This window comes from Streptomyces sp. NPDC052773 (assembly GCF_044547145.1).
Classification (GTDB): Bacteria; Actinomycetota; Actinomycetes; order Streptomycetales; family Streptomycetaceae; genus Streptomyces.
The window spans coordinates 56,802-114,472 of sequence record NZ_JBITZX010000021.1 but is presented as its reverse complement, the minus strand read 5'-3'; the positions used below and the strand labels follow the sequence as shown (position 1 = coordinate 114,472).

The following is a 57,671-nucleotide window of genomic DNA, read 5'->3' as shown; positions in this document are numbered from 1 at the left end:
GCGTACTGATGGTGATGCTCGGCCTGGAGTCGATCCGCGAGGCCACCTTCCTCTTCCGCGGACCAAACCGGCTCACCCCATAGCCGACAGCTGCATTCTGACCACCTGCGATGTTCCGCCCAGTGCCTCGTCTGCTGAAAGCATGGACGGGTGAGTGTTCATGAACTGGGGCGCTGGGTGCCGACGCGCCCGGAGGACCTGGCCGCGATGTTCGCCGAAGCCGACTTCCCGTGGTGGATCGCCGGCGGGTACGCGATCGAACTCGCCGTCGGTCGCGAGCTACGCCCGCACGGCGATCTCGACGTCCTGGTCCTCCGCCGCGACCAGGCGCTCGCGCGGGAGATGCTGAGCGACTGGGACATGCACGTTGCGGACCCGCCTGGCGCGGGGCACCTGCGTCCCTGGCGTCCTGGAGAGACACTTGAGGTGCCCCTCCACGACATCTGGTGCAGACGCACACCCGAGGCGCCCTGGTCGGTGCAACTTATGCTGGACGAGGCCGAGGGCGCCCAGTGGGTCTCGCGGCGCAACCCAGGGGTCCGACTTCCGCTCGCGCGATTGGGGCGGAGGAGTCCGACCGGAATCCCTTACCTTGCGCCCGAGGTGCAGCTCTTCTACAAGACGAAGGCCACACGGGACAAGGACGAGACTGACTTCGAAGCGGTATTGCCGCTACTGGACGAGTCACAACGCGTCTGGCTAGCGGATTCGATCGCGATGACCGTCCCAGCCCATCCCTGGAGGAAACGTCTCTAGTCCGCAGACCGAAACCGAGAGGCCAGCCGTACTGCGCCGATGCCCCGACTACCTGAGCCGGGCTCGGCCTCGGAGGGAATCAGCCCATTGCAGGCTCAGCAGGCGAGGTCTACAGCAGGGGCAGCGAAGTCGTCCTCAAGCTGCTGGGAAGCGTCGTCCTTCACCTGCAGAACGTCGGCGTCGAAGAGCCTGGAGGTCAGCGCCTCGGTCAGGGGTGGGGGTACGGCGTTGCCGATGATGATCTGAACCTCGGTGTGGGTCAACTCGTAGCGCGGCTTGACCCTCTCGTCGACGAACTTGAAATAGTCCGGGAAGCCCTGGATACGCGCGGCCTCGTGGGCGGTCAGACATCGGGGAACACCAGGGTGGACAAAACGCCCGCGTCCCATCGTCGCGAAGCCACTGGTAATGGTCTGAGACGGACGGTCCCACCACAAACGGCCGTACATTGCGGTGTAATTATGTTTGCCCTGGTGACACTTGGGGCGCTCTTCGTTCGGCAGATTGTGCACGTCATTATCGAAGAGATACTTCATACGCCGCTGATTGTCTGCGTTGGGTACGGCAGCTTCATCGAAGAATGACTTAGGCCGAACGTCGAGCAGGTCGCCGATCGCCCAACGCAGGTCATGGGGTGCGGCATTGTGGTCTTCGATCTTTAGCAGGTCAGCAGCAGAAAAGCCAAAAGGCAGCGCGTCTTCACGGACGGCCAGCAGTATGTGGCGCTTGCGTGTCTGAGCGACCCCGAGCTTGAGTAGGTCGATACGACTGGTCGCAACATCGTAGCCAAGCTTCTTGAGGTGAACGATGGCCCGGGAGACGACCTGCTGCTTGTCATTGACAACGGCCAGCACATTCTCGATGACGACTACACTGGGGCGCAGAACCTCTGCCGCACGAGCCATGCGCAGGTACAGCCGATTCTTGGGATCATCGCGGCGGGTGTGGTTGTTGAGGTTACTGTGCCCCTGACACGGCGGCCCGCCGATCAGGAGCTCCACCTCACCCACCATCGAGAGAGTTTCGGTCTCCTGAGCGGTCAACGGTGCGCCAAGGTCACCGTCAAAGTAGGATTCGACGGCTCGCTGTCGGACGTTGGCCTTGGGGAAGTTTGCTTTGAATACCTTTGTGGGAGCTGCCTCAAAGTCAACCGCGAGACGAACATCGAGCGAGACGTCATGCTTGCGGGCTGCCTGGGCAATACCGAGGGTGAGGCCACCGCAGCCGGCGAAGAGATCCACGACTCGCAGAGAGCCGACACCCTCCTCAAACTTCGGCCGCCGCTTGGCCCGCAAGGGGTGCCGCTCACCCACGTGTGCCCCCTCTGCGCTTGCTTGTAGAACCGGCGGAACGAGCGGTCATCGTACTCGATCAAGGGTGAGCGCGCGCGGCAAACCGACACCTAAGGGTTGTCCCGCAACGGAGACCGCTTGCCGATGTCTGGTTTGACCTGCTTGACCGGGATCCCGTTGAGGTCGCGTGCTGGGGCGGAACCGGACAAGTCGATCCGGACGTGATGACCTACCAGCCTCTGCTCAGAGTTACGGGACAACGCTTAAGTGCCGCCTGAACTGCCGATCACGACGGTTCTACGCCTCACCTACCAGCATCACGAGCACCTAGGCCAGCCCATCAACCGCCATCAGCTGCGGCGCTGCTGCTACCACGGCGTCAAGGGCCCGCCTTCCTCAACGCGACTCGCAGTCACCATCGAGCACCGCAGCACCAAGCGCGGCCATCACGGATCCCCAAGGTCCCCGACAGAGTCACGCGCTGGCGAGCTAGACGTACGTAGGCACCGTGACAGCCCATTTGATCTACCGTCAGACGCGCTGGCGGCTAAAATTTTGCAGCGCTTACGGCCCGGTCGACAAAGGACAGCAGCATGCCGCTAGAGGTCAACAAACACGTCCAACGGATACGTCGCTACCAGCCGTTCGACGCCGACACCTCTGAGATGATCTACGAGCTGCAGGCAGACTGGACGCAGTCGCTGTTCCCTGTCGTGACGCTGAAATACCTGCTGGACGCCATTGAACGGCCAACCACGAAGACCATCGTCCTCACCGGGGACGCCGGGCATGGCAAGACGAGCCTGTGTGCCAGCCTTCTGGCCGAGCTACGGGTTGATGCCGAGCCGATCACACCAGAGGTCCGGAAGGCTGTTTTCCTCGAGCTGTCCGGGGCCGGAGACGCCAGCCGCTCTATAGGCCAGACCCGTAGCGGACGCCCGCTGTACATCCTCAGCGATCTCAGCGAGCTCAGCCCACAGGCGGGCGCTCGCAAACTCGTGGAACTTCTTGACCCCCCGGACGAGGGCATCGCGATCATCTGCGCAAACGAGGGCCAACTACGCAAGTGCGTCGCTGAAGATGACAACCTGGGCAAAGGCGGCACCGGGCGCGCCAAGATTCTGGTGAAGACCCTCACGGAAGGCATAGTCCGGGGGCAGGTCACCGACCCCGATGGCACAGTCACTGTTATCAACCTCAACTACCAGTCCGTAGCGGCTGACAGTGACAACGGCGGACTCATCCCTTGGGTCCTGAAGCAGTGGACGACGAACCAATGGTCGCGGTGGAAGCCCTGCGAGACCTGTGATGCACGGAACGTCTGCCCGATCCTGGCCAACCGCAACGAACTGAACGATCTTACCCGCGGGCCTCAGCGTCGGGCCGCGATCCGGGACGTGTTCGCCGCGGCCGAGCGCACCGGGGCCGTAATCACGACACGCCAGGCGCTGTCGGTGACCAGCTACATGCTCACCGGCGGCCTGTCCTGCGAGAACGTCCATGCCAAGTACCAGCGGTCGCACTCGAATAGGTTGTGGCAGGCTCCCCACTTGTACCACCAGGCCATCTTCGGCGACCGGCTGACCCAGCAACAACGTCATCTGGTTCCTGCCTTCTTCGCGCTACGAAAGCTGGACCCGGGCAAGGTCTCTCGTCGCCAGGTCGACGACCGACTGGACCCGGACACGGCTGGCGACTTCCCTCCCGCGGACGCCAGCAGCTATCTGCAGAAGGTCCGTACGAATCGGGACGTCCAGAAGCAGGCCGAGCAGTTGCGGGGCTTGTACACGTTCCTGCGACGAGCTGACTTCTTCAACAGCGACGACGACACGGACCGGTTCGCCCGCATGGGCCTGCAGGCCGGCGACGACTTCGTCCGTGTCCAGGACAAGAACCGGGACCCGGCAGACACCAGGGTGCGAGACCGCTTCCTCAAGGGCTTGGAGGCCGTCCAGGGCATCCACCGGGCGGGGAGCAACCCTGACTTCTTCATACTTGACCCCGCCTTCTTCACCCACCGTGCCCGCGCTGCCGTAATCTCCCGGCGAGTGCCCAGCAAGGGCGTCGAGGTCGTCGACCAGGTCACCCAGTGGCAAAGGGAAGCCGGCACGGGCGCAACCCCCGAGATGCAGAAAGCCGTCGAGTGGCTCAACCGAGCCATCTACATTCGCATCCCGGCCGTCGCACCTGACCAGGACGCAGTCTCGGTGGAGGCGGACCTCCTGCGCTTCGAGTTGCTGACGCGGTGGGCCGCGGGCCTGCGTAGCGAGGTCCAGCACGAGGCAGAGATCCGCGGCCTGAGTGGATCCCTGGCAGAGCTGGCTGACTCGTCGAACAAAGAGGACGAGATCCAGGTGCTGGTGGGCAACATCATGAGGAAGCTCATGATCGACGTCGGCGACAAGATCAGGTCGGTGCGTGCGTGATGGCTGATCGTTCCAAGGCCGAGGTCGTCCTTCGCCTCTTCGGGGTGAATCTCGAACAGCAGGGCCGCGGCTTCTACGTCCCGCTTGAGATGCTCGCGATCGCCCGCGGCGTCTACCTGGCGCATCAGGAGGACCCGGAGAAGTTCCCGGGGCTCCTGGACAACGGAGCCGCCACGGCTTACAAGAGGACCTCGCACGACCTGGCCCGGCGGATCGCGACCAAGGCCCGCATCGTCGAGGGCGACGAGGAACTCAGCAAGGCTGTCGAGCTGGACTCTCCCGAGACGATGGAAACGCTCCACGCCCTGTTCTCGTCCCTGTTGGTTGAGATCCCTGGACGTCGTAGCCAGCCCAGTTGGTTCGGCGCGCACATCTATCCGTTCGTGGGTGAGCTCATCCACTACGACGCAGTCGAACGACGAATCAAGCAGATCGACGCATCCCCCAAGAGGAGCGCCAAGAAGCGCAAGCAGGCCAGCAAGGTCGCTGCCGGCATCAACGCTCCGAGTATCGAGCGCTACCTCTTCCGCGATGGTGGGAGCTGGGCCTACAAAGTCCTACGCACCGACCCTGATCCGGACCGCAAGGAAGCGACCCGACAAGGCCTGCGCGACCTCGTGCAGGACAGCGGCACCCCGCTGGGCAACCTTGCCAAGGCGCTCAGCGCGCACGACTTCGACTACGACGAAGCGCCCGTGGAGGGCTCAGACGCAGAAATCAAGCTGCATGAGGATCTCAGCCCGTGGCCTGATCTGCTGAGGGAAGGGACCCGCAACATCGTCACTCGGATCGCGACGGTCCCCAGGGCCAAGCGCACCGAGAGCCTCATGCACTGGGTCCCCTACTGCTTGGCACGCCACCAGCTGCACCTCGCACGCACGAAGCTCGGTGCTACCAATCGCGAGTCGATCCTGTTGGACTTCGGCAACGAGGCAACCCCGCTGCGCAGAGAGTCGCAGAAGAACCTCACCGGCTTCCGCAACGACATCGTCAACGCGATCAACGTCCAGGCTCGGGAAATGATCGACGAACTCGAAGCCGAAGGCGACGAGGCCAGGAAGCGCCGCTACGAAAGATTCACGAAGGAGGCTGGCAACGCGGTCGGCTCGCCTCGAGCGTTCTTCAGCGAGACCCTCGCTGCTGCGGGAGCCCTGAACGCGACGGTTGGGCGCCGGCACTTCACCATGAAACCGCCGATGCTTGAGGGCTTGGTATCTGCCACCGTCCCGCAGGGCACGGAGATGGAGTTCGACCAGTTCTGCGCGCTGCTGTACGAGAAGTACGGGCTCGTCGTGGAGAACAAGGTCGCAGCTGCGAGCCCGTTGGCCTATGAGGTCGACTCATCGGTCCTTGACCACAACGGCAAGGCGTTCCGGGAGAAGCTGGCCGCTATCGGTCTGCTCACTCAATATTCAGATGCAACCAGCATGGTTCGAGGGGAGCCCCGGTGACCGACAGCAGCATCCGAGCGCTCGGTCGGTTCGTCGCCGATGAAGCACTCCGCAAGGTCACTGAGATCAGCGGAGCCCGTGCCGTCCTGCGAGTCAGCGGGTTCGATCGGCCGACCGTGGCCGAGGCCCTCCGTCGCACGGCCCAGAGGCTGTTGGAGTCGCCGGACCGTCAGGTTGTCGTCAAGGTCGGAACTTCAGAGCCCATTGAAGGCGTACCTGCTGACTACCTCTTGGATCCGCAGGACCAGCTGACCAAGTGGCGAAATTCGGGACAGGGTAAGGCGGTGTTGCTCTTCGAGTGGGGGCAGTCTCCGGACGCACAGGGGCTGGCGGCCATGAATGCCCTGGACGATGCCACGATCCTGGGCGACTACCACGACGCCTCTGGCGAGCGCGGGTTCGACAGGTTCATGGCAGAAGCCTGGCGGGAGGCGGGTGGCAGCGGCACCGTTCCGGCCCTGATGGTCGACTTTCTGCCGCAAATCTGGCGTGCCGTCACCGATGAGGAGCCCCGGTCCTTGCACCGCTGGGCGGCCTTCCTGGTCGAGACCGCGCAGAAGGTCGCAGCAACTCAGGTCCACACCCCTGACGTGGTCTACCCCGAGATCTCTGCAGCCTTGCCCGCTCTTGACCTCTTCCCGGACCGAGGACTCTTCATCAAGCCCGCCGCGCTGCCGGCCCGGATCAAGAAGAACGTCTCGGTCAGTGCCTTCAAGCAGCCCACCGGCAAGGAGATCACCGAGGACGACCTGCTAGACCGCATCACCGCGACCGAGTTCAGCGAGGAGTCCCTGGACCACATCGGCACGGACTCCGAGACTGCCAAGACGCGTATGCGCAGCCTCGTACTGAACCTCAATCGCAGTGGCTCTACCCCGCAGGATTCTCGTCAGCTGCGCCGCGAGCAGGATCTGACCCTCTGGCTCGAGGTCTTCGAGCAGAAGTCCAAGAAGATCGGTCTAGGCCAGCAGGTCCGGCAGGAGATCGAGAGGGCCGACGCAGATCGGGTCGACGAGTTCGACGCCATGATGATCGAAGATGCGCTTGATCGCGGAGACCAGGAAGCCGCACAGCGATTCCTTGACGAGGCTCCCGTTGGTGGGGCCGAGCCGTTGGCCGACCTGCTGTCCAAGCGGTCGCGCCGCAAAGTCGAGAAACTTGCCTTCCCGGACTCTCAGTTCGTCCAGGATCCACTGCGTGCCCTGCTGCGCGAGCTGACCTACTTCTCTGACGAAGAGGAAGGCTCCGTCGTCGTCGGACTTGAAGGCAACCAGGAAGCAGGGCGGTGGAGCCGCTGGCTGTTCGCTTTCCTGTACGCACGCACCCTGCGTGATATCCAGGACTCCACCGGCCTTCGCCTGACTTTGGAGGTCAAGGACTGCCTGCTGGACCTGACCAAGCCGCCCCTGCCGGAGGAGGACGAGCCGTTTGACCCGAACACCGAATGGGCCCCGCTGCGCATCCTGGTCGAGATGGACGGCGCCGCCCAGCGACGCTTTCGCTGGGACCCCCTGGGCATCCCGGGGCAGATCGCACTGGCGGGCCTGATCCACGGCTGGCGAACCCCCCCTGGCTATGCCAGCGATCTGACCTTCGACACCTTCCTCGAGAAGTTCAATGACCCCCGGCAGTGGCAGGTCGACGAGCCTGTGCCTGTTCCCGCATCACATTTCGCCGGTCAGCTGGAGCGCCTCAAGCTGGAGCACTTCGAGCGGTTCTCCGACGGGCTTGACGCCGGGAAGATCAACGATTACGTACGCGAGTGGGAAGGCGTACTCCGCGAAGCTCGCACCACTCTGGTTCCCGACAACGCTCCGAACCCAGACCTTGAGGCCGTCGTCCTGACCGATGTCGTCGGTCTGGCCGATCACCGCATGATGATGCTGGCCACCCACCCGCTGAAGCTGCGCTGGCTGGCAAAGAACTACGCGGAGGCAGCCAGCAGCATCGAGACCGCCCTGAACAGGGAGGGAGGTCTGAGTCTCAACCAAGAGAACGAGGATCTCTTCTTCGACGCCATCGACCGTATCTCCCCACATGGGACACCGGCGGTCCTCGTCGGGCCCGGCGGCACGATCGCCATCCCGATGCGCGAATCAGCCGGGCACGAGGAGTACGCCCCGGTCCGCCTCAGCGGCAACGAGTCCAAGGAATGGCTCTCCAGCGTCGACGAGACGGCGATCGACGAGATGGTCCGCGTCATCACCGACTACCTGACGACCTACCCCCACAAGCTTGACGGCCTACGCGTGCTGCTCCTGGACCGCAACGGCGACCCTGTCCTGCCGATGCGCGTGGCCAAGCAGATGCGGGCCAAGAACCCTCGTCTGAAAGTTGATCTGGTTGTGCTGGCTCCTCAGGCCACCCATCACGAGATCATTCAGGGTTTCGACCTGCACTTCTCCGGTGCGGAGATGTCCGAGGACAGCTTCCTGCCCGACGTCCAACTCATCCTGCAGGCATGGGAGCCCGACCAGGAAGCAGACCTGTCAGGGCTAGAAGACTCCATCGACCTCGCCCTGGCTCCGGCACTGTTCGGTACCCAGACCAGCATCAAGGAGAGCACCAAGAAGGAGTCCTTGTCGGGCTCCTTCAACCCCTGGAAGCACCCAGCTTCACACAACCTGGCTCAGACCAGCGAGAACGTCGTGAGAGCGCTGTTGCCCGAGACCGCCGACGAGACTCTTGAGTCCTGGTCAACTTTGTGCGTGCGCTACGACCGCCGTTCCCCGGTCTCCCGGGAGAGTGTCGACGGCATCGACTACTTCGAGATGCAGGTGCAGTTCGACCAGCACCAAAACTTGTTCGCCACTTTGCATCGCGTGGCCCATTGGGTCGTCACCCTCGACAGCTTCATCGGCCGTGAGCAGATCGATGCCCTGCGCAACCGTCCTGACGTCATCCTCGTCAAGCCCAGTGTCGGCAAGAACGAGTCCTACACTCTCATCGTCAGCTCGCAGACTGGTCGGCAGTTCGTCGTCCAGCGACTGCGGCGCCGCCTGGATCAGATCGGCGTCGTCACCCCGCAGGACTCCGAAGGCACCGCTAAGCGAATCTACGAGGTGGGCCGCAACGTGGCCCCTGGCGCCGTGCTGCGCTCCCTCGGCATCGGCACCACGGTCAACGAAGTCGTGGGCCTGGTCGCGACGCGATTTGTCATCGATCAGCAGTTTCCCGTCTCTCGACAGGGTACGAGCCTGGTCACCTGGATCAGCTTCGACGAGCACCACCGCTGGTTCGGTCGCGGACAGAAAACCCGTGCCGATCTGGGCAGGTTCGTGCTGACCATCCAGGACGATGGCACAGTTCGCCTGGATGTCCTGGTCGCTGAGTCCAAGTTTCGCCAGACCTTCGACGTCGGTTCGGCTGAGGAACAACTCAACCGCACCACCGACCTGTGTGAGGATGCCTTCCGTTCGGACGGCGAGGCTCGCCACGACCGCCCCTTCTGGCTGGACGAGCTTGCCGCCGCAATCGCCCAGACCAGTGGAAACGCCCTGCAGGCCGCAGACCTTCCAGCTCGCACCCTGATCGGTAATGACGACCACCGTCAGGTCGAGGCGAAGGTCCTTGACGCCCTACGCTCCGAGGATGTCCAGCTCGGTCAAGTCACCGGTGTTGCCGTGGCCATCTCAGCCGAGGACGACCAGCCGGCACCCGCGGTCGGAAGCCTCGGCAAGCACACCCTGGTGAGGCTGAACAAGCAGGAATTGCTGAACCTCATCGGCGCTCTGCGCGCCAATCAGGACCCCACCAGTGCCGACCCCCTTGTTGTCTCCGGACACCTCAGTGGGACCGTTCAGGTCCCCGACGACGTCGTCAAGACCTCCTCAGTGGGTATGCCCGTCGAACTGCCTACCCCGGAAGAACCGACGACACCTGTCGAGGTTGCCCGGGTCGCCTCCCCAACATCCCTGCGGGGACCGGTAGTTGGGCGTCACCCTGCCGCAGAGGTAGATCCTGTCCCTTTGAAGGTTCACCGCGGTGGGCTCTCCGACGAGGAGCTGAGGCTTCGATACAACAAGGTCGTTGACGTTTTCGCCCGCCACAAGGTCGCGGTCACCGCTCCGGAAGTCGGCAAGTGGCAGGAAGGACCCGGCTTCTACATCTTCCGGTTCATCCCCAGTCCTGGGGTCACCGTGGATAAGCTGACCAACCGACGCGACGAGATATTCCTGGCCCTGGCACTGCCCTCCGGGTTCAGCATTCGCACCCGTAGCGACCGCGGCTCCGTGCTCTTCGAGATCCCCAAGATCGACGACGAGAAGTACGGGGTCGACGCCAAGGCGCTGTGGCAGCGATGCCCGGCCGATCCTGAGAGCCTTATCGCCCCACTGGGCACCGACATCGAAGGCAACCCCGTCACCATTGACCTGTCCTCCGCAGACTCCCCGCACTTGCTGGTGGCCGGCACTACTGGATCAGGAAAGTCCGTCGCCCTGGACACGATCCTCAAGGGCCTGGTCCGGTACGACAAGAGCACCCTGCGACTCCGCCTCGTCGATCCCAAGGGCACCGAGCTTGTCGACTTCGAGGACGACCCTCACCTTGACGGCATGATCGGTATGGACGCCGCCGACGCCATCGAGATCCTTGAGGAAACCGTCGACGAGATGGCGGTGCGCTACAAGGACATGAAGGCGATCCGCACACGCAAGCTCGTCGAGTACAACGCCAAGGTCGACAAAGCGGACCGAAAGCCCTGGATCGTCATCGTCCTGGACGAGTACGCCGACCTCACCAGCGATCCCGAAGAGAAGAAGCAAATCGAAGCGTTGCTCAAGCGCCTGACGCAGAAGGCCCGCGCTGCGGGCATCCACGTCATCGCAGCCACGCAGCGACCGAGTGCGGACGTTATCTCGACGACTATCCGCTCAAACTTCCCTGCCCAACTCGCCCTGCGAGTCAAGACGGCGACCGACAGCCGCATCATTCTGGACGAGACTGGAGCCGAAGCTCTGGCCGGACAGGGCGACGCCTTTCTGCACACGGCCAAGGGCACCATACGACTCCAGGTGGCCTACGACGGGAGCTGACCAGGCCCCGCCTTGTTTGATCAACTCCATCTCGTAGGGGGCCAAGAAGGCCACCAGCGGCACGAGCTCTTCTCGCTGAACCCGGCGAAGATCAGATGGCCGCTACCGCCAGCGACGCGACGGGTCAGGAGGTATTCCTCGGATGCTTCGAGGCTTGGACCTCCTGCCGCCGGGCGGCCACTGCCTCAATGACAGTCGCGGCACACGCCTCTGGTTCAAGGTGTTCCCAGAAGCGGAGCACCAGCCAGCCTGCCTCCGCGAGCCGGTTGTCTGTGTCCCGGTCGCGCTGGATGTTCCGGCCAATCTTTTCTTCCCAGTACGGCCGGTTCGTCTTCGGCATCACGAAGTGCTCCGGGCAGCCGTGCCAGAAGCAGCCGTCGATGAAGACTGCGACTTTCACCGGGCGGAAGACCATGTCGGCCGTGCGGCGCATCTTCGGGAGCGGCTTTGCAGCCACCCGGTAGCGCAGTCCAGCGGCGTGGACAAGCGAGCGGAGGAGTAGCTCGGGCGCGGTATCGCGATTCCGGTTGCCAAGCATGCTCCGCCGGCTCGCGGCCGACGACGCCCACGACCCCTCCGGTGGTGTCCACTGATCGGCCGGCGCTTCTGGTAGTCCTTGCCCGCTCATATCTCCAGCAGCTTAGGGACAGCTTCCTCCGGGTCGTCCCGCCTGGCGAGGACCCATTCCTATCCGTCCAGCTCTATTCTCGGCACTTCCCCATGGTGGGGAGCAGTGCCTTGAAGGCGTCTGCCTCTCGCTGCAGCACAATGCGCCCGTCGCCGTCGCTGAACGCCAGGATCCGGCCGCCTGCATCCAGGCCGGCCTCCGCGAGGAGCCCCAGCGGCAGGGACACACGGCCGTCGTCATCGATCTGCAGTTCTGCTGGTTCGCGTATCACAATCGCAGTCTGCCAGTCTCCAGGTAGGACTGGGCTGCCCTGACCGGTCCGGCGATCAGCCGCCCAGGAGCATCACCCTGTGTCAGACGTAGATCCGTAAGCCTGCTCGCCTCGTCGGCCTCCGCGTACACGGCGCGAAACGCGGACTCAGCGGCCGTTGGCTGAGGTCCCGCTGGGAGCCATCTGGGAGCCAACCCGCTCCCCGAGTCCCTTCGAGACCACCCGAGACCACGACAGCCCAACGCGCTGACCAGGGGAAACACCATCCACGCTGGCAAGATCAGCAACCGAACCTCATTCGGGACGAAGAGGTCGTGGGTTCAAATCCCGCCACCCCGACGCTGGTCAAAGGCCAGGTACTGAATTCAGTACCTGGCCTTTGTCGTACTCGGGGGCCAAAGGCTCTTGATCAAGCCTCGTAGGAACGAGCAAGCGTGAAGGCTCTGCGCAGTATCGACTCGACCCTGCCGGTCGACCGGCACCCGGAGCGGGTCTGGTACGCCTCCTACGGGTCCAACATGCATGTGGATCGGCTCGCCGCCTATATCCGGGGTGGTCGCCCGCCTGGGGCGGTGAGGGAGTATCCGGGGTGCCGTAACCCTGCGATGCCGGTCCGGTCAATTCCGGTGGAGCTGACCGGTGCGATGTACTTCGCGACCGAGTCGCCCGTGTGGGGTGGGGGCAGGGCCTTCTACGACCCGGAGGTGGACGGGCGGGTGCTGGCGCGGGCGCACTTGGTCACCACCGATCAGTTCGCCGATATCGCGGCTCAGGAGATGTATCGGGCGCCGGACGTGGATCTCGATCTGGAGGGCGTCCTCACGAGCGGACGTGCCGTGTTGGGTGAAGGCCGTTACGAGACGCTGGTCTGCGCGGGCCAGGTGGAGGGCATGCCGGTGCTGACCTTCACGGCGCCGTGGCGGATGAGTGACGTCGAGTGGACCCGGCCGTCCGCTGCCTACGTGCGGTTCCTCGCTGCGGGCCTGTTGTCCGCCGGTGCCTGGGACCTGGAAGCCGTCGCGTCGTACGTCGCGGCCTGCCCGGGGGCGGCCGGCCATTGGTCGGTGCAGAGTGTCGTCGATCTCTTGAGGGATTCCTGAGGGCTGGGGGCACGTCGGATCAGTCGGCGTGGGCTATTGCGTCGTTCTGCGGGTTCGCTTCACTTCGCGGTCGATGGACCAGGCGTCGGCGACCGGGCCCAGGTGGCTGAGTTTGTCGGGGTTGATGACTGAGCGGATGGTCTGGATCCGGCCGTCGAGGATGTCGAGGGTCAGGGTGTGGAGGACCTTGCCGTCGCGGTCGCGGAAGACCGCGCCCGGCTGGCCGTTGATGTCGTGGGGGTCGAAGGTGATGCCGATCCTGGTCATGAGCGGGTAGACGGTGGCGAGGAGCCGGGCCACCTGCTCGGCGCCGACCAGGGCCCTGGCCAGCTGCGGGGCCTTGCCGCCACCGTCGCCGACGAGCTGGACGTCGGCGGACAGCAGGCGCCGCAGTCCGTCGACGTCGCCCTGTGACAGTGCTTCGAAGAACCGCTCCGCCAGTTCTTGCCGCTCCTGCCGGTCGGCCTCGAACCGGGGGCGGCCGGCCTCCATGTGTCGCCGGGCCCGTACGAGCAGCTGCCGGCAGGCGGCCTCCGAGCGTCCCACCGCGGAAGCGATCTCGTCGAAGCCGAAGGCGAAGACCTCGCGCAGCACGAACACCGACCGTTCCAGTGGGCTGAGTCGCTCCAGGAGAAGGAGCGCCGCCATCGAGACCGAGTCGGCCAGCTCCGCGGCCCGGGCCGGGTCCTGGTACGGGTCGTCGAGGAGGGGCTCGGGCAGCCATGGGCCTACGTACCGCTCCCGGCGTACGCGGGCGGAGCGGAGTACGTCGATCGCGATCCGGGTCACGGTGGCCGACAGGAACGCCTTGGCCGACACCGGCTGGGTCGTCGAGGTGTCGTAGCGCAGCCAGGTCTCCTGCACCGCGTCCTCGGCCTCGCCGACGCTGCCCAGGATCCGGTAGGCGATCGAGAACAGCAGCGGCCTGAGCTGCTCGAACTCCTGGATCTTGGTCATGGGTGGTTCCCCCTCGCGTGTTCCCGCCCCGCACCGGGGGCGCCGACTCGGCCTTGTGATCGTCGGTGACTTCCCGCACCCGGGACGAGGCAGCCCTCGTGCCTGTGACATGGCGGGAGGAGGTGACTGACGTCTCGGTGTCACAGGGCTTGTCGCTGTCTCGTCTCGGGTGCGAGAAGTCCTCGATCAGGGAGTTGACGATGAACGTCGCGCTGTGGATCGTCGCCGGTCTGCTGGCCGCTGTCTGCCTGGCCGGCAGCGCCAAGATGTTTCTGCCGCGGGAGAGGATGGCCGCCATGGGCGGCGCTGCCACGCAGTGGGTTCTGGACTTCAGCCCCGGCGCCCTGAGAGCGATCGGCGCTCTGGAGCTTCTTGCCGCCTTCGGTCTGATCCTGCCAGGGGTGCTCGGTATCGCGACGGTTCTGGTGCCGCTGGCCGCCACCGGGCTCGTTCTGCTCTTCGCCGGCGCGGCCACCATGCGGCTTCGCCGGGGCGAGAGGGTGACGATCACGGGCGATCTGATCTATTTCGCCCTGGCGGTCTTCGTGGCCTGGGGGCGCTTCGGCCCGGAGTCGTTTTCCGGCTGATCGGCCGGTGATCTGCGTCACAGCGTGTCGCAATCAGCGTGTTGCAATCAGCGTGTCGCAATCGTCGAGGCGGCGGTGTCTGGAGGGCGGTCCAGGAGCTCACACCTGTGTGTCGGAGAGGAAGGGCACCTCGCGCTCTCGTGCGGGGGTGATCGCCCTGGTCGTCGGCGGGGCGGTCGCGGTCGCCGCGGACGGTGGCCTCGGTACCGGTAACGGGCTCGGCGGTGCTTGCTTCGCCATGTTCCTCGGTGTGCTCGCCCTCACCCTCGGTCGGCCGGCCCACTCGCGTTCCCGTTCCCGTTTCCGGGGAATCCGCTGACGGCCTTTTCAAGAAGCAGCAGGTCAGTGGCGTGGCGTGGGTGCCTGGGGCCGGGGCTGTGCCGGTGGCCACAGCGGGCCGGGCGGGAATGGGCGCATACTGAGCCATGACAAAGCCTGCGGCGCCCAAGCGTCACTTGCCCACCAGCCCCTTCAAGGCCCCGGTCGCACCGACCCCCAAGCACTTCGCCACCGGCGATCAGGTCACGCATGACGTGTATGGCCTCGGCCGGGTGGTCGGCATCGAGGACGGGATCGCGGCGCTCGTGGATTTCGGCTCGGCGCAAATGCGGATCCTGAGCCCGTACGCGAAGATGACCAAGCTGTAGGACCGCCGTGCCAGGTCTCGGCACGCCGGGTTCCCTCGGGGACCCGTAACGAAAGGCAGACCTCTCATCGACTCGACGTCGCTGTTCTCCGCGCCGGAAGTGCGGCCCCGCCGTTCCGGCGCGGTGTCACCCCGTCCGGCCACCAACCCGTTCCAGGCTCCGGACTTCCCGGAGGACGAGATCTTCTCGGCCGAGTCCGAGGAGGGGGGCAACCCCATGCCCCAACCCGCCGCGCGTGCGGGGCGGACCCGCGCTTCTTCCTGACCGGTCGCCGCCGCGAACGGTTCTCTCTGTTCTTCTCCCCCTCTCCCTCCCCGCGTCTCCGGGTGCCCGCGGCGCCCCACTGTTCCCGCCCGAGCGGTGTGGTGGTGGTCGCGGGACCGGGTCTTCGCGTGGGGTGGGGGTCTGCGCACCTCGTGTTCGGGGGGCGGGAGGGGGAGAGTTGAGGGGACGGACGGATACCGCCACGGCATCGAAGGGGTAGGTTTTCGTGTTCGGGTCAGGCATGGACATCGGTTTCGGGCGGGATGTGTCGAGGTCCCGTCTGCGGCTCGGCACCAGTGGTCTGGCCGTCAGCGGCCTCGCCTCCGGTGGGTCGGGGGACGTGTGGGAGGGCCCGGCCCGGGAGTTGGCCGATGTGCTGTTCGCCTCGTTCTCCCGGCGCGACCAGCGGCAGAAGGGCGAGCAGTACCTGAGAGGGCTGCTGAGAACCAGGGGACGCAAGTCCATCCGGAACATCGCCGCGCATGTGGGCGGGCCGGCCGCCGAGCAGAGTCTGCATCACTTCATCAGCAGTTCCACCTGGGACTGGATGCCCGTCCGGGAGGCGCTGGCCGCGCATCTGGAGCAGGTGGTGGCGCCGCAGGCGTGGGTCGTGCGGTCGATGCCCATCCTCAAGGCCGGACAGCACTCCGTCGGGGTCGACCAGGTGTTTGACCCTTGTCTCGGGCAGGCGTTCCGGGGGCAGCACGCCTTCGGGGTCTGGCACGCGTCCGAGAACTTCAGCGCCCCGCTGCACTGGCGGTTGCATCTGCCGCAGACCTGGGTGCAGGACGACAACCGGCGCCGCCGGGCCGAGGTGCCCGAAGGGATCGGTGAGGAGACGGAGGAGGAGTGTGCCTCCGCCGCCGTCCTCGACACCATGACCTCCTGGCCGGTGTCGTTGCGGCCCGTGGTGCTCAACGTCCATGTCGCCCGCGTCGCCGCCACCGTCGGACGGTTCAGCGAGGCGGGGGTGCCCGTGATCGTGCGGGTCGGAGGCGGCAGCCGGCTCACCGTGCGCGATCCCGCGCTGCCCGGTCACGGGGCCGGACCGCTGGGCGCCGAGCAGATTCTGATGGCCGTACGGGGGCTCGGGCGGGCCGTCGAGTGGACCGATCCGGCCGGACCGTCCCGGCCCCGCCGGGTCTCGGCGGCCGTGACGGTGCGGGTCGGCGCGGCCGGGCCGTCCGCGCGGCTGAGCCGGGGCGGTGCCGGCTCCGGTGAGCTGGTGCTGCTCGGCGAGTGGGAGGCCGGGGCGCGGGTGCCGTCCGCGATGTGGGTCACCAACATGGCGTCCGTGCCGGCGGGCGCGCTGCTGCGGATGACCAAGCTGGCCGGGCGGGCCCGCCGCGACCTCGCCGAGATCGGTGAGCGGGTCGGGCTCAAGGACTTCGAGGGACGGTCGTTCCGCGGCTGGCACCGCCATGTCACGCTGGCCTCCGCCGCCCATGCCGTCGTCGCCCTCGCCGGTGAGGGCATGGCCGATCCCCAGGGCCACCCCGCCGCCTACGTCAGTGGGTTCACCGACGTCGTGCGGCGGTCCGCCTGATCGTCGTCCCCGGGACCGGCCTGATCGTCGTCCCCGGGACCGCCTGAGCGTCGTCCCCGGGACCGGCCTGCTCATCGTCCCCGGGACCGGCCTGATCACCGTCCCCGGAGGCTGCCTCAGCCTTCCCGGCCGTACGCGGACGCCGGGCCGTGCTGGACCGCGTCGCGGGTGCGCAGCAGGCGCAGGGCCAGCTGGATCTCCAGGGCGTTGGAGGGCTGTTGCCAGTCCGGGCCCAGGAGTTCGGTGATGCGCTGGAGGCGGCGGGCGATGGTGTTGGCGTGGACGTGGAGGTGGGCGGCGGCGCGGGTGGGGCTGCTGCCGGAGGTGAAGTACGCCTCCAGGGTGCGGACCAGGTCGGTGGAGCGTCTGCGGTCGTAGTCGAGGACCGGGCCCAGGACGGAGTCGACGAAGGTGTCGGCGTCGTGGTCGTCGGAGAGCAGCAGCCCGAGGAAGCCGAGGTCCCGCGCCGAGGCCGCGCCGCCGGTGGCGCCGAGGGAGACCAGGGCGTCCAGGCAGCGGCGCGCCTCCTGGTGGGCCTTGGCGACCGAGCCCAGACCGGGGGCGACGCCCGCCGCGCCCACCGTGACCGGGTGGCCCAGGACGCGGGAGAGTTCACCGGCCGCCGCGTGCGCCGCGGCCGAGGGGTCGTCCGCGGGCAGCAGGAGCACCAGGCACTCGCCGCGTACGGTCTTCAGGCCGCGGTGCCGGTAGGCGTACGAGGAGGCCCATACGGCCGTCTCCCCCTGCTTGGCGGCCTCGGGGCGGACGACGAGGACGGCGTGCGGGCGGTCGGGGTCGACGCCGAGGCGGCGGACCCGCTCGTTCATGCGGCGCGGCGGCTGGGAGCCGGCGGTGAGCAGCGCGTCCAGGCACTCGTCGCGCGCGGGGCCGGCCGCCGCGCCGGCGTTGTGCGCGAGCAGCTGCATGAGGGCCGCCGTCTGGCCGACGGCGTACAGCAGCCGGTGTTCCTCCTCGGTGAGCGGGGTGGCGCGCTGCATCAGCAGGACGCCCGGGGCCTCGACGCCCGTGGTGACGTGTGTGGCCCAGACGGTGTCGGTCATGGCGACCGGTGCCTCGCTCGCCTGGGACTCGGCGAGGGCGCGGACCACGCGTTCCGGGTTGGCCGAGGGGATGTCGCCGGTGCCGGCGAGGGTACGGCCGTCGGCGTCGCGCAGCGAGAGCACGCCGCCCAGTTCGCCGCGGGCCAGTTCGAGGACGTCGTGCGGGGTGCCGCCGGTGAGGACCATCGTGGTCAGCCGGGCCTGTATCCGTGTCAGGTGTTCCAGGCCGTGCAGGCGCGCGGCCAGGGCGGATCGTTCCTCCTCCGCTCTGGCCTGGCCGGCCCTGAGGCGTTCCAGCCGCCGGGTCTCCTCGATGGCGGAGGCCGCGAGGACGGCGAGGGAACTCAGCAGGCTGATCTCGTCGGGAGAGAAGTGGCGGCGTCCGCGTGAGGCCCCGTACAGGGCGCCGATGGAGGTGCCGTCGTGGGTCAGCGGCACGGCGAGGATCGCGTGGAGGCCTTCGGAGTCGACGACCTCGTCGATCGCCGGGGAGTGCGAGAACCGGTCGTCGGTCAGATAGTCGGGGGTCCACAGGGGCGCCTGCGTGCGCAGGACCCGTTCGCCCAGGCCTAAGCCGGTGGCCAGTTCCAGGCCCACGCTGCTGGCGGTGATCTCGCCCTTCGAGGTGTGCACGTACGAGCCGCCGTCCGGCAGGCTCAGGCTGACCCACGCCATGTCGAAGTTGAGCAGCCGACGGGCCTGGCTGGTCACGGAGTTGAGCAGGTCGTCGAGGTCGTCGCGGAACGCCATGGCCTGGCTGGTGTCGATCAGGGCCATGAGGCCGGCCTCGCGTCTGCGCCGCTGTTCCACCGAGGTGTGCACGTCCAGGGCGAGCCGGACGGCCTGTTCCAGTTCGTCGAGCCGTTCGCGGGGTGTGCCGCGGTGCCGGGCGAGCCGCAGGAGTTCCTCGAGCCGGGCGGGGGGCGCCTCCTGGGCCAGCAGCTCCAGGACGGCGAGCGCCGGGGAATCCGTCGAGGCAGCGTCCGGATTCACCAGTGCCCCTTAGTGAGAAGACAAGACCAAGCCAGATGACGATACGAGCATTCGTTTGCAGCTGGCAAGCGGACGGCGCGCTGCGAGGGCCCGCGAAGTGTGGTGATAGCACCGGTGAAGTGCCCTTGTGGTGTTCCGGGAGCACCTTCCTGTCACTCTCCCGGGTGAAAAATGATGTTCCCGGGGGGCTGAGGGGAACGGCACCCCGCTTTGCGCAAGGGGTGAAAATGACAGAACTCAAGAGCTACGTGCGGTCGTTGGAGCGCAGCCGGAGCGCGCTGACCCGCGCGGACCGGCCGAGGACGTTCGCGATGGCGGGCCGGGAGTGGGATCTGCTGGAGGACGTGTTCGCCCCGCCGTTCTCGGCCACCACGCAGGTGGCCATGGAGATCCTCGGCCTCGTCGGGGACGGGGAGCCGCGCTACCGCCGTGACGGCTCGTTCATCGAGATCGGATCCGGGACCGGGATCATCGCGGTGACCGCGGCACTGAACGGCTGCGAACGGGTGGTGGCCACGGACATCAGTACCGCCGCCGTGGAGAACACCCGGCTGAACGCCGAACGCCACCGGGTCGCCGACCGCGTACGGGCCCTGCACGGCGACCTGTTCTCCGCGCTGGACCCCGACGAGCGCTTCGACACCGTCTACTGGCACTCCAACTTCGTCCTGGCGCCGGAGAGTTACCGCTACGAGACGGTGCACGAGGCGGCCTACGTCGACCCCGGCTACCAGGCGCACCGCCGCTATCTCGTCGAGGCGCCGCTGCGGACCACCGCGGGCGGGCGGGCGCTGCTGCAGTTCAGCGACCGCGGCGACCTGGACCGGCTGCACGAACTGGCCGCCGCCTGCGACCGCGAGCTGACCGTGCACTGCCGGCGCTCCTTCGCCGAGGGCCCGGACACGATCGAGCACATCCTCTACGAGATCACGCCCGCTTCCTGAACGGCCGTACGGGCGAACCGTCCACACGTCACGGAACCACAGTGCGCACGCTGCTGATAGACAACTACGACTCCTTCACCTACAACCTCTTCCACTACCTGGCCGAGGTGAGCGGACACGAGCCGGTGGTCCTGCGCAACGACGACCCGCGCTGGCATCCCGGTCTTCTCGCCGAGTTCGACAACGTCGTGCTGTCGCCGGGGCCCGGGAACCCCTCGGTGGACGCCGACTTCGGGATCTGCCGGGAGATCCTGGACCGCGCCGACCTGCCGCTGCTCGGCATCTGCCTCGGTCACCAGGGCCTGGCCCTGGCGCACGGGGCGACCGTCGGGCGGGCGCCGCAGCCGTGTCACGGCAGGGTGTCGCCCGTACGGCACGACGGTTCGGGGCTGTTCGAAGGGCTGCCGTCGCCCCTGGACGTGGTCCGTTACCACTCGCTGGCGGTGACGGATCTGCCGGACGAGCTGAAGGCGGTGGCGTGGACCGCGGACGGCGTGCTGATGGCGGTCGAGCACCGGGAACGCCCGCGGTGGGGGCTCCAGTTCCACCCGGAGTCCGTCCTCACCCGCCATGGCCACGACCTGCTGCGCAACTTCACCCGGCTGAGCGCGTCGTGGCACGCGGAGCACGGCCGGGGGCGGCCGGCGGGGGCGCGGGAGACGGTGGAACTGCTGGGTCCGTCCGGTGCGGGAGATCCGTCCGGTGCGGGCGGCCCGTCCGGTACGGGCGCCGGCGGGGCCACCCAGGCCGACGGGGCCAGTTGGAGCGGCGGGAGCGAAGCCGTGCGCTCGCTGCGGGTGCTCCACGAGAGCGTGCGGACGCGGTGGAGCGACGAGGTCGTCTTCGACCGGCTCTTCCGCGGCGGGCCGTACGCGTTCTGGCTGGACAGCAGCAGGCCCGACGCCGGCATGGGCCGCTTCTCGGTGCTGGGGGACGCGTCCGGGCCGCTGGCCCGGGTCGCGGAGGCGGACGTGCGCAGCCGTACCGTCACCGTACGGTCCGCGGCCGGGACACAGGTGGTGTCGGGCGCGTTCCTCGACTGGCTGGACCGCGACCTGAGGGACACCCGCACCGAAGTCCCCGACCTGCCGTGCGACTTCGCGCTCGGCTGGGTCGGCTACCTCGGCTACGAGCTGAAGGCGGAGTGCGGCGGCGGCACCGGTCATCCCTCGGAGGACCCCGACGCCGTCATGGTCTTCGCCGACCGCGCCGTGGTCCTCGACCACGCCACCGGCACCACCCATCTGCTGGCCCTCGCCGAGGACGGCGACGAGACCGCGGCCCGCGCCTGGCTGCGCGCCGCCGCGGACGCGCTGGCCGGCGTGGCGGGCCGGGAGCCAGGGCCGGGCCCGGTGTGCGCGCCGCTGCCGGCCATCCGGCTGCGCCACGACCGCGAGGCGTATCTGCGGATGATCGCCCGCGCCCAGGAGGAGATCGCGGCGGGCGAGACGTACGAGGTGTGCCTGACCAACATGGCCGAGGCGCACGGGGACGTGGACGCCTGGGAGGCGTACCGCTTCCTGCGCCGCCACAGCCCCGCCCCCTACGGCGCGCTGCTCGACTTCGGGTCGCTGTCCCTGCTCAGCACGTCCCCCGAGCGCTTCCTGCGCTTGGACGGCGACGGGGTCGCCGAGTCCCGGCCGATCAAGGGCACCCGGCCGCGGGGCGCGGACCCGGCCGAGGACGCCGCGCTCGTGGCCGACCTGCGCTCGGACGAGAAGGACCGCGCGGAGAACCTGATGATCGTCGACCTGGTCCGCAACGACCTGGGACGGCACGCCGTCACCGGCTCGGTCGAGGCCGACGACATCTTCCGGGTCGAGACGTACGCCACCGTGCACCAGCTCGTGAGCCCGGTGCGGGCGAGGCTGCGCCCGGGGTCCGGGGCGGTGGACTGCGTGCGGGCGGCCTTCCCGCCGGGCTCCATGACCGGCGCGCCGAAGATCCGGACCATGCGCCTCATCGACGAGCTGGAGCGCGGTCCGCGCGGCGCCTACTCGGGGGCCGTCGGCTACTTCTCCCTGACCGGGGCGGCCGACCTCAGCGTGGTGATCCGTACCGCCGTGGTCACCCCGGGCCGGATCCGCTACGGCGTCGGCGGCGCCGTCGTCGCCCTGTCCGACCCGGCCGCCGAGTACGAGGAGACGGCGGTGAAGGCGGCGCCCCTGCTGGCGCTGACCGGGTGTTCCTTCCCGGGCCGGCACCCGCAGTCGCTGCCCGTGTGAGCGACGCGGCGACGGCGCGACGGCGCTCGTGCGGCGCCACTGAGCGGACGGCTGTGCGGCGAGGCTGCGACCACGCCGCACAGCCGGTGATCCGGCGCATCGGAACCGGCCGCCGACAGCCGGTCCCGGTGCGCGTGCCCCTTCGGCCGGCCGCGGCCGACGGGGGAAGAACACCCGCGGCCGGTCCGTGTCGGCACGCACCGCTCACCTGATCGACCCTGCTCCGGCGGCCCGTCGACGGCAACGCGGGCCGGCGGACTTTGTCAGGTCGGCGGCGGACCTGACAGACATCGCGCGCGGCCGGGCGGCGCGGCGGCACGTGCGGCGATCCTGGGCGCCGGCAGTCACAGCGCACGGCGGTCGACCACCGCCCTCACCCACAGGAGAGACGCATGACCCGCAGCGGTGACCTGATCCTCCGGCTCCTGGCCGAGGCCTCCTCCGGCCCCTCGCCCGACCGCGGCGTCACCGGGTTGTGCCGCCACGCGGAGCAGGAGGGCACGTTCTGGTTCCTCGGCGGCGACGGCGCGACGGCGCTGCTGTACGACGCGGTGGAGGACACCGTGGTGCGGCCGGCCGGGTCGATCGGCCGGCACTGGCCGCCGCTGCTGGGCACGGCCGCCGCCCGGCGCACCGACGCCTGCTACACGACGTACCACCGGCCGAACGGCTACCACTGGTTCTTCGCCGGGGACCAGGTGCTCCAGTACGACAGCGTGAAAGGGGTCGTGCTGCAGGGGCCGTGCCCGGTCGGGGACCTGTTCCGGTTCACCGGCGAGGCGGCCGACTTCGCGCGGGGCGTCGACGCGGTCTGCCCGCCCGCACCCAGGGACGGCCTGTTCTGGTTCTTCCGCGGTGACCGTGCGCTGCAGTACGACACACGCGAGGGCCGGGTGACCGAGCCGGTCCGGCCGCTGACCGCGTACTGGCCGGGTCTCGCCGGGACCGTCTTCGCGAACGGAATCGACGGCTGCTACACCACGCACCACCTGCCGGGTGGCCGGCACTGGCTGTTCGCCGACGGCCTGACCGGTCTCTACGACAGCGTGCGGCACGCCTTCGTGTACGGTCCCGCCGCGTTCACCGAGCTGTTCCCGGCGCTGCGGGAGGACCTGGTCAGCCCGCATGCCGGGTCTGCGATTTCTCGGTGAAACCGCAGGTCGGCAGCGTACTTGACGTACTCCGGCGCACTTGACGGAGTACCACGTTCCCCTTTGAGCCCAGCTCATGCGCACCACATGATCGGCCAGGTAGCGCATGGTGCCGAGATTCTTCAGCCAAGGGGGAAGCGCTCGTGAACGTCGCCACCGATCCCGCCACCCGAATATCCGACGTCCTCGCCGCACCTTGTGAAACGGTTGCGATCGCGCTGCTGAAACCGGCCGACTCGCCGCGCGCCCAGCGCCAGGACGACGGCCATGTCCGTGAACTCGCCGACTCGCCGCACGACTTCGAGCCGATCCTGGTGCACCGGCCGACCATGCGGGTCGTCGACGGTATGCACCGGCTGGCGGCGACCCTGCTGCGGGGCCGCCGGGAGATCCGGGTCCGCTGGTTCGACGGCAGCGAGGCCGACGCCTACGTCCTGTCCGTGCAGCTGAACGTCCGGCACGGGCTGCCGCTGACGCGCGCCGAGCGCCGGCTCGCCGCGGTGCGCATCCTCGCCTCGCATCCGCACTGGTCGGACCGGGCGATCGCGGAGCGCACCGGGCTCAGCGACAAGACGGTGGGGCGGTTGCGCAGGTGTTCGAGTGCGGAAATTCCGCAGTTGGACCGCCGGGTGGGCCGGGACGGCAGCGTACGGCCGGTCAGCAGCGCGGAGGGACGCCGGCTCGTCGCCGCGCTGCTGGCCGCCGAGCCCGGGGCGTCCCTGCGGGAACTCGCCCGCAAGTCCGGGATGTCCCTCGGCACGGTCCGGGATGTGCGGGAGCGGCTGAGCCGCGGGCAGGACCCGGTGCCCGAGCGGCAGCGCGAGGCGGCCCGGCCCGCTGCGGGATCGGCGACCGCGGGCCGGGCCGCCACCACGACGACGACCGCCACCACGACCGGTGCCGCCACGGCGTCCGGTGCCGCCACCACCGCGCCCGGTGGTACCGCGCCCGGTGCCACCGCGGCCGACGTGCCGCGGATCCCCCGGCAGCCCTCCCCGAACGACCCGCGGCGGGCGCCGGGCAGCCCCGCGCTGCGCAAACTCGCCAAGGACCCAGCCCTCAAGGCCTCCGAGCCCGGCCGGCTGCTGCTGCGGGCCCTGTTCAGCACGGAGTTCACCCCCGCCCAGTGGGAGCGGATCGTCGCCGCGCTCCCCGAGTACTGGGCCCCTCTCGTCCGCTCCCTCGCCGCGCGCCGCGCCGCGGAGTGGACCGCCCTGGCCGACGCCCTCGCCGCCCACGCGAAGAGCGCGGCGTAGCGAGCCGGGCGCCGCGGCGGAATTCGGCTTCCTCCGCTCACTTCGCCCATTGACAGCGCGTCAATAATCCATTCTCATTCGACCGCCCTCGCACATCACGAATCCCGCACCCAGGAAAAGCCCGCCCCCGTCGGTGGGCTTTTCGGCGTGCTCGGGCGGGAACCGGATACCCGACCGGAATTTCCTTTCCCGGTCACAGGGCGCCCGCTAGGCTCGACGCAGTTCGAGTCGGAGAGTTCTCCGGCCGCCTTCTCAGGACTTTCCGTCCGCCACCTCGCACCCGAAGGGGAACATCGTCATGCCTGAATTCACGCTGCCCGAGGGCTTCGCCGACGAGGCGGAGTTGCGCCGGCACAACCGGGCGATCGTCGAGCAGTACATGAACACCAAGGGCGAGGACCGCCTCCGCCGTCACCTGCTGTTCACCGAGGACGGAAGCGGCGGTCTGTGGACCAACGACACCGGCAAGCCGATCATGACGCACGGCCGGGACCGGCTCGGCGAGCACGCGGTGTGGTCGCTGAAGTGCTTCCCCGACTGGGAGTGGAAGAACGTCCGCATCTTCGAGACCCAGGACCCGAACTTCTTCTGGGTGGAGTGCGACGGCGAGGGCAAGATCCTTTTCCCGGGATATCCCGAGGGCTACTACAAGAACCACTTCATCCACTCCTTCGAATTCGAGAACGGGCAGATCAAGCGGCAGCGCGAGTTCATGAACCCGAACGAGCAGCTGCGGGCCCTCGGAATCCCCGTGCCCACCGTCCGTCGCGAAGGCATACCCACCTGACCAGGCTTCTTGTGAGGGGAGAGCAATAATGGAGGAAGTCCTGCGCGGAATGGAGACCCGCGAGGCCCTGCAGCAGCCGGAATGGGGTGACGCGTCGCAGGTGCGGCGGGTGCGCGAGACCCTGGAGGCGCGTCCCCCGCTCGTCCGGGCCGCGGACGTCCGCACCCTTCGCTCCCTCCTCGCCCGGGTGTCGGCCGGTGACGCCCTGGTCGTCCAGGCCGGGGACTGCGCGGAGGACGTGAACGAGAACACCGCCGGGAACGTGGCCCGCAAGATGGCGGTCCTCGACCTGCTGGCCGGCGCGCTGCGGCTGGCCACCCACAAGCCCGTCGTGCGGATCGGCCGGATCGCGGGGCAGTTCGCCAAGCCGCGGTCCCGGGCCACCGAGATCTGCGACGGCGTCGAACTGCCCTCCTACCGGGGGGACATGGTCAACGGCCCCGAGCCGGACCCGGAGAGCCGCCGCCCCGACCCGCTGCGGATCCTGGTCGGGTACATGGCCGCGAACGACATGATGGAACACCTCGGCTGGAAGGGCCCCACCGCCGGCACCGGCCTGGACGCCCCGGTGTGGACCAGCCACGAGGCGCTGCTCCTCGACTACGAGGTGCCGATGCTGCGCCGCGACGAGTACGGCCGGGTCTACCTCGGCTCCACGCATCTGCCGTGGATCGGCGAGCGCACCCGCCAGGTCGAGGGCGCCCATGTCGCCCTGCTCGCCCAGGTGTTCAACCCGGTGGCCTGCAAGATCGGCCCGAGCGCGACCCCCGATGAGGTGCTCGCGCTGTGCGAGCGGCTCGACCCGGACCGCGAACCGGGGCGGCTCACCCTCATCGCCCGGATGGGCGCCGACGCGGTCGCCGACCGGCTGCCGCCGCTCGTCGAGGCCGTACGCGCCGCCGGTCACCCGGTGGGCTGGCTCACCGACCCGATGCACGGCAACACCGTGCAGGCCCCGGGCGGCAGCAAGACCCGCCTGGTGGAGACGGTGGTGCGCGAGGTGCGCGACTTCCAGCAGGCCGTCACCGCGGCGGGCGGCGTGGCCGCGGGCGTGCACCTGGAGACCACCCCGGACGACGTCACCGAGTGCGCCTTCGCCGAGGCCGACCTGCCGCACGTGGACGACCGGTACACCAGCCGCTGCGACCCGCGGCTCAACCCGCGGCAGGCGCTGCACGTCGTCTCGGCCTGGGCCGCCTGACCGCCCCTCGACCTCATCCCCCCTCCCCCCTCACCCTCCCCCACGAGACATCCTGCGACCAGGAACTGGAGCCCAGGGCCATGACCGGCATACCGCCCATCGATCCCTATCCGTTTCCCACCGCCGGAGACCTGCCCCGCAACACCGCCCGCTGGACCCTCGACCCCGACCGCGCGGTCCTGCTCGTCCACGACATGCAGCGCTACTTCCTCGCGCCGTTCCCGGACGCCGTACGCGCCGAACTCGTCCGCAACGCGGCGCAGATCCGCCGCTGGTGCGCCGAGCGCGGTGTACCGGTCGCCTACACGGCCCAGCCCGGCGGCATGAGCGAGCAGGACCGCGGTCTGCTGAAGGACTTCTGGGGCCCCGGCATGCGCACCGACCCCGCCGACCGCGAGGTCGTCGACGAACTCGCCCCCGCCGCCGGGGACTGGCGGTTCACCAAGTGGCGCTACAGCGCCTTCTTCCGCTCCGACCTGCTCAGCCGTATGCGCGAGGCCGGCCGGGACCAGCTGGTCCTGTGCGGGGTCTACGCCCACGTCGGCGTCCTGATGTCGGCCGTCGACGCGTACACCAACGACATCCAGGCGTTCCTCGTCGCCGACGCGGTCGCCGACTTCTCCGAGGAGTACCACCGGATGGCCGTGCGCTACGCGGCCGAGCGCTGCGCCATGGTCGTCACCACCAAGGAGGTCACCGGATGACCGGCTCCACCGCCGTGGCGGCGGACGACCTGCTGGGCCGCGTCCTGGGCGGCCGGCCGGGCCCGTACGCCCTGCTGCACCGCCCCGAGAGCACCGGTCCCGGCCTGCTCGACGTGCTCGTCGGCGAGGTCGCGACGCCCGGTTCACTCGCGGAGATCGAGCTGCCCGAGGCCGAGGCGGACCCGGCCGGTGCCCGGCACGACGTACTGGCCGTGCTGCCCTACCGGCAGGTCGCCGAGCGCGGGTTCGCGGCCCCCGACGACGGCGCGCCGCTGATCGCGATGACCGTCACCGGCCAGCAGACGGTCCGGCTGGCGGACGCGCTCGCCCGTATCCCGGACGTGCCGACGCCGCTGAGCGGTGAGCACTTCGACGTGGACGACGCCGCCTACGCCGACACCGTGCGCCGCATCGTCAAGGAGGCCATCGGCGAGGGCGAGGGCGCCAACTTCGTCTACAAGCGCTCCTTCGTCGCCGACATCGGGGACTACGGGCCGCACAGCGCGCTCGCCTTCTTCCGCCGCCTGGTGGAGCAGGAGAGCGGCGCGTACTGGACGTTCCTCATCCACACCGGGGAGCGGACGTTCGTCGGCGCCTCCCCCGAGCGGCACATCACCCTCGACGCGGGCGCCGCCGTGATGAACCCGATCAGCGGCACATACCGCTATCCCGCTTCGGGCCCGAGTCTCGGCGACGTCATGGACTTCCTCGCCGACCGCAAGGAGACCGACGAGCTGTACATGGTCGTCGACGAGGAACTGAAGATGATGGCCCGGATCTGCGCCGAGGGCGGCCGGGTGACCGGGCCGTACCTGAAGGAGATGGCCCGGGTCGCGCACACCGAGTACCTCATCGAGGGCCGCACCGACCGCGACGTGCGCGAGATCCTGCGCGAGACGCTGTTCGCGCCCACCGTGACCGGCAGCCCCCTGGAGAGCGCCTGCCGGATCATCGCCCGGCACGAGCCGGAGGGCCGCGGCTACTACAGCGGCGTCGCCGCCCTCATCGGACGCGACGCCGACGGCGGGCGCCGGATGGACTCCGCCATCCTCATCCGCACCGCCGACATCGACCCCCGCGGCCGGCTGCGGATCGGCGTGGGCGCCACCCTCGTACGCCACTCCGACCCGGACGCCGAGGCGGAGGAGACCCGGGCCAAGGCCGCCGGGCTGCTCGCGGCGCTCGGCGACCGCCCCGGCACCCGCTTCGCCCACCACCCCGGTGTGCGGACCGCGCTGGAAAGCCGCAACGAGGGCATCGCCGACTTCTGGCTGCGCGCGGCGCCGGAGCGGGCCCGGCCGCTTCAGGACCTGGCGGGCCGCCGCGTGCTGGTGGTCGACGCCGAGGACACCTTCACCTCGATGATCGCCCACCAGCTGCGCTCCACCGGGCTCACGGTCACCGTGCGCCGCTTCGACGAGCCGTACTCCTTCGACGAGCACGACCTGGTCGTCATGGGGCCCGGGCCGGGCGATCCGCGAGAGACCGGACACCCCAAGATCGCCCATCTGCACACGGCGGTGCGCACGCTGCTCGACGGGCGGCGGCCCTTCCTCGCCGTCTGCCTCAGCCACCAGGTGCTCGGCCTCCAGCTCGGGCTGCCGCTGCGCCGCCGGGACGTGCCCAACCAGGGCGTGCAGAAGGAGATCGACCTCTTCGGCGCCCGCGAACGGGTCGGCTTCTACAACACGTTCGCCGCCGTCGCCGACGGACCGGAGATCCGGGTCGACGGAATCGGCCGGGTCGAGATCAGCCGGGACCCGGACACCGGTGAGGTGCACGCGCTGCGCGGCCCGCACTTCACCTCCATGCAGTTCCACGCCGAGTCGGTGCTCACCCAGCACGGGCCGCGCATCCTCGCCACCGCGCTCCGGGACCTCCCGCGCCCCTGACCGCACAGCCGTACACCCCGTAGGAGGTCACCTTGCACCGGTACGTCGTCGTGGACGCCTTCGCCACCGAGCCCCTTCAGGGCAATCCCGTGGCGGTCTTCTTCGACGCCGACGACATCCCCGGCGAGCGTATGCAGCGCATCGCGCGGGAGATGAACCTCTCGGAGACCACGTTCGTCCTCACCCCGCGCGACGGCGGGGACGCCCGGATCCGGATCTTCACCCCGGTCAACGAGCTGCCCTTCGCCGGGCATCCGCTGCTCGGCACCGCGATCGCCCTCGGCGACGAGTCCGGGCACAAGGAGCTGCGGCTGGAGACCCGGATGGGCACCATCCCCTTCGAGGTGGACCACGCCGACGGGCGGGCCGTGGCCGCGCGCATGCGGCAGCCGGTGCCCACCTGGGAGCCCTTCGAGGAGGCCGACGAACTCCTCGACGCGCTCGGCGTGAAGACGTCCACGCTGCCCGTGGAGATCTACCGCAACGGTCCCCGGCACGTCTTCGTCGGCCTGGAGAGCTTCGAGGCGCTGTCCGCCCTGCACCCGGACCACCGGGCGCTGTCCAGGTTCCCCGACATGGCGGCCAACTGCTTCGCCGGGTCGGGCACGAAGTGGCGCAGCCGCATGTTCTCGCCCGCGTACGGCGTCGTCGAGGACGCGGCCACCGGGTCCGCCGCCGGCCCGCTCGCCATCCACCTGGCCCGCCACGGCCTGGCCGGGTACGGGCAGCGCATCGAGATCGTCCAGGGCGTCGACATGGGCCGCCCCTCCCCGATGCTCGCCCGCGCCGAGGGCACCGGCGACCGCGTCACCTCGGTCGAGGTCGGCGGCAGCGGCGCGGTCTTCGCCCAGGGCACGGCCCGGGTCTGAGACCCACACCCCCGGCCCCGACAACCCCTCCCCCCCCCAGAAACGGAGACATCCACCCATGAGCACAGGCAGGTCGGAGACCCTCACGGGGACCATCGACATCGCCTTCCCCGAGTTCCTCGCGCCGCCCGCCGACCCGGTGCCGCTGGTGCGGGAGTGGTTCGACGAGGCGGTACGGCTCGGTGTGCGCGAGCCGCGGGCGCTGGCACTGGCCACCGCGGACGAGCGGGGGCGGCCCTCGACCCGTGTGGTCGCGCTGAACCGGATCGCGGACGAGGGGTTCGTCTTCGCCACGCACGCCGACAGCCAGAAGGGCCGTGAGATGACGGCCAACCCGTACGCGTCGGGCGTCCTGTACTGGCGTGAGACCAGCCAGCAGCTCATCGTCAGCGGTGCCGTCGAGCGGCTGCCGGACACCGTCGCCGACGAACTGTGGTTCTCCCGGCCGCCGTTCACACACCCGATGTCCGTGGCGTCGCGGCAGAGCCAGGACCTCGTGGACCTCGACGCGCTGCGCGCCGAGGTGGACCGGCTCGCCGCGGACGGCCGCCCGCTGCCCCGCCCCGACCGCTACGCCGGTTTCCTGCTGCGCTTCGACGCCATCGAATTCTGGGCCAACGGCACGGACCGGCTGCACGAGCGGCTGCGCTACGACCGCACCGGCGACGGCTGGACCGCGCGCCGACTCCAGCCCTGAGCCCGACCTGACATAGTTCCCCGCCGCTCGTGGCGGGCCCCGCGCCGCTTACGCAGACTCAAGCCCTGTGACGCCCTCCATCAGCGTCCGCAGGGGAATGGGGAAACGCGCCGCGCGAAAGGGCCCGTCCGGGCGCTCGGAAAACGCGAAGTGAATTTCTCCGGAAACCAAGGAGACGCAGTGGCTGACGACGCCGAAAAGGTGGCTGCCGCCTATTTCGAGGCCTGGCGCACGCGGGATTTCACCGGCCTGCGCGCGCTGCTGGCCGACGAGGACTTCTCGTACACGGGACCGCTCGCGCGGCTCGACGACGCCGACGCGTGCCGGGAGTCACTGGCCCGGATGGCGTCGGTGACGACGGGCCTCGAGATTCGGCGGACGTTCACGGCCGGCGACGAGGTGACGACCTGGTTCGACCTGCACACCAGCATCGCCCCGCCCACCGCGGTGGCGAACCGGATGCGGGTGCGGAACGGGCGGATCACCGAGATCGAGGCCGTGTACGACCCGCGGGAGCTGCTGGCGTCCGCGGATCTGCCGCCGGAGGCCCGCGGTGCCGGAAAGCCGGCGAACGCCGGGGAAAAAGCCGAGGAATTCGTCGACCACACCAGCCGGAACGGCCACAAGAGAGGGAACGACACGATGACCACCGCTCGCGAACGCGCCAAGACGCCCGAGGACCTGGCCCGCATCTGGGTGGAGCTGGCGAATGCCGGGGACGCCGAGGGACTCGCGGAACTCTACGAGCCCGACGCGGTCATGGCTTTTCCGATCGGCAACACGATCGTCGGCCGTGACGCGATACGCAGGGCGTTCGAGGAGATGCTGAAGAAGCAGTCCCACTACGCGATGGAAGAGGCGCTGCCGACCCTGCGCCACGGCGACCTGGCCCTCACGTCGACGATCGCGGCCGACCACAGCATCGGCCGCTACCAGGTGGCCCGCCGGCAGCCCGACGGCACCTGGCTGCGCATCCTCCACTCCTCCGGCTACCTCTCCTGACGGCGCGCGAGCAGAAGGGCATCACCGCCGATGAACGACACCACCGCGACCGCCGAGGCGTACACCACGGGCCTGCTGAGCAAGGACCTGCCCACGGAGGGGACCCGGCTGCGCCTGCTGGAGCAGAGCTACGACCCGGCGACCGTCCGGGTCCTCGAGGGGCTGGACATCGCCCCGACCTGGCGCTGTCTGGAGCTCGGCGCGGGCGCCGGTTCCATCGCCTACTGGCTCGCCGACCGGGTGCCGCAGGGCGGCGTGGTCGCCGCCGACATCGACCCCCGCTTCCTCGACGCCGACCGGGCCCCGCATCTGACGGTGCGGCGGATGGACGTCAACGAGGAGGACTTCGCGCCGGGTTCGTTCGACCTGGTGCATGCCCGCGCGGTGTTCATGCATCTGCCGCGGCGCGAGGAGGTGCTGCGGCGGGCCGTGCGGTGGCTCGCCCCCGGCGGCTGGCTCGTCCTGGAGGACGTGTACTTCCTGCCGGCCGAGGACTCCCCGTACCCGGAGTGGCAGCGGGTGCAGCGGGCCTGGCTGGACGCCCTCGCCGCGCAGGGCATCGACCTGGCGTGGGCGCGCCGGCTGCCGGCCAGGCTGGCGGCGGCGGGGCTGGACTCCGTGGGCGTGTCGGTCACCCCGGGCGGGCTCGGCGTCGACGCCGTCCAGGACGAGCTGCTGCGCATCCGGCTGGTGCAGAGCGGCCGGAGTCTCGTCGACGCCGGTCTGGCCACCGAGGACCAGGTCGAGCGGGCGCGCGCCCTCGTGGAGAGCGGCCCGGCCCCCGACGTATCGACCTTCATCTATTCCAGTTGGGGCCGGCGGCCGGCCGACTGAGCCGGCGGGCCCCGCGACTCATGTGATCGGAAAGGAAAGCCGTGACACAGGCACAGAGCACACGGCACGGTCGTGCCCCGTCCAGCGCGGTCATCGCGTGGCTGGCGTTCGCGACCATGTTCGTCATCGGAACCGACACCTTCCTCGTGGCTCCCATGCTGCCCACGCTGGCCGAGGAGTTCGATGTGTCGACCAGCGTCTCCGGGTGGATGGTGAGCGCCTACGCCCTGGGGTTCGCGCTGTTCGCGCTGGTGGCCGGGCCGCTGTCGGACGGCCGGGACCGGCGGGGCGTGCTGCTGCTCGGGTTCGCCGGGTTCGCGGTGGCCACAGCGCTCTGTGCCGCGGCGCAGGGACTGTGGACGATGATCCTGTTCCGGTTCCTCGCGGGTATGTTCGCCGCGCTCGTCACCCCGCAGATCTGGGCGTCCATCCCCGTCCTGGTGGCGCCGGACTCGATCGTGAAGACGATGGGCATCGCCGGCGCGGGCATGTCCATCTCGCAGGTCGTCGGCGTCCCGGTCGGCGGCTGGCTGGCGGCGATCTCCTGGCACGTGCCGTTCCTGGTGGTGGCGGGACTGTCCGGGATCGCCTGGCTGCTGCTGTTCCGGGTCTTCCCGTCGGTGCCGTCCGCCAGGGCGGCGGGCGAGAACACCGGGATCGTCGGGACGTACGCCCAGCTGTTCCGGTCGTCGAGGTTCACCTGGTACCTGCTGGGCTACCTCGTCTACCAGACCGGTGTGTTCGAGACGATCTCCTTCATCGGCTCCTGGCTGGACCGGGACTTCGGCCTGGGCGTCAGCGCGGTCGGCGCCTCGATGATGGCCCTGGGCGTGGGCATGGCCATCACCTCCATCTTCGGCAGCCGCCTGATCCGGCGGATCGGTGAACACCGCACGCTGGGGCTGGTGTTCGCGGTGCTGGTGGTGGTCTACGCGGCGGTGCCGTTCGCGCCGAACCTGGGCCTCGCGCTCACCGGACTCGCCCTCGGTTCCGCGATGCTCGGCCTCGCCTACCCGATCTTCATGAACATGCTGCTGTCCCAGACGACGGCCTCGCGCGGCACGGTGTCGTCGCTCTCGACGACCGCCCTGTACGCGGGTACGACGATCGGCGGCCTGATCGGCGGTGTCCTGCTGACCGAGTTCGACGGCTTCAAGGGCGTCGCCGGCTTCACCGTCCTCGCCCTCCTCGTCGCCGCGGCGATCTTCGCGGCGTCCGGCGCCTTCCGCGCCCCGAAGCCGGAACCGGCCCCCCAGGAACCCTCGGCCAAGGCCGAAACGACCCCGGCGTAACCCCACCACCACACCACCGGCCCGTGCGTGCTCCCCTGCCACCCGCACCAGCGGAAGGGGAGCACGCACGGCCGCACGTCCGACGCGGCGGCCGACAGTCCGGCTGGTCGCCTCGGCGGCGCGGCCGGCACATCGACCGTGTGCCCGGGCGACGCGCCCGACGTCGGCCGTGCGAAGGGGGCGGAGCGTCCGGCACAACGACGTGCACCGGCCGGTGCGCCCGCCCGACCGGCGCATCAAGCCCGCCGCTCACCGCGGCATGGCCGTCCGCCCGGGCGGCGCTCCAGCGCATCGGCCAAGGGCCCGGGTGGCGCGGCAGGCCCATCGACCATCGGCCCGGGCGGCGCGCGGCCCAGCGGGCCGTACGCCCCGGCCACCGCGGCGCGTCCAGCACGACGGCCGTACGCCCGGAACCGCGGCCGGCACAACGGACGGGCACCCGCCCGGCGCGTCCAGCACGACGGCCGCGCAACCCGGCGGCGCGGTCGCCACAAGGCCGTGCGCCTGGGCGGCACGTCCGACACGACGGCCGCGCACCCGGGCGGTGCGGCCCGCCTCGCGGCCGTACGCCGCGGGCGGAGCGCCCGGCGCATCGGCCGTACGCCCGGGAACCGCGGCCGGCACAACGACGTGCGCGCGGTCCGCGTGCCCGGTGCGGTGTGATCACATCTCGAGAGACACACTCGGCCATGACCAAAGGGGGAGGCATGTCCGGCCGTGAGGAGTTGCTCAGTGAACTGGGCGCCCGGCTTTTCGCTTCGTTGCCGCGCAGTGATCAGCGCAGGATGGCGCTGACGTATGTGCGGGGCCTGCTGACCGCGCGGGGACGCAGGTCGTTCCGGAACATGGCGGCCTGCCTGGGCGGGCCGCGGCTCGAGCAGAGCCTGCACCACTTCGTGTCGTGTTCCACGTGGGACTGGGCGCCGGTGGCGCGCGCGGTCGCCGATCTGATGACGCCGGTGGCCCCGCCGGGCGGCTGGGTGCTGCGCAGTGTGGTCACCCCCCGGGAGGGAAACAGCACGGTCGGGGTGCACAAACGTTTCCTCCCGGGGAGCGGGCAGGTGGTCAACGCCCAGTACGCGGTGGGCCTGTGGGCCGGCTCGCCCGGCGGCTGCTACCCGCTCGCCTGGCGGCTGCTGCTGCCGCCCGAGTGGCTGGAGGACGACGCACGGCGCACCCGGGCGTCGATCCCCGACGACCGCCGCTCCGAGACGCCCGTGGAGTGCGCCACGGCCGCCTACCTGGGCCTGGCGGCCGAGCTGCGGGGCACGCTGCCGATCGTGATGGACGTGTGCGGGCCGGACATGGACACCGCCGCGGCGGTCCACCGGCTGCGCGCGACGGGGGTGCCGTTCCTGGTGCGGGCGTACCGAACCCTGCATCTCACGGTGGCCGACCCCGCGCTGCGCGGGCTGGGCCCGGGCCCGGTCTCCACGCACACGATCCTCGCGGCGGCGGAGGGCTCCCGCAGACCCCTCATGGAGCCCGTGCCGACGGGTGCGCGGGCGGCGCGCGTCCTGACCGCGGCCGTGCGGGTCCGCTCCCCGCACCACCCGGTGCCGCAGGCGCCCGGCAGCGGCCACGACCCGTACGACCTGCTGCTCTTCCGGGCCCGCACGGGGCCGGGGCAGTCCGACGAGGTGTGGCTGACCGACATGGTCGACGCCGACCCGGCGACCCTTCTGCGCACGACCGCCCTCGCCCGCCAGGTCGACGACTCCTTCCGGCACGTCACCGAGCGGATCGGCATCCGCGACTTCACCGGCCGCTCCTACGGCGGCTGGAACCGCCACACCACCCTCGCGTCCGCGGCGCACGCCATCGCGTTGCTTTCCGACGAACGGAAGGACCTACCCCTCGCCGCCGCATCCGTGGCAGAGTCTGCACCGTCGCCCGCGGGCCCCGGGCTCAACTCGCCGGTGATGTCCGCCAGTTGAAGCGTCCCCGGGCCGCGCCGGACGCCCTGTCCGCGCGCCGCCCGCACCGCACCGCACCGGCCGGCACCGGCCGCCCCGCACCGGCACCGCCACGGACCGCTCACCGCGGACCGGGCCGGCCGCCGCCCCACCCTCCACCCAGCCGACAAGGAGTGTCATGTCGCGTCGTCTGTTCACCTCGGAGTCCGTGACCGAGGGCCACCCCGACAAGATCGCCGACCGGATCAGCGACACCATCCTCGACGCGCTGCTGCGCGAGGACCCGACCTCCCGGGTCGCCGTCGAGACCCTGATCACGACCGGCCAGGTCCACGTGGCCGGCGAGGTCACGACGAAGGCGTACGCCCCGATCGCCCAGCTCGTCCGGGACACCATCCTGGACATCGGCTACGACTCCTCGAAGAAGGGCTTCGACGGCGCCTCCTGCGGCGTGTCGGTGTCGATCGGCGCGCAGTCCCCGGACATCGCACAGGGTGTGGACACCGCCTACGAGACCCGCGTGGAAGGCGACGAGGACGAGCTGGACCGGCAGGGCGCCGGCGACCAGGGCCTGATGTTCGGCTACGCCACGGACGAGACGCCGACGCTGATGCCGCTGCCCGTCTTCCTCGCCCACCGCCTGTCCAAGCGCCTGACCGACGTGCGCAAGAACGGCACGGTCCCCTACCTGCGCCCGGACGGGAAGACCCAGGTCACCATCGAGTACGACGGCGACAAGGCGGTCCGCCTCGACACCGTCGTCGTCTCCTCCCAGCACGCCTCCGACATCGACCTCGACTCGCTGCTGACCCCGGACATCCGCGAGTACGTCGTCGAACCCGAGCTGAAGGCACTCCTGGACGAGGGCATCAAGCTCGACACCGAGAACTACCGGCTGCTGGTGAACCCGACCGGCCGCTTCGAGATCGGCGGCCCGATGGGCGACGCGGGCCTCACCGGCCGCAAGATCATCGTGGACACCTACGGCGGCATGGCCCGCCACGGCGGCGGCGCGTTCTCCGGCAAGGACCCGTCCAAGGTCGACCGCTCGGCGGCGTACGCGATGCGCTGGGTCGCGAAGAACGTGGTCGCCGCGGGCCTCGCCGCCCGCTGCGAGGTCCAGGTGGCGTACGCCATCGGCAAGGCGGAGCCGGTCGGTCTGTTCGTCGAGACCTTCGGCACCGCCCTCTACCCCGAGGAGACGATCCAGAAGGCCGTCACCGAGGTCTTCGACCTGCGCCCCGCCGCGATCATCCGCGACCTCGACCTGCTGCGCCCGATCTACGCCCAGACCTCGGCCTACGGCCACTTCGGCCGCGAGCTGCCCGACTTCACCTGGGAGCGCACCGACCGCGTCGAGGCGCTGCGGCGCCGGGTGAACGGGTGACGGGACCGGCCCGGACATGACCCCGCACGCGTTCCGGCAGTCACCGGTCTCCACCGGGAGGCCGTCCTTCTCCTTCGAGTTCTTCCCGCCGAAGACCGAGGCCGGCGACCGCGCCCTGTGGCGGCTGATCCGCCGGGTGGAGTCCCTGTCGCCCGCCTTCGTCTCCGTGACGTACGGCGCCGGGGGCTCCTCCCGGGACCGCACCGTCGAACTGACCCGGCGGATCGCCGCCGAGACCACCCTGCGCCCGGTCGCGCACCTGACCGCCGTGGGCCACTCGGTGACCGAGCTGCGGCACATCATCGGCACCTACGCGGACGCGGGCGTACGCGACGTGCTCGTGCTGCGCGGAGACCCGCCCGGCGGACCGGACAAGCCGTGGATCCCGCACCCCGCCGGTCTGCGGCACGCCCACGAACTGGTCTCCCTGGTACGGCAGTCCGGCGCGTTCAGCGTCGGCGTCGCCGCCTTCCCCGAGAAGCACCCGCGCTCGCCCGACTGGGACAGCGACATCCGCCACTTCGTCGCCAAGTGCCGGGCGGGCGCGCACTACGCCATCACCCAGATGTTCTTCGAGGCGGAGCACTATCTCCGGCTGCGCGACCGGGTGCGGGCCGCCGGCTGCGACATCCCGATCATCCCCGAGATCATGCCCGCCACGGACGCCGCCCAGATCCGCCGGTTCGCCGAACTCAGCGGGGCGTCCTTCCCCCAGGGGCTGGCCCGCCGCCTCGAAGCCGCCCGGGGCCGGCCCGCCGACGGCCTGCGCATCGGCGTGGAGCACGCCACCGCCATGGCCGAGCGGCTGCTCGCCGAGGGCGCCCCCGGACTGCACTACATCACCCTGAACCGCCCGTCGGCCGCCCTCGCCGTCCACGCCAACGTCACCGGAATCCGGAACGCACCGGGAACCCCAGCCGTCCAGGAGTACCCATGCCCTCCCAGCCCCAGCCGCCCGCCGGCAGCACGCCCCCGCGTCCCGGTCACGACCGGGGCGGCGCACGGCTCGCCGTGACCGGTTCCATCGCCACCGACCATCTGATGCGGTTCCCGGGCCGGTTCACCGACCAGCTGATCGCCGACCGGCTCGACCATGTCTCCCTGTCCTTCCTCGTCGACGACCTCGAGGTGCGGCGCGGCGGCGTGGCCGCGAACATCGCCTTCGGCCTCGGCTGCCTCGGCACGGCTCCGCTGCTGGTCGGGGCGGTCGGGGACGACTTCGGCGAGTACGAGGTGTGGCTCAAGGCGCACGGCGTGGACACCGAGCACGTGCGGGTGTCCACCACCCGGCAGACCGCGCGGTTCATGTGCACGACGGACGCGGACCAGAACCAGATCGCCTCCTTCTACGCGGGCGCGATGGCCGAGGCCGCCGCCATCGACCTCACCCCGCTGCTGGCCCGCCCCGGCGGGGTCGACCTGGTCCTCGTCTCCCCGAACGACCCGGCGGCGATGGTGCGCCACACCGAGCAGTGCAGGGCGGCCGGCACGCCGTTCGCGGCCGACCCCTCCCAGCAGCTCGCCCGTCTCGGCCGCGACGAGGTGCGGCAACTGGTCTCCGGGGCGCGCTGGCTGTTCACCAACGAGTACGAGGCGGCGCTGCTGCTGGAGCGCACCGGCTGGACCCGGGAGGAGGTGCTGGACCGGGTCGGCACCTGGCTCACCACGCTCGGCGAGGCCGGGGTCCGGGTCGAGTCGGCCACGGCTGACACCCTGGAGTTCCCGGCCGTCCCGGCGACGGCGACCGCCGACCCGACCGGCGTCGGCGACGCCTTCCGGGCGGGCTTCCTCGCCGCCGTCGGCTGGTCCCTGACGCCCCATGAGGCGGTGCCCCTGGGCTGCGCGCTGGCGACCACGGCACTGGAGTCGGTCGGCCCGCAGCAGTACGAGGTGCGCCCGGCCGACCTGCTGTCCCGGATCGCGGCGGCCTACGGCGATCACACGGCGGACCGGCTCTCCCCGTACCTGGAACCGCTACGGTTGGGGGTGTGAACGGGGGATCGATACGAACGGTGCCGTGCGGGTGGTGCGGCACACCGGTACCGCAGCGGCGGCGGTGGCGCACCCGGCGGTACTGCTCCAGGGCACATCGCCGCAGGAACCGCGTGGTCGAGGCCATCGGGAACTTCCTCGACTCCATCAGTCCCTGAGTCCCCGGCCGCGGCGTCCGCCCCGTGCCATCCTGGTGCCGTGACGCTTTCGGACCTGGTGCTGCTGCGGCGGGCACGCGACCGGATGGACCGTGACTACGCGCAGCCGCTGGACGTGCCCGCGCTGGCGCGGCAGGCGCACATGTCGGCCGGGCACTTCTCGCGCAGCTTCCGCGCCGCCTTCGGGGAGACGCCGTACAGCTATCTGATGACCCGCCGGATCGAGCGGGCCAAGGCGCTGCTGCGGCGCGGCGACCTGTCGGTGACCGAGGTCTGCTTCGCGGTGGGGTGTACGTCGCTGGGGTCGTTCAGCTCGCGGTTCACCGAGCTGGTGGGGATGAGCCCGAGCGCCTACCGGGCCCTTGATCACGAGGAGGGCGCGGACATCCCGGCGTGTGTCGCCAAGGTCCTGACGAGACCGGTCAGGAACGGAGAAGCGAAGGGCGCGGCCCGGTCGTAGCGTTTCCGGCATGGACCTCACGCTGTCGCAGTGCTTCATCGCCGTGGACGACCATGACAAGGCGCTCGCCTTCTACCGGGACACGCTCGGACTTCAGGTCCGGCGCGACGTCTCCTTCGAGGGGATGCGGTGGGTGACCGTCGGCTCGCCCGCGCAGCCCGGTGTGGAGATCGTGCTGGAGCCGCCGGTCGCGGACCCGAACGCCTCCGAGGCGGACCGGCGGGCCATGGCGGAGCTGCTGGCCAAGGGCCTGCTGCGCGGGGTGATCTTCTCGACCGACGACTGCGACGCCCTCTTCGAGCGGGTGCAGGCCTCGGGCGCCGAGGTGCTGCAGGAGCCGGTCGACCAGCCGTGGGGGGTGCGCGACTGCGCCTTCCGTGACCCCGCGGGCAACATGCTGCGCTTCGCCCAGCGCCGGAACGGCTGACTCCGCCCCGACCCGGGTTACGTTCCGTCGGAACCGGCCGCCCGGCCCCGCCCACGCCCCGCCGATCCAGGGAGGCACGATGACCAGAGCCACCGGTACGGACGCGCACCCGTCCGCCCCGCACATCGCCGACAGCCATGATCTGATCCGCGTGGTCGGCGCCCGCGAGAACAATCTGAAGGACGTCAGCGTCGAGATACCCAAGCGCCGGCTGACGGTGTTCACCGGGGTGTCCGGCTCTGGCAAGAGCTCGCTGGTGTTCGACACCATCGCCGCGGAGTCGCAGCGGCTGATCAACGAGACGTACAGCGCCTTCGTGCAGGGCTTCATGCCGACGACGGCGCGGCCCGAGGTGGACGTGCTGGACGGGCTGACCACCGTGATCAGCGTGGACCAGCAGCGGATGGGCGCCGATCCGCGTTCCACGGTCGGCACCGCCACCGACGCCAACGCGATGCTGCGGATCCTGTTCAGTCGGCTCGGCGACCCGCACATCGGGCCGCCCAGCGCGTACTCGTTCAACACCGCCTCGGTGCGGGCGAGCGGGGCGATCACCGTGCAGCGCGGGGCGAAGACGAAGGCGGAGAAGGCGACGTTCGAGCGCACCGGGGGGATGTGCCCGCGCTGCGAGGGGCGGGGCTCGGTCACCGACTTCGACCTGACGCAGCTGTACGACGACAGCAAGTCGCTGAACGAGGGCGCGCTGACGATCCCCGGGTACAGCGTGGACGGCTGGTACGGGCGGATCTTCAGCGGCTGCGGCTTCTTCGACCCGGACAAGCCGATCCGGAAGTTCACCAAGCGGGAGCTGCACGACCTGCTCCACAAGGAGCCGACGAAGATCAAGGTGGAGGGCATCAACCTCACCTACGAGGGTCTGATCCCGAAGATCCAGAAGTCGTTCCTGGCGAAGGACAAGGAGGCGATGCAGCCGCACATCCGGGCGTTCGTGGAGCGGGCGGTCACCTTCACCACCTGCCCCGAGTGCGACGGGACGCGGCTGAGCGAGGGCGCCCGCTCGTCGAAGATCAAGGGCATCTCCATCGCCGACGCCTGCGCCATGGAGATCCGTGACCTCGCCGAGTGGGTGCGCGGGCTCGACGAGCCGTCGGTGGCGCCGCTGCTCACCGCGCTCCAGCAGACCCTGGACTCGTTCGTGGAGATCGGGCTCGGCTATCTGTCGCTGGAGCGGCCCGCGGGCACGCTGTCGGGCGGTGAGGCGCAGCGCGTGAAGATGATCCGCCATCTCGGGTCCTCGCTCACCGATGTCACGTACGTCTTCGACGAGCCGACCACCGGTCTGCACCCGCACGACATCCAGCGGATGAACGAACTGCTGCTGCGGCTTCGGGACAAGGGCAACACGGTGCTGGTCGTGGAGCACAAGCCGGAGGTCATCGCGATCGCCGACCACGTCGTGGACCTCGGTCCCGGCGCCGGCACGGCGGGCGGCACCGTCTGCTTCGAGGGCACCGTCGAGGGGCTGCGCGCGAGCGACACCGTGACCGGGCGGCACCTCGACGACCGGGCGGGGCTGAAGAAGACCGTGCGGAAGCCGACCGGGGCGCTGGAGATCCGCGGCGCGTCGGCGAACAACCTCCAGGGCGTGGACGTCGACATCCCGCTCGGGGTGCTGGTGGCGGTGACCGGGGTCGCCGGGTCCGGCAAGAGTTCGCTGCTGCACGGGTCGATCCCGGCCGACGCGGGCGTGGTGTCGGTCGACCAGGCGCCCATCCGCGGCTCGCGGCGCAGCAACCCGGCGACGTACACCGGGCTGCTCGACCCGATCCGCAAGGCCTTCGCCAAGGCCAACGGGGTGAAGCCGGCGCTGTTCAGCGCCAACTCCGAGGGGGCCTGCCCGACCTGCAACGGTGCCGGGGTCGTCTACACCGACCTGGCGATGATGGCCGGGGTCGCCACCACCTGCGAGGACTGCGAGGGGCGGCGGTTCGAGGCGTCGGTGCTGGAGTACCGGCTCGGCGGGCGGGACATCAGTGAGGTGCTGGCGATGCCGGTGACCGAGGCGGAGGAGTTCTTCGCCGCCGGCGAGGCGCGCACCCCGGCCGCCCACAGGATCCTCACGCGGCTCGCGGACGTCGGCCTCGGCTACCTCACGCTCGGCCAGCCGCTCACCACCCTCTCCGGCGGCGAGCGGCAGCGGCTGAAGCTGGCCACGCACATGGGCGACAAGGGCGGGATCTACGTCCTCGACGAGCCGACCACCGGCCTGCACCTCGCCGACGTCGAGCAGCTCCTCGGCCTGCTGGACCGGCTGGTCGACGCGGGCAAGTCGGTCATCGTGATCGAGCACCACCAGGCGGTGATGGCCCACGCCGACTGGATCGTCGACCTCGGCCCCGGCGCCGGCCACGACGGCGGCCGCGTCGTCTTCGAGGGCACCCCGACCGACCTGGTCGCGGCCCGCTCCACCCTCACGGGCCGGCACCTGGCGGAGTACGTGGGCGCCTGAAGGCGCCCTCCGGGACACCGGCCGCCGGAGGGCGGCGCAACGGCTCACGGCACGTGCCGCCCTCCTTCGCCCCGTCGCTCAGGCCGTCACCCCTCAGGCCGTCACCCGCTCCTTCGCCACCGCCTCGCGTACCGCCGGGGCGATCTCCTGGGACCAGCGGGCGAGGGTGGTGGGGACCGGGGAGCCGTGGTCGGGGGCGAAGAGGGTGAAGCCCGAGGCCCCGTGGTGCAGGACGGCGTCGGTGAGTTCGTCGGTCCACTGGGCGACCGAGCCGCCCACCCAGCGGCCGTCGGCGTCGCGCGGCGCGGGCAGCGGGCGGTCGGTGATACGGCCCGGGAAGTTGAAGATCGTACGGATGGCGCGCGGGTCGCGCCCCACGGCCACGGCGGCCTCGTCGACGACCGGGCGCGAGGTCCGGTAGCGCTCGCTGAGCCAGTCCGCCGCGTGGCCGGGGATCCAGCCGTCGGCCACCCTGCCGGTGGCGGCGAGGGACCTGGGGCCGACCGAGCCGGTCCAGACGGGAGGCGCGGGCACGGGGGCCGGTTCGATGCCGTCGACCCGGTGGTGGCGGCCGTGGAAGGTGACCGGGTCGCCGCCGCCGGACAACACCTTGACCAGGGTGATCGCCTCCTCGAAGGCCTCCACCGCGGCTCCGGGCGACAGCCGCGGTACGCCGAGGGCGGCGATCCGGTCCCACAGCCCGCCCGCGCCCATGCCGAGGACCACCCGTCCCCCGGTGAGCACCGACAGCGAGGTGACCGTGCGGGCGAGCACGGGGGCGGGACGGCTCGGCAGGTTGGTGACGTTGGCGAAGCCGGCGATGTGCCGGGTGGCGCCGAGCAGGAAGCCGAGCGCGGCGTACGCGTCGACCCGGCCGCCGAGGTAGGGGTGGTCGGAGAGGGAGAAGTGGTCGAGGCCGTCGCGGTCGGCCTGCTGGACGACGCGCAGCAGTTCCGCCGTGTCGTCGATACCACCGGGCGCGCCGAAGCCGAAGACGACCGGCCTCTCGGACACGGGCAAGGATTCGAACGTGCGGTCGGACATGAGTCAACCCCCCGAGAACGCCAATAGGTTCGCACCACGAACAATATTGATTCGTGGTGCGAACTTCAATCGTCCGTCCGGTACCGGTCCCTCCCCTCGTGGGGACCGGTACCGGACGTTCGGGTGCGGGTACTAGCGCTGCGTGGCGGAGTGGCTACCGCTCCGGATCCGGTCGAGATCCTGCCATTCGTGCCTGGTCAGGAGGAGGTTCCGGCCTCCGGAGCCCGGTTAAGCCGCAGGTCAGACGTATAGAGTGAGTTTTCCGGTCCGGATGTCCACAGCGGCGGTAGTAAGGGGTGGAGGCCTTGGCTTCCGACTCGACGGCACGCACAGCCTTCGCCGAACGGCTCGCGCTGCTGTACAAGGAGGCCGGCAACCCACCCCTGAAGCGGGTGTCCGAGGCGGTCGTCCGGCTGGAGCGGATCGACGAGCGCGGCCGGCCCGTACGGGTCTCCGCGCAGCGGATCAGCGACTGGCGGCGCGCGAAGAACGTCCCCGCCCAGTTCGCCGCCCTCGCCGCCGTGCTCCAGGTGCTCATCCCGCAGGCCCGCCGCATCCGGGCCGTACCGGTGAGCCCCGGTCTGTACGACGTGGCCGAGTGGCAGCGGCTGTGGGAGCGGGCGGTGTCCGACCCGGTCGCCGACCGGCCCGCGGGCGAGCCGCCCGCCGAGGAGGCGCCCCCCGACCTCCCGGCCGGGGTCTGCCCCTACCGCGGCCTCGCCGCCTACCGGCAGGAGGACGCCCGCTGGTTCTTCGGCCGGGAACGCAGCACCGAGGCCCTCCTCGCCCAGCTGTGCGCGGTGGAGGAGAACGGCACCGGCGGTCTCGTGATGCTCGTCGGCGCCTCCGGCGCGGGGAAGTCCTCGCTGCTGAACGCCGGCCTGATCCCCGCCCTGCGCGACGCGGGAGCCCGGCGGGTCCTCCAGCTGGTCCCGGGCGCCGACCCGCTCGGCGAGCTGTGCCGCCACATCCCCCGGCTCGCCGACGCCGTGGCCGGCACCGCGGACACCGACGACTGTCCGCCGGAGTTCGGCCGGGCGGTGCGGGAGGCCTTCGCCGCCTGGGCCGGGCCCGGCGCCCGCCCGGTCGTGATCGTGGACCAGTTCGAGGAGACGTTCACCCTCTGCGCCGAGGAGAGCGACCGCCGCACCTTCATCCGCCTGCTGCACGCCGCCTGCTCCCCCGAGGGCTCCCCGAGCCGCGGCGGCCGAGAAGACTCCACCGGCGCCCGAGCCCCCGGCGGCCTCCAAAGCCCGTATGGCCCCCAAGGCCCCGGCCGACTCCAAGACGCCACCGACCCCCAAGCCCCCGCCGGCCCTCAGAGCCCAAGCGGCCCTCAAAGCCCAAGCGGCCCTCAAAGCCCAGGCAGCCCCCCAGACCCCGTCAACCGCCAAGACCCCGCCACCCTCCCGTCCCCCGGCGATCCGCCCCCGGACCCGCCCGTCCTCGTCCTGCTCGGCATACGAGCCGACTTCTACGACCAGTGCCTGCGCCACCCCGAACTGGCCGACGCCCTCCAGCACCGCCACATGGTCCTCGGCCCGCTGACCACCACCGAACTGCGGGAGGCCGTGACCGGCCCGGCCAAGGCGGTCGGGCTGGAGCTGGAGCCGGGCCTCGCCGAGCTGATCGTGCGCGAGGTCAGCTCCGACGGGCCGCGCGGCGCGCACGACGCGGGCGTCCTGCCGTTGCTCTCGCACGCCCTGCTCGCCACCTGGCAGCGCCGCAAGGCGGGCCGGCTCACCCTGGCCGGGTACCGGGCGGCGGGCGGCATCCAGGGTGCCGTCGCGGCCACCGCCGAGCGGGCCTGGTCGGGCCTCGACCCGGCGGCGCGCACGGCGGCCCGGTTACTGCTGCTCCGTCTTGTGCGGGTCGGCGAGGACACGGCCGCGACCCGGCGGCGCGGCACCCGCCGGCAGCTCGCGGAGGAGTCGGCCGACCCGCACAAGACGGAGGAGTCACTGGAGGCGCTGGTGCGCGCCCGGCTGGTCACCCTGGACGCGGACACCGTGGAGATCACCCACGAGGCGCTGCTGCACGCCTGGCCCCGGCTGCGGGAGTGGATCGACGAGGACCGGGGCGGCAACCTGCTGCGCCAGCGGCTGGAGGAGGACGGCCGGGCCTGGGAGGCCTCGCACCGCGACCCGGCCCTGCTGTACCGGGGGTCGCGCCTGGAGCAGGCGGAGAGCTGGGCGAAGTCGGCCGGGGACACCTTCCTGACCCGCGGCGCGGTGGAGTTCCTCGCCGCGTCGGTGCGGCTGCGCCGCCGTACCGCCTGGCTCAGCCGGGGAGCGGTCGCGGCGCTGGTGGCGCTGGCGCTGGTGGCGGTCGGCGCGGCGGTGGTGGCCTGGCAGCAGCGGGACGACGCGGTGTTCGAGCAGGTGGTCGCCGAGGCGGACCGGGTGCAGTACACCGACCCGTCGCTCTCCGCGCAGCTCGACCTGGTGGCGCACCGGCTCCGCCCGGACGACGCCGGCACGAACAACCGGCTGATCTCGATCGTGAACGCCCCGCTGGCCACCCCGCTGCTCGGCCACACCGGCGCGGTCTACCTGACCTCGTTCAGCCCCGACGGCCGCACCCTGGCCACCGCGAGCTACGACCGCACCGTACGGCTGTGGAACGTCGCCGACCCGACCCGCCCGAGGCCGCTGGGCGCGCCGCTGGCCGGCCATCGGAGCTGGGTGAGCAGCGCGGTGTTCAGCCCGGACGGCCGCATCCTGGCCAGCGCGGGCGACGACGGCGTGATCCGGCTGTGGGACGTACGGGACCCCGCGCACCCGCGTCCGCTGGGCTCCCCGCTGACCGGTCACGAGGGCACGGTGTACCTGGTGGCCTTCAGCCCGGACGGCCGTACGCTCGCCTCCGCCAGCGAGGACCACACCGTGGGCCTGTGGGACGTGTCCGACCCGGACCGGGCGAAGCCGCTCGCCGAGCTGACCGGGCACCGGGCGGCCGTACGGTCCGTGGCGTTCGGCCCGGACGGGCGGACCCTGGCCGCCGGGGGCGACGACCACACGATCCGGCTGTGGGACGTGGCGGAGCCGGGGCGGGCGCGGGCGCTCGGGACGCTGACCGGGCACACGGAGACCGTGCACTCGGTGGCGTTCAGCCCCGACGGCCGCACCCTCGCCAGCGGCGGCGCCGACGACACCGTACGGCTGTGGGACACGGCCGACCCCGCGGACGCGGCCCAGCTCGGCCCCCCGCTCACCGGGCACACCGGCCCCGTCTGGTCGGTGGCGTTCAGCCCCGACGGGCACACCCTCGCCGCGGCCAGCGCGGACAGCACCGCGAGCCTGTGGAACGTCAGCGACCCGGCGTACCCCTCACAGGTCGGCGAGCCGCTGGCGGGCAGCAGCGGGGAGATGTACGCGCTCGGATTCAGCCCCGACGGGCGCACGCTCGCCACCGGCAGCGGCGACAGCAAGGTGCGGCTGTGGACGGTGCCGACGTCGGACATGATCGGCCGCAGCGGGGCGTTCCGGCCGGACGGGCGGGTGCTGGCCACCGCGGCCCGCGACGGCAAGGTGCGGCTGTGGGACGTACGGCGTCCGGCGCGGCCGGTGCGGCTGGGCCGGGCGTTCATGCCCGGGGACGGCGGCGAGCGCGCGCTGGCGTTCTCCCCCGACGGGCATCTCCTCGCCGTCCAGACGCTCCGGCGGTCGGTGCACCTGTGGGACGTCACGGACCCCGCCCACCCGGTCCCGGCCGGGCCGCCGATCGCCCTGCGCACCCGCTTCGCCTCCCCCGACGCGCTGTCCTTCGCCCCGGACGGGCGCACCCTGGCGACCGCCTACGACGACCGCACCGTCCGGCTGTGGAACGTCGCCGACCCGTCCCGGCCGGTACCGCTCGGCGCGCCCCTCACCGGCCACAAGGGCTACGTCAACGCCCTCGTCTTCAGCCCCGACGGGCGGACCCTGGCGAGCGGCAGCGCCGACGGCACCGTACGGCTGTGGAACGTCACCGACCCGGCCCGCGCCACCCGGCTCGACGCGCCGCTCACCGACCACCGGGGCCCGGTCAACGTGCTCGCCTTCAGCCCCGACGGGACCACGCTGGCCGGCGGCGGGGACGACGACACCGTCCGCCTGTGGGACCTCTCCGACCCCGTCGGGGGTGCCAGCCCCGCCGCCACCCTGACCGGGCACACCGAGGCGGTCGTGTCGCTGACGTTCAGCCGCGACGGCCGCACCCTCGCCAGCGGCGGCAACGACAACACGGTCCGGCTGTGGAACGTGGCCAGCCCGGCGGACGCGGCGCCCATCGGCCAGTCGATGAGCCCCAACGCCAAGACCGGCAACTTCCTCTCCTTCAGCCCCGCCGGTCACATGCTCGGCGTGTCCAGCGGCACCGACACCGTGCGCCTGTGGAACCTCGACGTCGACACGGCGATCCGGCACATCTGCTCCACCACGCGGGGCGTCCTGACCCGGGAGAAGTGGAACGAGTACCTTCCCCGCCTCTCCTACGACCCGCCGTGCGACGACTGACCCGGGCACCCGTTCGACACCCGTTCGCGTGATTAGCCTCACACCCGCTCGGCGGGGCGGAGCAGTCGGCTCCCGTCACGCGGGCGGCCTTGTTAGGCTGGGTGTCAGCCCGATCGCTGGTGTATCCCCCGTCACCAGCGATCGGGCGCTCGCGTCTCCGGGCCGGCACGCTGGTGACACGCGCCGACCGGCACCAAGGGCTGGAGCGGCCGTCCGCCCTCGTCCGACCCGCCGCCGTGCTTGTTGCCGCTGTCGCTGTCGTCCTGCGGGTTGCCATCGACCATCATGAGCCCACCGGTCGAGCATGTGATCACCTCCAGGATTCAGAGTCCCGTCCCACATGTGTGAGACGGGTCTTGCGCGGTCCCTTTCAGCGGGCCGGGATCGTTCGTTCCGCGTCACCCGGGCGTGGTCCGTGGCGACGCGGCGGAACAGGTCGTGCCCGGTGCGGCCGGTGTGGCGCAGGCACCAGTCCTGGGCTGCTTCCTGGTCGTGCTGTGGCCCCGATGTCTCCTCGCACTCGCCGGGCTTCGCCTCGCAGAAGGCCTCATAGACGACGCCGCCTTCCGGCGCGTGCCGGATCGTGTGGGAGACGAAGCGCATGACGGAGCGGGTCACCGGGCCTCCTCGTCGTCGCCGGGGGGCTCATCTTCCTTGTCCTCCGCGTCGGCCAGCCGTGCGCCGCGCGACTCCGCGACGCGCAGCGCGTCGACCAGGCACTCCGCGAGCCGCGACGCCGTGAAGCGCAGCTCTGCTACGGACGCCTTCGGGTCGCTCATCACTTCCTTGGCGCCGACGAGGACGTCCCCGCCGACACTGAGCTGTGCCTCTTCCATCTGGTCGGCGAGCCGGGAGAGGGCACTGTTCGGGTCGCTGCTGTACAGGTACGCGCGCTTGCCGTCCTCGGACCACGGCAGCAGGCGGGGGCGGTTCACGCGACCACCTCCGGGAGGTCGATGCCCTGCGGCGCCAGGACCAGCCCAGCGCGGCGCCGAAGGCGCCGATCGAGTTCTAGGCGGCGCTCGTAGGCGAGAACGTACGGCCGGACGAGCCCGATCGCTTCACCGTCCAGCGCAGGCACGCGCGAGCGACAGGGCACTGGGAGAGTCGCGGTCGACAGGCGCGCTTCCGTGTTCCGATGACGGCCCGCAGGGGGGAGCAGTAACCGAAGCAGCCGCGCTGTAATTTGAAGCATGTCGTCAACCTCCGAGCCAGGTTGGTGGCCACGCCCCCGGGCCGGTCGCACGGTCGCGGGGGTCTTTGCCGGTCACTCGACCATCGCGCGTCGGCACGACGTCGGCATAGTGGCCAGGTGTCGGCCACCTGTCGGCCACAATGGGGGCATGACCAGCGTCATCGGGGCCCACATCCGGCGGCTACGCGAAGCGCGAGGCTGGAGTCAGGCACGTCTGGCGCGCGAAGTGTGCCGGTTGGCGGGGGTCAGCGGTGAGCCCATCGGGCGGCAGGAAATCAGCCGGTACGAGACCGGGAAACGCACGCCTCGTGAGTGGTTGCCGGTCATCGCGGCGGCGCTTGGGGTGTCCGTGGAGGTGCTCCGCGCTCCGCAGGATGCTGTGCAGCCGCCCCTGCCGTCGCTGTCGGATTTCCTGCCGGACGGTGATCCGCTCGCGCCGCTCGAAGCCCGGACGGGGCGACGCATCAGCATGGCTCAGGTGGATGATCTCAGGCAGCGCGTGCATGGCCTACGGCTGGCCGACGATGTGTTGGCCGGAGGCGATCTGATCCGTCCCGCGCTACGGGAACTGCGGAGTGCTGTCCGGCTTTTTCGGGACTCGACACACACCGAGCCTGTAGGCCGCGAGTTACTGGGGCAGATCGGCGAGTTGGCGCAGATCGCCGGTTGGGTCGCGAGCGACGCCGGTCAGCACACGGAGGCTGAACGCATATACCGGCTGGGTCTGTCGGCCGCGCACCAGGCCGGGGACAGCACGCTCGCCGGGAACTTGCTCGGCTGCCTTGCCTACCAGACCACGAACACCGGTGATGTGCGTGAGGGGTTGACCATGGCGAGGGCGGCGCTGGATGCCGCCCGGGAAGCGCCACCACGGGCGCGAGCGCTGTACCTCGACCGGGTGGCGTGGGCCCATGCGAAGAACGGCGAGGTTCAGCCCGCGTTCCGAGCGCTGGGCGAGGCCGGGGAGGCGTTGTCCCGGCATGGTGGGGAGGAGGAACCCGGCTATCTGTATTGGGTCGACGCCGGGGAGTTGCAAGTGATGGAGGCCCGCGTCTTCACCGAGCTGCGCCGGCCTTTGAGGGCCGTGCCGATACTCCGGGATGTGCTCACCCGGTACGACGCGACACACACCCGCGAGCTTGCCTTGTACCTGTCGTGGCTCGCTGTTGCCCTGGCAGACGCCAACGAGCCCGAGGAAGCAGGGGCAACGGCGGAACGGGTTGTCACGCTGTCAGCCGGGATCACCAGCGAACGGACAGCCGACCGGGCCCGCGTTGTCCTGGACCGGCTCACCGAGTACGGCGACGTTCCCGAGGTGCGCGCCCTGCTCGATCACGTGGCTTGAAAAGTGGCCCCGCGCCATGCGGCCAGGGCGGGGTAGCCGGGACGGGTGGTGTGCATCCCCCGGGTGTCCCCACGGCTGGCGGATGATCCTGTTCCGCCTAGGCTGGGGACGTGTCCCAGGCGTACGAGAAGACCACGGACGTACCACGGCGGCCGGCCCGCACCCCGGCCGTCCGCGACAACAGCCGGCACCAGTGGGAGAAGGACCGCGCCCGGCAGCCGCGCGCGGCCTGCGCGGGTGACGGGGTCACCGAGTACGACACCGGACTGGCCACCGACGACCTGGAGTTCCACGCGGCCTACCGGCGGACCCGGGCGACGCCGGAGCTGGCCGAGGCGTTCGGCGTCCCGCCCGGCACCCCCCTGCTGGAGCGCTCCTACCGCACCCGGCACACCTCCGAACCCGCCCCCTTCAGCCTCGTCACCTCCTACCTCCGCCGCGATCTGATCGAGGCCAACCCCGATCTGCTGGACGAGACCAACGAGCCCTGGCCGGGCGGCACCCAGAGCCAGCTGCACACCGTCGGCATCGAGGTCGACCGCGTCGAGGAACGCGTCACCGCCCGCGCCCCGACCCCCGAGGAGGCCCGTGACCTGGCCCTCTCCCCGGGCACGCCGGTGATCACGCTGCGCAAGACGTCGTACGACATCCACGACCGCGTCGTCGACGTCGCCTTCTGCACGCTGCCCGGCGACCGCACGGAGCTGCGTTTCACGACCCGACTCGAAAGGTGGTGAGCGCCGCCGTGAGCGGGCGCGTCATCGTCGTCACCGCCGTGCACGCCCCGTCGGCGCGGTTCCTGCCCGAGGCTTACGCGTCACTGCGCGACCAGCGGCTGCCCGCCGGGTGGGAGTGGCGGTGGCTGATCCAGGAGGACGGCGAGAGCGACCGGGTCCGCCCCCACGTGCCCGACGACCCGCGGGTCTCCTTCCGCCAGGGCCGCCCCGGCGGGCCCGGGGTCGCCCGCACCCTCGCGCTCGCGCGCGCCGACGGGGAGTACGTGAAGGTCCTCGACGCCGACGACCGGCTCACCCCCGGCGCGCTCGCCCGCGACCTCGCCGCCCTGGAGGCGGACCCCACGCTCGGCTGGGCCACCTCCCGCGTCCTCGACCTCCTGCCCGACGGCTCCACCGCCGCGTTCCCCGGCGACCCCGACGAGGGCCCCCTCGAACCCGGCACCGTCCTCGCCCGCTGGTCGGCCGACGGCCACCGCCCGCCCGTGCACCCGGCCTCCCTCTGCGCCCGCCGCGACCTGCTGCTCGCGCTCGGCGGCTGGATGGCCCTGCCCGCCTCCGAGGACACCGGCCTGCTCCTCGCCCTGGACGCGGTCAGCCGCGGCTGGTTCACCCACGAGCCCGGCCTGCTCTACCGCAAGTGGGAGGGGCAGGTCACCGGCCGGCCCGCCCACGCGGACCCGGTGGAGCGTGCGGCCCGGATGGCGGTGGCTGCGGCCAGGGCGCGGGCGCTGGCCGACAGCGGGTGGCGCTGGCCCGTCACTCGGTGAGGCTGATCGCCTGGGACGGGCAGCCCTCGGCCGCCTCGCGGACCCTCGGGTCGTCGCCGGGCTCCTCTCGGCCCGGCAGGACGGCTCCGAAACCGTCCACCACGGTGAAGACGTGCGGCGCGCGGTAGACGCAGTCGCCGGAGCCGTAGCAGAGGTCGGGGTCGACGGAGACCTTCACGCGTCCTCCAGTGCGGTCGTGAGCGGGTGGATGTCATCGCTGGACTGCCCGGTCGGCACCGCCCTGAATCCCCGGCGTAGGTTGACGGCAGATGTCCGTCGATCCGGGGGTGCGCACATGAGCTCGCAGACCTATCTGTCCGACCTGTTCTCGCTGGACGGCCGGGTCGCCGTGGTCACCGGGGGCAGCTCCGGCATCGGACGGGCCGTGGCCGGGGCGCTGGCGCGGGCCGGGGCACGGGTCGTGGTCGTGGCGCGGCGCGAGGAGCAGCTGGCCGAAACCGTGGACGAGCTGACCGCCGACGGCTGCCGGGCCGGCTGGGTCAGCGCGGATCTCCGCACCCGGGAGGGTGTGCGGGCTGCCGCGGAGGAGGCCGCCGCCGTCTTCGGGGAGCCGGACATCCTGGTGAACTCCGCGGGGATCAATCTGCGTCCGCCGCTCGGCGAACTCGGTGACGACGTCTGGGACGCCATCCTCGCCGTCAACCTGGAGGCCCCGTTCCTGCTCGGGCAGCGGTTCGGGCCCGGCATGGCCGAGCGCGGCTTCGGGCGGATCATCCACATCAGCTCGCAGCAGGCGCACCGGGCGTTCGTGCAGAGCGGCGCGTACGGGGTGTCCAAGGGCGGTCTGGAGGCGCTGGCCCGGTCGCAGGCGGAGGCCTGGTCGCCGTACGGCGTCACCTGCAACACGCTCGTGCCGGGCTTCGTGATGACCCCGCTCAACGAGCGGCTGTCCTCCGACCCCGCCAAGGTCGCCGAACTCGCCGCCCGCACGATGATCGGCCGCAACGGCCTCGCCGAGGACTTCGCGGGCGCGGCGGTGTTCCTGGCGAGCCGTGCGTCCGCGTACGTCACCGGGCAGTCGCTGTTCGTGGACGGCGGGCTGTCCGTGCACTGAGCCCGTCGGCTCACCGGGACCATCGGCTCACCGGGTCCGTCGGCTCACAGGGCCCGTCGGCTCACAGGGCCCCGTCGTCGTAGGGATCGCGGGGTGCCGGGACCGGGCGGGCGCGGTCGACCTCCAGGTACGGCACGGGGCGTCCGTTGACGGGGTCCGCCGCGCGGCGGCCGGTGGCGGTGCCGGTGACCTCCAGCCAGCCGTCGGGGTCCAGGACCGGCGGGACCCGGCCGGTGAGGGCGACCTTGACCGGCTGGGCGTCCGCGGCACAGCAGTTGAGGGTCATCCGGACCAGATACGGCGTACCGTCGCGGCCGACCGCCACGAAGCCGGTGACGCGGACACGCCGGCCGTCGAGGGAGCGGCTGTCGTCGTAGACCGCGCGGGCCGCGTAGTCCGCGAGCCCCAGCCGGACCGGGTCGCCGGGCGGCAACGGCGCGAAGGCGGGCGGGCGTTGCAGGGCCGTACCGGTGCGCAGGGCGCTGTACGAGCCCAGGGCGGGCGGGGCGACGAGGACGAGGGCGAGGACGGGCAGGAGCAGCAGCCAGGAGACGCGGGGGGCGGGGTGGGCGGTGGCGTGGCGGGCGGTCTGGGCCGCGCTGTCGTCCGGAGCGCTGTGGCCTGGGGCGCCGTGGCCCGGGGCCCGCGCCGCGCGACCCTCCTTACGCGCGTACCACGCCGTCGCCCCCGCCGTCGCGATCAGTACGGCACCGGACGCGAGCAGCAGCGGGCGCAGCCCTTCCTTCACATAGCGCAGGGAGGTGTCACCGGCCCCGGTGTGCAGCAGCACCGCGCCGAGCAGGAACAGCACCGCCGTCTGCGCCGCCCGGCTCACAGCAGCACCGCCCCGGTCAGCGCCGCGCACCCCACGGCGACGGCGAAGGTGGCGGGCGCGAACCGCAGCGCGAAACCCCGGCCGAAGACGGCCGACTGCATCGCGATCAGCTTCAGGTCGACCATCGGGCCGACGACCAGGAACGCCAGCCGGGCGGTCGGGCTGAAGTGCGTCAGGGACGCCGCCACGAACGCGTCCGCCTCCGAGCAGATCGACAGCACCACGGCCAGCAGGGCGAGGGCGAGCACCGCCACCACCGGGTTCCCGGCCGCCGCGCGCAGCCAGCCCTCCGGCACCACCGCCTTCAGCGTGGCGGCAGCCGCCGCGCCGAGCACCAGGAAGCCGCCCGCGTGCGGCACGTCGTGGCGCACCGACCCCCAGAAGGCCTCGCCCCGCCCCCGACCCTCGTACTCCGGCCGGGACGGCGGGCGCAGCCAGTCGGCGCGGCCGAGCCGCTGCCACAGCCAGCCCATCGCGCACGCCGCGAGCAGTCCGGCCGCGAACCGGGCGGCCACCATCTCCGGCGCGCCGGGGAAGGCGACCGCCGTCGCGGTGAGGACGACGGGATTGATCGCGGGCGCGGACAGCAGGAACGCCAGCGCGGCGGCCGGGGTGACGCCCCGGCGCATCAGCGCGCCCGCCACCGGCACCGAGGCGCACTCGCAGCCCGGCAGCACCGCCCCCGCGAGGCCCGCGACCGGCACGGCCGCCGCCGGCCGGCCCGGCAGGGCGCGGGCGAAGAAGGACGGCGGTACGAGGACGGCGATCGCCGCCGACAGCAGCACCCCGAGCACCAGGAAGGGCAGCGCCTGCACGACCACCGCCACGAACACCGTCGTCCAGCTCTGCAGCACCGGCGCGGCCAGGAGACGGCGGACGGGGCCCTCGGCGAGGAGCAGCAGGGGCAGGAGGAGGGCGAGCAGGAGGGAGGAGTCGAGGCGAGTGCGGGCGGTCTCGGTGGTCTCGGTGGGGTCGGTGGTGTCGGCGGTGTCGGTGGGGTCGGCCACGTGGGTCAGTACGTCGGAAGCCGAACCGACGTTCAGTCAGTTTCTGGAACCACCAGCCCCATTGAGGCAGTGTTTCCTCATATGGGGAGCGTTCCGAATCAGGTTCCGCCGGGTGACGCGACCGCGCACATGGTGGTGTGCGGCGACGACGGGCTCGCGCACCGGCTCGTGGCCGAACTGCGGATCGTCTACGGCGAACAGGTCACGCTCGTCGTCCCGCCCTCCGGCCGCCGGGTGCGCCAGCCCGTCGTCGGCCGGGCCCGCGCCGCCTCCGCCGCGCTGCTCGACATGGTGAACGCCGCGGTGGGCCGCGGCAACGGAAACGGCAACGGAGGAGGCGCGAGCGCGGGCGGCTCCGAGACGGCCGGGGCCGAACGCGTCATCCAGGCCACCGAGTTGACGGAGGCCGTACTCGCCGAGGCGGGCGTGCAGCGGGCCGCCGCGCTGGCCCTGGTGTACGACGACGACGAGACCAACATCCGCGCCGCGCTCGCCGCCCGCCGCCTCAACCACCGGCTGCGGCTCGTGCTCCGCCTCTACAACCGGCGGCTCGGCCAGCACATCGAGGACCTGCTCGACCAGGCCGCCACCCTGGCCCTCGGCGACGGGGCCGGCGGCTTCGACGCCTCCACGACCGTCCTGTCCGACGCCGACACCGCCGCGCCCGCGCTCGCCGCCACCGCCCTGGCCGGCACCAGCAAGGTCGTCCAGACCGAGGGGCTGCTGCTGCGGGCGGTGGAGCGCCAGCCGCCCGCTCCCGGCGAGGTCGCCGACCCGGGACTGGCCACCCTGGCGCTGCTCTCCGCGACCAGCAACGACCCGGCCGGCGCGGACGGTTCGGAGGGCAGCGGGGAGCAGGGGCCGCAGCTCCTGCCGGACGCCGCGACGGTCCGCGCCGCCACCGGGCGGGGCGCGGTCGTCCTGGAGCAGGTGTCCTACACCGGCCCCGCCCACGGCGCCCGGCGCGGCGGCGCGCTGCCGTTCGGCTCGCTGTTCTCCCGGCGGCTGCGATGGTCGCTGTTCGGGCTGGTGGCGTGTGTGATCGGGCTCGCCGTGGCGCTGAAGGTGGTGACCGGCTCGCATCTGCTGCACGCCACCTACGTGACCCTCCTCGACCTCTTCGCGATCAACGAGCCCGCGCTGAAGGAGTCCACCGCCCGGCAGGTGCTGCAACTACTGTCCGGGCTGGTCGGGTTGCTGCTGCTGCCGGTGCTGCTGGCCGCGGTGCTGGAGGGCCTCGGCACCTTCCGGAGCGCGTCCGCGCTGCGCAAGCCGCCGCGCGGGCTCGGCGGGCACGTGGTGCTGCTCGGGCTGGGCAAGATCGGCACCCGGGTGCTGACCCGGCTGCGGGAGCTGCACATCCCGGTGGTGTGCGTGGAGTCCGACCCGGAGGCCCGCGGGCTCGCCACGGCGCGGCGGCTGCGGGTGCCGGTGGTGCTGGGCGACGTCACCCAGGAGGGTGTGCTGGAGGCCGCCAAGATCCATCGGGCGCACGCGCTGCTCGCGGTGACCAGCGCGGACACCACGAACCTGGAGGCCGCGCTGTACGCCCGCTCGGTGCGGCCCGATCTGCGGGTGGTGCTGCGGCTGTACGACGACGACTTCGCGACCGCGGTGTACCGCACCCTGCGGGCCGCGCACCCGCACGCGCTCACCCGCAGCCGGAGCGTGTCCCATCTGGCGGCGCCCGCGTTCGCCGGGGCGATGTTCGGGCGGCAGATCCTGGGGGCGATCCCGGTGGAGCGGCGAGTGCTGCTGTTCGCCGCCGTGGACGTGGGCGGACATCCGCGGCTGGAGGGGCGCACGGTGGCGGAGGCGTTCCGGCCGGGCTGGTGGCGGGTGCTGGCGCTGGACACCGGGCCGGTGGGGGACGGCGCCGACGAGGACGGTGAGGCCTCCGTCGCCGGACGGCCGTCGAGGCTGGTCTGGGACCTGCCCGACGGCTATGTCCTCAAGGACGGCGACCGTGTCGTCCTCGCGGCGACGCGGCGGGGGCTGGCGGAGCTGCTGGGGCGGCGCAGCCGGCAGCGGGCGGGGACGTGAGCCCCGCCCGTGCCGGGAGCACCGCCCCCTCGCCCCGGCGTCAGTCGGTGACCATACTCAAGTGGCGCTCGGCGAAGTCGAGTTCCAGTCTGACCTGCTTGATGCGCTCGTCCACCACCAGCGAGCCGTGACCGGCGTCGTAGCGGTACACCTCGTGGACCGCGCCGCGGGCCTCCAGGCGCTTGACGTAGTTCTCGATCTGCCGGATGGGGCAGCGGGGGTCGTTGACGCCGGCGGAGATGTAGACGGGGGCCTTGACCTGGTCGACGTAGGTGATCGGGGACGAGGCCTCGAAGCGCTCGGGGACCTCCTCGGGGGTGCCGCCGAGGAGGGTGCGGTCCATGGCCTTCAGGGCCTCCATCTCGTCGTGGTACGCGGTGACGTAGTCCGCGACGGGGACGGCGGCGATGCCGAGGGTCCAGAAGTCCGGCTGGGTGCCGAGGCCGAG

General features: G+C 71.0%; 46 protein-coding genes (2 of these 46 cut by a window edge). 36 read left to right on the top strand and 10 right to left on the bottom strand.

Annotated elements, in window-relative coordinates; translation table 11 throughout:
- Together ACIG0D_RS32965 and ACIG0D_RS32960 are read left to right on the top strand one after the other, a co-directional pair.
- Nucleotides 1-9, top strand: partial view of an amino acid--tRNA ligase-related protein gene (locus ACIG0D_RS32965; RefSeq protein WP_399808447.1) — the 3' end only. 297 nt of this gene lie to the left of the window's left edge; the window shows 9 of its 306 coding nt (coding positions 298-306); the start codon falls outside the window, past its left edge; it ends in the stop codon at nt 7-9.
- 198 nt (nt 10-207) lie between these two features.
- The gene (locus tag ACIG0D_RS32960; protein WP_399808444.1) at nt 208-756 is read left to right on the top strand and encodes a nucleotidyltransferase domain-containing protein; all 549 of its coding nucleotides are present in this window, start codon (nt 208-210) and stop codon (nt 754-756) included.
- A 95-nt stretch (nt 757-851) separates the two neighbouring features.
- On the opposite strand, the gene ACIG0D_RS32955 is transcribed toward ACIG0D_RS32960, so the two are convergent.
- On the bottom strand, nt 852-1,997 hold the full coding sequence (locus tag ACIG0D_RS32955; protein ID WP_399808427.1) for a DNA cytosine methyltransferase: 1,146 nt from the start codon (nt 1,995-1,997) through the stop codon (nt 852-854).
- A 644-nt stretch (nt 1,998-2,641) separates the two neighbouring features.
- Between ACIG0D_RS32955 and ACIG0D_RS32950 the strand changes: the two genes are divergently transcribed.
- Genes ACIG0D_RS32950 through ACIG0D_RS32940 form a run of 3 tightly spaced genes read left to right on the top strand, consistent with a single transcriptional unit; the run spans nt 2,642 to nt 10,961 of the window.
- Nucleotides 2,642-4,474, top strand: coding sequence for a hypothetical protein (locus ACIG0D_RS32950; RefSeq protein ID WP_261951367.1), 1,833 nt, complete (start codon nt 2,642-2,644; stop codon nt 4,472-4,474).
- Nucleotides 4,474-5,925, top strand: coding sequence for a hypothetical protein (locus ACIG0D_RS32945; RefSeq protein WP_399808424.1), 1,452 nt, complete (start codon nt 4,474-4,476; stop codon nt 5,923-5,925). The genes ACIG0D_RS32950 and ACIG0D_RS32945 overlap by 1 nt, the downstream gene beginning before the upstream one ends.
- Entirely contained in the window at nt 5,922-10,961 is a 5,040-nt protein-coding gene (locus ACIG0D_RS32940) for an FtsK/SpoIIIE domain-containing protein (RefSeq protein WP_399808421.1), read from the top strand. The genes ACIG0D_RS32945 and ACIG0D_RS32940 overlap by 4 nt, the downstream gene beginning before the upstream one ends.
- A 124-nt stretch (nt 10,962-11,085) precedes the next feature.
- Here ACIG0D_RS32940 and ACIG0D_RS32935 read toward each other — a convergent pair whose 3' ends face one another.
- The gene (locus ACIG0D_RS32935) at nt 11,086-11,589 is read right to left on the bottom strand and encodes a very short patch repair endonuclease (RefSeq protein ID WP_399808418.1); all 504 of its coding nucleotides are present in this window, start codon (nt 11,587-11,589) and stop codon (nt 11,086-11,088) included.
- Nucleotides 11,590-12,294: 705 nt separating this feature from the next.
- Here ACIG0D_RS32935 and ACIG0D_RS32930 point away from each other — a divergent pair.
- On the top strand, nt 12,295-12,960 hold the full coding sequence (locus tag ACIG0D_RS32930; RefSeq protein WP_399808416.1) for a histone deacetylase: 666 nt from the start codon (nt 12,295-12,297) through the stop codon (nt 12,958-12,960).
- 33 nt (nt 12,961-12,993) lie between these two features.
- Here the strand turns inward: ACIG0D_RS32930 and ACIG0D_RS32925 are convergent, their stop codons facing one another.
- Nucleotides 12,994-13,917, bottom strand: coding sequence for an RNA polymerase sigma-70 factor (locus ACIG0D_RS32925; RefSeq protein ID WP_399808413.1), 924 nt, complete (start codon nt 13,915-13,917; stop codon nt 12,994-12,996).
- A gap of 200 nt (nt 13,918-14,117) precedes the next feature.
- On the opposite strand from ACIG0D_RS32925, the gene ACIG0D_RS32920 reads away from it, so the two are divergent.
- From ACIG0D_RS32920 to ACIG0D_RS32905, 4 genes are all read left to right on the top strand, one after another.
- Nucleotides 14,118-14,504, top strand: a complete 387-nt coding sequence (locus ACIG0D_RS32920; RefSeq protein ID WP_399808410.1) for a DoxX family protein — start codon at nt 14,118-14,120, stop codon at nt 14,502-14,504.
- Nucleotides 14,505-14,511: 7 nt separating this feature from the next.
- The gene (locus ACIG0D_RS32915) at nt 14,512-14,823 is read left to right on the top strand and encodes a DUF6223 family protein (protein WP_399808407.1); all 312 of its coding nucleotides are present in this window, start codon (nt 14,512-14,514) and stop codon (nt 14,821-14,823) included.
- Nucleotides 14,824-14,929: 106 nt separating this feature from the next.
- On the top strand, nt 14,930-15,151 hold the full coding sequence (locus ACIG0D_RS32910; protein WP_399808404.1) for a hypothetical protein: 222 nt from the start codon (nt 14,930-14,932) through the stop codon (nt 15,149-15,151).
- Nucleotides 15,152-15,641: 490 nt separating this feature from the next.
- The gene (locus tag ACIG0D_RS32905) at nt 15,642-16,961 is read left to right on the top strand and encodes an IS701 family transposase (RefSeq protein WP_399808401.1); all 1,320 of its coding nucleotides are present in this window, start codon (nt 15,642-15,644) and stop codon (nt 16,959-16,961) included.
- Nucleotides 16,962-17,077: 116 nt separating this feature from the next.
- Here the strand turns inward: ACIG0D_RS32905 and ACIG0D_RS32900 are convergent, their stop codons facing one another.
- Nucleotides 17,078-19,015: a helix-turn-helix domain-containing protein gene (locus ACIG0D_RS32900; RefSeq protein WP_399808398.1), complete on the bottom strand. Its 1,938-nt coding sequence runs from the start codon at nt 19,013-19,015 to the stop codon at nt 17,078-17,080.
- Between the two features lie 227 nt (nt 19,016-19,242).
- Between ACIG0D_RS32900 and ACIG0D_RS32895 the strand changes: the two genes are divergently transcribed.
- The 20 genes from ACIG0D_RS32895 (at nt 19,243) to ACIG0D_RS32800 (ending at nt 42,679) form a co-directional block, all read left to right on the top strand.
- Complete coding sequence (locus tag ACIG0D_RS32895; RefSeq protein ID WP_399808395.1) at nt 19,243-19,959, top strand: methyltransferase domain-containing protein; 717 nt, start codon at nt 19,243-19,245, stop codon at nt 19,957-19,959.
- 41 nt (nt 19,960-20,000) lie between these two features.
- Nucleotides 20,001-22,184: an aminodeoxychorismate synthase component I gene (pabB, locus tag ACIG0D_RS32890; RefSeq protein WP_399808392.1), complete on the top strand. Its 2,184-nt coding sequence runs from the start codon at nt 20,001-20,003 to the stop codon at nt 22,182-22,184.
- 392 nt (nt 22,185-22,576) lie between these two features.
- Complete coding sequence (locus ACIG0D_RS32885; RefSeq protein ID WP_399808389.1) at nt 22,577-23,335, top strand: hypothetical protein; 759 nt, start codon at nt 22,577-22,579, stop codon at nt 23,333-23,335.
- 143 nt (nt 23,336-23,478) lie between these two features.
- Entirely contained in the window at nt 23,479-24,591 is a 1,113-nt protein-coding gene (locus ACIG0D_RS32880; RefSeq protein ID WP_399808386.1) for a ParB/RepB/Spo0J family partition protein, read from the top strand.
- A gap of 298 nt (nt 24,592-24,889) precedes the next feature.
- Nucleotides 24,890-25,378 carry a PhzA/PhzB family protein gene (locus ACIG0D_RS32875; RefSeq protein WP_365760786.1) on the top strand — a complete coding sequence of 163 codons (489 nt, stop codon included), beginning with the start codon at nt 24,890-24,892 and terminating at the stop codon, nt 25,376-25,378.
- A gap of 28 nt (nt 25,379-25,406) precedes the next feature.
- Nucleotides 25,407-26,579, top strand: a complete 1,173-nt coding sequence (locus tag ACIG0D_RS32870) for a 3-deoxy-7-phosphoheptulonate synthase (RefSeq protein WP_399808383.1) — start codon at nt 25,407-25,409, stop codon at nt 26,577-26,579.
- A gap of 80 nt (nt 26,580-26,659) precedes the next feature.
- Nucleotides 26,660-27,283 carry an isochorismatase family protein gene (locus ACIG0D_RS32865; protein WP_399808380.1) on the top strand — a complete coding sequence of 208 codons (624 nt, stop codon included), beginning with the start codon at nt 26,660-26,662 and terminating at the stop codon, nt 27,281-27,283.
- A complete protein-coding gene (locus tag ACIG0D_RS32860; protein WP_399808378.1) occupies nt 27,280-29,175 on the top strand; it encodes an anthranilate synthase family protein in 1,896 nt (631 codons plus the stop codon). Before ACIG0D_RS32865 ends, ACIG0D_RS32860 begins: the two co-directional genes overlap by 4 nt.
- 32 nt (nt 29,176-29,207) lie before the next feature.
- Nucleotides 29,208-30,044 (top strand): PhzF family phenazine biosynthesis protein, encoded by an 837-nt coding sequence (locus ACIG0D_RS32855; RefSeq protein ID WP_399808375.1) that lies wholly within the window; start codon nt 29,208-29,210, stop codon nt 30,042-30,044.
- Between the two features lie 58 nt (nt 30,045-30,102).
- Nucleotides 30,103-30,741: a phenazine biosynthesis FMN-dependent oxidase PhzG gene (phzG, locus tag ACIG0D_RS32850; protein ID WP_399808372.1), complete on the top strand. Its 639-nt coding sequence runs from the start codon at nt 30,103-30,105 to the stop codon at nt 30,739-30,741.
- Between the two features lie 180 nt (nt 30,742-30,921).
- Complete coding sequence (locus ACIG0D_RS32845) at nt 30,922-31,743, top strand: nuclear transport factor 2 family protein (protein ID WP_399808369.1); 822 nt, start codon at nt 30,922-30,924, stop codon at nt 31,741-31,743.
- 30 nt (nt 31,744-31,773) lie between these two features.
- Nucleotides 31,774-32,577 (top strand): class I SAM-dependent methyltransferase, encoded by an 804-nt coding sequence (locus tag ACIG0D_RS32840; RefSeq protein ID WP_399808366.1) that lies wholly within the window; start codon nt 31,774-31,776, stop codon nt 32,575-32,577.
- A gap of 41 nt (nt 32,578-32,618) precedes the next feature.
- The gene (locus ACIG0D_RS32835; protein ID WP_399808363.1) at nt 32,619-33,869 is read left to right on the top strand and encodes an MFS transporter; all 1,251 of its coding nucleotides are present in this window, start codon (nt 32,619-32,621) and stop codon (nt 33,867-33,869) included.
- Between the two features lie 707 nt (nt 33,870-34,576).
- On the top strand, nt 34,577-35,806 hold the full coding sequence (locus ACIG0D_RS32830) for an IS701 family transposase (RefSeq protein ID WP_399808360.1): 1,230 nt from the start codon (nt 34,577-34,579) through the stop codon (nt 35,804-35,806).
- A gap of 157 nt (nt 35,807-35,963) precedes the next feature.
- Nucleotides 35,964-37,172, top strand: coding sequence for a methionine adenosyltransferase (gene metK, locus ACIG0D_RS32825; protein WP_399808358.1), 1,209 nt, complete (start codon nt 35,964-35,966; stop codon nt 37,170-37,172).
- Nucleotides 37,173-37,188: 16 nt separating this feature from the next.
- Nucleotides 37,189-38,187, top strand: coding sequence for a methylenetetrahydrofolate reductase [NAD(P)H] (metF, locus tag ACIG0D_RS32820; RefSeq protein ID WP_399808355.1), 999 nt, complete (start codon nt 37,189-37,191; stop codon nt 38,185-38,187).
- A gap of 26 nt (nt 38,188-38,213) precedes the next feature.
- Nucleotides 38,214-39,164, top strand: a complete 951-nt coding sequence (locus tag ACIG0D_RS32815) for a carbohydrate kinase family protein (RefSeq protein WP_399808441.1) — start codon at nt 38,214-38,216, stop codon at nt 39,162-39,164.
- 198 nt (nt 39,165-39,362) lie between these two features.
- A complete protein-coding gene (locus ACIG0D_RS32810; RefSeq protein WP_365759927.1) occupies nt 39,363-39,782 on the top strand; it encodes a helix-turn-helix transcriptional regulator in 420 nt (139 codons plus the stop codon).
- 10 nt (nt 39,783-39,792) lie between these two features.
- Complete coding sequence (locus ACIG0D_RS32805) at nt 39,793-40,209, top strand: VOC family protein (protein ID WP_399808352.1); 417 nt, start codon at nt 39,793-39,795, stop codon at nt 40,207-40,209.
- Between the two features lie 79 nt (nt 40,210-40,288).
- The gene (locus tag ACIG0D_RS32800; RefSeq protein WP_399808350.1) at nt 40,289-42,679 is read left to right on the top strand and encodes an ATP-binding cassette domain-containing protein; all 2,391 of its coding nucleotides are present in this window, start codon (nt 40,289-40,291) and stop codon (nt 42,677-42,679) included.
- Between the two features lie 93 nt (nt 42,680-42,772).
- On the opposite strand, the gene ACIG0D_RS32795 is transcribed toward ACIG0D_RS32800, so the two are convergent.
- A complete protein-coding gene (locus tag ACIG0D_RS32795; protein WP_399808347.1) occupies nt 42,773-43,693 on the bottom strand; it encodes an LLM class flavin-dependent oxidoreductase in 921 nt (306 codons plus the stop codon).
- A 326-nt stretch (nt 43,694-44,019) separates the two neighbouring features.
- Between ACIG0D_RS32795 and ACIG0D_RS32790 the strand changes: the two genes are divergently transcribed.
- Nucleotides 44,020-48,219, top strand: coding sequence for an AAA family ATPase (locus tag ACIG0D_RS32790; RefSeq protein WP_399808344.1), 4,200 nt, complete (start codon nt 44,020-44,022; stop codon nt 48,217-48,219).
- 614 nt (nt 48,220-48,833) lie between these two features.
- Here ACIG0D_RS32790 and ACIG0D_RS32785 read toward each other — a convergent pair.
- Nucleotides 48,834-49,154: a hypothetical protein gene (locus tag ACIG0D_RS32785; protein ID WP_399808341.1), complete on the bottom strand. Its 321-nt coding sequence runs from the start codon at nt 49,152-49,154 to the stop codon at nt 48,834-48,836.
- Nucleotides 49,155-49,562: 408 nt separating this feature from the next.
- Here ACIG0D_RS32785 and ACIG0D_RS32780 point away from each other — a divergent pair, with 408 nt between their 5' ends.
- From ACIG0D_RS32780 to ACIG0D_RS32770, 3 genes are all read left to right on the top strand, one after another.
- A complete protein-coding gene (locus tag ACIG0D_RS32780) occupies nt 49,563-50,759 on the top strand; it encodes a helix-turn-helix transcriptional regulator (RefSeq protein WP_399808338.1) in 1,197 nt (398 codons plus the stop codon).
- 110 nt (nt 50,760-50,869) lie between these two features.
- Nucleotides 50,870-51,496, top strand: a complete 627-nt coding sequence (locus ACIG0D_RS32775) for a UTRA domain-containing protein (RefSeq protein ID WP_399808335.1) — start codon at nt 50,870-50,872, stop codon at nt 51,494-51,496.
- A gap of 8 nt (nt 51,497-51,504) precedes the next feature.
- Nucleotides 51,505-52,263 carry a glycosyltransferase family 2 protein gene (locus tag ACIG0D_RS32770; RefSeq protein WP_399808332.1) on the top strand — a complete coding sequence of 253 codons (759 nt, stop codon included), beginning with the start codon at nt 51,505-51,507 and terminating at the stop codon, nt 52,261-52,263.
- Here ACIG0D_RS32770 and ACIG0D_RS32765 read toward each other — a convergent pair.
- The gene (locus tag ACIG0D_RS32765; RefSeq protein WP_365759913.1) at nt 52,253-52,441 is read right to left on the bottom strand and encodes a ferredoxin; all 189 of its coding nucleotides are present in this window, start codon (nt 52,439-52,441) and stop codon (nt 52,253-52,255) included. The two genes, ACIG0D_RS32770 and ACIG0D_RS32765, sit on opposite strands and share 11 nt — an antisense overlap.
- 117 nt (nt 52,442-52,558) lie before the next feature.
- On the opposite strand from ACIG0D_RS32765, the gene ACIG0D_RS32760 reads away from it, so the two are divergent.
- On the top strand, nt 52,559-53,338 hold the full coding sequence (locus ACIG0D_RS32760) for an SDR family NAD(P)-dependent oxidoreductase (RefSeq protein WP_399808328.1): 780 nt from the start codon (nt 52,559-52,561) through the stop codon (nt 53,336-53,338).
- A 61-nt stretch (nt 53,339-53,399) separates the two neighbouring features.
- On the opposite strand, the gene ACIG0D_RS32755 is transcribed toward ACIG0D_RS32760, so the two are convergent.
- On the bottom strand, nt 53,400-54,173 hold the full coding sequence (locus ACIG0D_RS32755; protein ID WP_399808325.1) for a TIGR03943 family putative permease subunit: 774 nt from the start codon (nt 54,171-54,173) through the stop codon (nt 53,400-53,402).
- On the bottom strand, nt 54,170-55,096 hold the full coding sequence (locus ACIG0D_RS32750; RefSeq protein WP_399808438.1) for a permease: 927 nt from the start codon (nt 55,094-55,096) through the stop codon (nt 54,170-54,172). The genes ACIG0D_RS32755 and ACIG0D_RS32750 overlap by 4 nt, the downstream gene beginning before the upstream one ends.
- Before the next feature lie 213 nt (nt 55,097-55,309).
- Here ACIG0D_RS32750 and ACIG0D_RS32745 point away from each other — a divergent pair, with 213 nt between their 5' ends.
- Entirely contained in the window at nt 55,310-57,223 is a 1,914-nt protein-coding gene (locus tag ACIG0D_RS32745) for an NAD-binding protein (RefSeq protein ID WP_399808435.1), read from the top strand.
- 40 nt (nt 57,224-57,263) lie between these two features.
- On the opposite strand, the gene ACIG0D_RS32740 is transcribed toward ACIG0D_RS32745, so the two are convergent.
- On the bottom strand, nt 57,264-57,671 hold the final stretch of the coding sequence (locus tag ACIG0D_RS32740; protein ID WP_399808323.1) for a prolyl oligopeptidase family serine peptidase. 1,419 nt of this gene lie beyond the right edge of the window; only the last 408 of its 1,827 coding nucleotides appear in the window; the start codon falls outside the window, past its right edge; the stop codon is at nt 57,264-57,266.

Bases quoted from the DNA above. Each gene is read 5' to 3' on its own strand.
- ACIG0D_RS32910 (WP_399808404.1), top strand. From the start codon at position 14,930: ATGACAAAGCCTGCGGCGCCCAAGCGTCACTTGCCCACCAGCCCCTTC.
- ACIG0D_RS32830 (WP_399808360.1), top strand. From the start codon at position 34,577: ATGTCCGGCCGTGAGGAGTTGCTCAGTGAACTGGGCGCCCGGCTTTTC.
- ACIG0D_RS32760 (WP_399808328.1), top strand. From the start codon at position 52,559: ATGAGCTCGCAGACCTATCTGTCCGACCTGTTCTCGCTGGACGGCCGG.
- ACIG0D_RS32935 (WP_399808418.1), bottom strand. From the start codon at position 11,589: ATGAGCGGGCAAGGACTACCAGAAGCGCCGGCCGATCAGTGGACACCA.
- ACIG0D_RS32800 (WP_399808350.1), top strand. From the start codon at position 40,289: ATGACCAGAGCCACCGGTACGGACGCGCACCCGTCCGCCCCGCACATC.
- ACIG0D_RS32805 (WP_399808352.1), top strand. From the start codon at position 39,793: ATGGACCTCACGCTGTCGCAGTGCTTCATCGCCGTGGACGACCATGAC.
- ACIG0D_RS32780 (WP_399808338.1), top strand. From the start codon at position 49,563: ATGACCAGCGTCATCGGGGCCCACATCCGGCGGCTACGCGAAGCGCGA.
- ACIG0D_RS32885 (WP_399808389.1), top strand. From the start codon at position 22,577: ATGACCCGCAGCGGTGACCTGATCCTCCGGCTCCTGGCCGAGGCCTCC.
- ACIG0D_RS32960 (WP_399808444.1), top strand. From the start codon at position 208: ATGTTCGCCGAAGCCGACTTCCCGTGGTGGATCGCCGGCGGGTACGCG.
- ACIG0D_RS32925 (WP_399808413.1), bottom strand. From the start codon at position 13,917: ATGACCAAGATCCAGGAGTTCGAGCAGCTCAGGCCGCTGCTGTTCTCG.
- metF (WP_399808355.1), top strand. From the start codon at position 37,189: ATGACCCCGCACGCGTTCCGGCAGTCACCGGTCTCCACCGGGAGGCCG.
- ACIG0D_RS32945 (WP_399808424.1), top strand. From the start codon at position 4,474: ATGGCTGATCGTTCCAAGGCCGAGGTCGTCCTTCGCCTCTTCGGGGTG.
- ACIG0D_RS32815 (WP_399808441.1), top strand. From the start codon at position 38,214: ATGCGGTTCCCGGGCCGGTTCACCGACCAGCTGATCGCCGACCGGCTC.
- ACIG0D_RS32920 (WP_399808410.1), top strand. From the start codon at position 14,118: ATGAACGTCGCGCTGTGGATCGTCGCCGGTCTGCTGGCCGCTGTCTGC.
- ACIG0D_RS32875 (WP_365760786.1), top strand. From the start codon at position 24,890: ATGCCTGAATTCACGCTGCCCGAGGGCTTCGCCGACGAGGCGGAGTTG.
- phzG (WP_399808372.1), top strand. From the start codon at position 30,103: ATGAGCACAGGCAGGTCGGAGACCCTCACGGGGACCATCGACATCGCC.
- ACIG0D_RS32865 (WP_399808380.1), top strand. From the start codon at position 26,660: ATGACCGGCATACCGCCCATCGATCCCTATCCGTTTCCCACCGCCGGA.
- ACIG0D_RS32840 (WP_399808366.1), top strand. From the start codon at position 31,774: ATGAACGACACCACCGCGACCGCCGAGGCGTACACCACGGGCCTGCTG.
- ACIG0D_RS32745 (WP_399808435.1), top strand. From the start codon at position 55,310: ATGGTGGTGTGCGGCGACGACGGGCTCGCGCACCGGCTCGTGGCCGAA.
- ACIG0D_RS32860 (WP_399808378.1), top strand. From the start codon at position 27,280: ATGACCGGCTCCACCGCCGTGGCGGCGGACGACCTGCTGGGCCGCGTC.
- ACIG0D_RS32870 (WP_399808383.1), top strand. From the start codon at position 25,407: ATGGAGGAAGTCCTGCGCGGAATGGAGACCCGCGAGGCCCTGCAGCAG.
- metK (WP_399808358.1), top strand. From the start codon at position 35,964: ATGTCGCGTCGTCTGTTCACCTCGGAGTCCGTGACCGAGGGCCACCCC.
- ACIG0D_RS32950 (WP_261951367.1), top strand. From the start codon at position 2,642: ATGCCGCTAGAGGTCAACAAACACGTCCAACGGATACGTCGCTACCAG.
- ACIG0D_RS32895 (WP_399808395.1), top strand. From the start codon at position 19,243: ATGACAGAACTCAAGAGCTACGTGCGGTCGTTGGAGCGCAGCCGGAGC.